The 57,412-nt window shown below is 74.3% G+C and carries 47 protein-coding genes and 7 tRNA genes (2 of these 54 only partly in view); 31 read left to right on the top strand and 23 right to left on the bottom strand.

What is annotated here, in order from left to right; all coding sequences use genetic code 11:
* The 10 genes from ACFOYX_RS14490 to ACFOYX_RS14535 all read left to right on the top strand — a co-directional run.
* On the top strand, positions 1-6,048 hold the 3' portion of the coding sequence (locus ACFOYX_RS14490) for a condensation domain-containing protein (RefSeq protein WP_322438899.1). Its footprint begins 603 nt before the window's first position; 6,048 of the gene's 6,651 nt are visible here — the last part of the coding sequence; its start codon lies off the left edge, out of view; the stop codon is at positions 6,046-6,048.
* Positions 6,049-6,058: 10 nt separating this feature from the next.
* Positions 6,059-7,444, top strand: a complete 1,386-nt coding sequence (locus ACFOYX_RS14495) for an MFS transporter (protein WP_322438900.1) — start codon at positions 6,059-6,061, stop codon at positions 7,442-7,444.
* The gene (locus ACFOYX_RS14500; RefSeq protein WP_322438901.1) at positions 7,441-7,671 is read left to right on the top strand and encodes an acyl carrier protein; all 231 of its coding nucleotides are present in this window, start codon (positions 7,441-7,443) and stop codon (positions 7,669-7,671) included. Before ACFOYX_RS14495 ends, ACFOYX_RS14500 begins: the two co-directional genes overlap by 4 nt.
* A complete protein-coding gene (locus ACFOYX_RS14505; RefSeq protein WP_322438902.1) occupies positions 7,668-9,353 on the top strand; it encodes a hypothetical protein in 1,686 nt (561 codons plus the stop codon). The genes ACFOYX_RS14500 and ACFOYX_RS14505 overlap by 4 nt, the downstream gene beginning before the upstream one ends.
* On the top strand, positions 9,350-10,381 hold the full coding sequence (locus tag ACFOYX_RS14510) for a 3-oxoacyl-[acyl-carrier-protein] synthase III C-terminal domain-containing protein (RefSeq protein ID WP_322438903.1): 1,032 nt from the start codon (positions 9,350-9,352) through the stop codon (positions 10,379-10,381). The genes ACFOYX_RS14505 and ACFOYX_RS14510 overlap by 4 nt, the downstream gene beginning before the upstream one ends.
* 80 nt (positions 10,382-10,461) lie before the next feature.
* A complete protein-coding gene (locus tag ACFOYX_RS14515) occupies positions 10,462-12,345 on the top strand; it encodes an HAD-IIIC family phosphatase (RefSeq protein WP_322438904.1) in 1,884 nt (627 codons plus the stop codon).
* Positions 12,338-12,586 (top strand): acyl carrier protein, encoded by a 249-nt coding sequence (locus ACFOYX_RS14520; protein WP_322438905.1) that lies wholly within the window; start codon positions 12,338-12,340, stop codon positions 12,584-12,586. The genes ACFOYX_RS14515 and ACFOYX_RS14520 overlap by 8 nt, the downstream gene beginning before the upstream one ends.
* Complete coding sequence (locus tag ACFOYX_RS14525; protein ID WP_322438906.1) at positions 12,583-13,521, top strand: thiamine pyrophosphate-dependent dehydrogenase E1 component subunit alpha; 939 nt, start codon at positions 12,583-12,585, stop codon at positions 13,519-13,521. The genes ACFOYX_RS14520 and ACFOYX_RS14525 overlap by 4 nt, the downstream gene beginning before the upstream one ends.
* Positions 13,514-14,527, top strand: coding sequence for a transketolase C-terminal domain-containing protein (locus tag ACFOYX_RS14530; protein WP_322438907.1), 1,014 nt, complete (start codon positions 13,514-13,516; stop codon positions 14,525-14,527). Before ACFOYX_RS14525 ends, ACFOYX_RS14530 begins: the two co-directional genes overlap by 8 nt.
* Entirely contained in the window at positions 14,520-15,722 is a 1,203-nt protein-coding gene (locus ACFOYX_RS14535) for a 2-oxo acid dehydrogenase subunit E2 (protein WP_322438908.1), read from the top strand. Before ACFOYX_RS14530 ends, ACFOYX_RS14535 begins: the two co-directional genes overlap by 8 nt.
* Positions 15,723-15,803: 81 nt before the next feature.
* On the opposite strand, the gene ACFOYX_RS14540 is transcribed toward ACFOYX_RS14535, so the two are convergent.
* Both ACFOYX_RS14540 and ACFOYX_RS14545 read right to left on the bottom strand, forming a co-directional pair.
* A complete protein-coding gene (locus ACFOYX_RS14540) occupies positions 15,804-16,160 on the bottom strand; it encodes a hypothetical protein (protein WP_377534023.1) in 357 nt (118 codons plus the stop codon).
* Complete coding sequence (locus ACFOYX_RS14545; RefSeq protein ID WP_322438909.1) at positions 16,157-16,330, bottom strand: hypothetical protein; 174 nt, start codon at positions 16,328-16,330, stop codon at positions 16,157-16,159. The genes ACFOYX_RS14540 and ACFOYX_RS14545 overlap by 4 nt, the downstream gene beginning before the upstream one ends.
* Positions 16,331-16,499: 169 nt before the next feature.
* Here ACFOYX_RS14545 and ACFOYX_RS14550 point away from each other — a divergent pair, with 169 nt between their 5' ends.
* Together ACFOYX_RS14550 and ACFOYX_RS14555 are read left to right on the top strand one after the other, a co-directional pair.
* Positions 16,500-17,669: a helix-turn-helix transcriptional regulator gene (locus ACFOYX_RS14550; protein WP_322438910.1), complete on the top strand. Its 1,170-nt coding sequence runs from the start codon at positions 16,500-16,502 to the stop codon at positions 17,667-17,669.
* A 171-nt stretch (positions 17,670-17,840) separates the two neighbouring features.
* Positions 17,841-19,085 (top strand): helix-turn-helix domain-containing protein, encoded by a 1,245-nt coding sequence (locus tag ACFOYX_RS14555; protein WP_322438911.1) that lies wholly within the window; start codon positions 17,841-17,843, stop codon positions 19,083-19,085.
* A 15-nt stretch (positions 19,086-19,100) separates the two neighbouring features.
* Here the strand turns inward: ACFOYX_RS14555 and ACFOYX_RS14560 are convergent, their stop codons facing one another.
* On the bottom strand, positions 19,101-19,349 hold the full coding sequence (locus ACFOYX_RS14560; RefSeq protein ID WP_322438912.1) for a potassium transporter TrkA: 249 nt from the start codon (positions 19,347-19,349) through the stop codon (positions 19,101-19,103).
* Positions 19,350-19,495: 146 nt separating this feature from the next.
* Entirely contained in the window at positions 19,496-19,699 is a 204-nt protein-coding gene (locus tag ACFOYX_RS14565; RefSeq protein ID WP_322438913.1) for a hypothetical protein, read from the bottom strand.
* A gap of 473 nt (positions 19,700-20,172) precedes the next feature.
* On the opposite strand from ACFOYX_RS14565, the gene ACFOYX_RS14570 reads away from it, so the two are divergent.
* Both ACFOYX_RS14570 and ACFOYX_RS14575 read left to right on the top strand, forming a co-directional pair.
* Entirely contained in the window at positions 20,173-20,994 is an 822-nt protein-coding gene (locus ACFOYX_RS14570) for a rod shape-determining protein (protein ID WP_322438914.1), read from the top strand.
* A 72-nt stretch (positions 20,995-21,066) separates the two neighbouring features.
* The gene (locus ACFOYX_RS14575; RefSeq protein WP_322438915.1) at positions 21,067-21,387 is read left to right on the top strand and encodes a TraR/DksA C4-type zinc finger protein; all 321 of its coding nucleotides are present in this window, start codon (positions 21,067-21,069) and stop codon (positions 21,385-21,387) included.
* A 15-nt stretch (positions 21,388-21,402) separates the two neighbouring features.
* Here ACFOYX_RS14575 and ACFOYX_RS14580 read toward each other — a convergent pair whose 3' ends face one another.
* From ACFOYX_RS14580 to ACFOYX_RS14595, 4 genes are read right to left on the bottom strand one after another with little or no spacing between them, the layout of a single operon-like run.
* Positions 21,403-21,615 (bottom strand): MbtH family NRPS accessory protein, encoded by a 213-nt coding sequence (locus ACFOYX_RS14580; RefSeq protein WP_322438916.1) that lies wholly within the window; start codon positions 21,613-21,615, stop codon positions 21,403-21,405.
* Positions 21,608-24,703: a beta-ketoacyl synthase N-terminal-like domain-containing protein gene (locus ACFOYX_RS14585; RefSeq protein ID WP_322438917.1), complete on the bottom strand. Its 3,096-nt coding sequence runs from the start codon at positions 24,701-24,703 to the stop codon at positions 21,608-21,610. The genes ACFOYX_RS14580 and ACFOYX_RS14585 overlap by 8 nt, the downstream gene beginning before the upstream one ends.
* On the bottom strand, positions 24,700-27,999 hold the full coding sequence (locus ACFOYX_RS14590) for an amino acid adenylation domain-containing protein (protein ID WP_322438918.1): 3,300 nt from the start codon (positions 27,997-27,999) through the stop codon (positions 24,700-24,702). The genes ACFOYX_RS14585 and ACFOYX_RS14590 overlap by 4 nt, the downstream gene beginning before the upstream one ends.
* Complete coding sequence (locus tag ACFOYX_RS14595) at positions 27,996-30,485, bottom strand: non-ribosomal peptide synthetase (protein ID WP_322438919.1); 2,490 nt, start codon at positions 30,483-30,485, stop codon at positions 27,996-27,998. The genes ACFOYX_RS14590 and ACFOYX_RS14595 overlap by 4 nt, the downstream gene beginning before the upstream one ends.
* Before the next feature lie 298 nt (positions 30,486-30,783).
* Between ACFOYX_RS14595 and ACFOYX_RS14600 the strand changes: the two genes are divergently transcribed.
* Complete coding sequence (locus ACFOYX_RS14600; protein ID WP_322438920.1) at positions 30,784-33,141, top strand: BTAD domain-containing putative transcriptional regulator; 2,358 nt, start codon at positions 30,784-30,786, stop codon at positions 33,139-33,141.
* Between the two features lie 102 nt (positions 33,142-33,243).
* Here ACFOYX_RS14600 and ACFOYX_RS14605 read toward each other — a convergent pair whose 3' ends face one another.
* On the bottom strand, positions 33,244-33,672 hold the full coding sequence (locus ACFOYX_RS14605) for an NUDIX domain-containing protein (protein WP_322438921.1): 429 nt from the start codon (positions 33,670-33,672) through the stop codon (positions 33,244-33,246).
* A gap of 130 nt (positions 33,673-33,802) precedes the next feature.
* On the opposite strand from ACFOYX_RS14605, the gene ACFOYX_RS14610 reads away from it, so the two are divergent.
* The 4 genes from ACFOYX_RS14610 to ACFOYX_RS14625 all read left to right on the top strand — a co-directional run bounded on the left by ACFOYX_RS14610 (position 33,803) and on the right by ACFOYX_RS14625 (position 37,420).
* Entirely contained in the window at positions 33,803-34,360 is a 558-nt protein-coding gene (locus ACFOYX_RS14610) for a hypothetical protein (RefSeq protein ID WP_322438922.1), read from the top strand.
* Between the two features lie 90 nt (positions 34,361-34,450).
* The gene (locus ACFOYX_RS14615; protein WP_322438923.1) at positions 34,451-35,131 is read left to right on the top strand and encodes a response regulator transcription factor; all 681 of its coding nucleotides are present in this window, start codon (positions 34,451-34,453) and stop codon (positions 35,129-35,131) included.
* Between the two features lie 4 nt (positions 35,132-35,135).
* On the top strand, positions 35,136-36,524 hold the full coding sequence (locus tag ACFOYX_RS14620; RefSeq protein WP_322438924.1) for a HAMP domain-containing sensor histidine kinase: 1,389 nt from the start codon (positions 35,136-35,138) through the stop codon (positions 36,522-36,524).
* Positions 36,521-37,420, top strand: coding sequence for a Gmad2 immunoglobulin-like domain-containing protein (locus tag ACFOYX_RS14625; protein WP_322438925.1), 900 nt, complete (start codon positions 36,521-36,523; stop codon positions 37,418-37,420). Before ACFOYX_RS14620 ends, ACFOYX_RS14625 begins: the two co-directional genes overlap by 4 nt.
* Before the next feature lie 16 nt (positions 37,421-37,436).
* Here the strand turns inward: ACFOYX_RS14625 and ACFOYX_RS14630 are convergent, their stop codons facing one another.
* Together ACFOYX_RS14630 and ACFOYX_RS14635 are read right to left on the bottom strand one after the other, a co-directional pair.
* Positions 37,437-38,186: a hypothetical protein gene (locus ACFOYX_RS14630; protein WP_109802901.1), complete on the bottom strand. Its 750-nt coding sequence runs from the start codon at positions 38,184-38,186 to the stop codon at positions 37,437-37,439.
* 15 nt (positions 38,187-38,201) lie between these two features.
* The gene (locus ACFOYX_RS14635) at positions 38,202-38,420 is read right to left on the bottom strand and encodes a hypothetical protein (RefSeq protein ID WP_109802902.1); all 219 of its coding nucleotides are present in this window, start codon (positions 38,418-38,420) and stop codon (positions 38,202-38,204) included.
* A gap of 766 nt (positions 38,421-39,186) precedes the next feature.
* Between ACFOYX_RS14635 and ACFOYX_RS14640 the strand changes: the two genes are divergently transcribed.
* Genes ACFOYX_RS14640 through ACFOYX_RS14690 form a run of 11 tightly spaced genes read left to right on the top strand, consistent with a single transcriptional unit; the run spans position 39,187 to position 52,112 of the window.
* Complete coding sequence (locus tag ACFOYX_RS14640) at positions 39,187-40,116, top strand: glycosyltransferase family 2 protein (RefSeq protein WP_322438926.1); 930 nt, start codon at positions 39,187-39,189, stop codon at positions 40,114-40,116.
* On the top strand, positions 40,113-41,432 hold the full coding sequence (locus ACFOYX_RS14645) for a hypothetical protein (RefSeq protein WP_146231138.1): 1,320 nt from the start codon (positions 40,113-40,115) through the stop codon (positions 41,430-41,432). The genes ACFOYX_RS14640 and ACFOYX_RS14645 overlap by 4 nt, the downstream gene beginning before the upstream one ends.
* Entirely contained in the window at positions 41,429-42,538 is a 1,110-nt protein-coding gene (locus ACFOYX_RS14650; RefSeq protein WP_322438927.1) for a GNAT family N-acetyltransferase, read from the top strand. The genes ACFOYX_RS14645 and ACFOYX_RS14650 overlap by 4 nt, the downstream gene beginning before the upstream one ends.
* Before the next feature lie 3 nt (positions 42,539-42,541).
* Positions 42,542-42,991, top strand: a complete 450-nt coding sequence (locus ACFOYX_RS14655; RefSeq protein WP_322438928.1) for a hypothetical protein — start codon at positions 42,542-42,544, stop codon at positions 42,989-42,991.
* Positions 42,988-44,289, top strand: coding sequence for a nucleotidyltransferase family protein (locus ACFOYX_RS14660; protein WP_109802905.1), 1,302 nt, complete (start codon positions 42,988-42,990; stop codon positions 44,287-44,289). Before ACFOYX_RS14655 ends, ACFOYX_RS14660 begins: the two co-directional genes overlap by 4 nt.
* Positions 44,286-45,329, top strand: coding sequence for an aminoglycoside phosphotransferase family protein (locus tag ACFOYX_RS14665; RefSeq protein ID WP_322438929.1), 1,044 nt, complete (start codon positions 44,286-44,288; stop codon positions 45,327-45,329). The genes ACFOYX_RS14660 and ACFOYX_RS14665 overlap by 4 nt, the downstream gene beginning before the upstream one ends.
* On the top strand, positions 45,274-47,649 hold the full coding sequence (locus tag ACFOYX_RS14670; protein ID WP_322438930.1) for a glycosyltransferase: 2,376 nt from the start codon (positions 45,274-45,276) through the stop codon (positions 47,647-47,649). The genes ACFOYX_RS14665 and ACFOYX_RS14670 overlap by 56 nt, the downstream gene beginning before the upstream one ends.
* Entirely contained in the window at positions 47,646-48,509 is an 864-nt protein-coding gene (locus tag ACFOYX_RS14675; RefSeq protein WP_322438931.1) for a polysaccharide deacetylase family protein, read from the top strand. The genes ACFOYX_RS14670 and ACFOYX_RS14675 overlap by 4 nt, the downstream gene beginning before the upstream one ends.
* On the top strand, positions 48,506-49,906 hold the full coding sequence (locus ACFOYX_RS14680; RefSeq protein ID WP_322438932.1) for an oligosaccharide flippase family protein: 1,401 nt from the start codon (positions 48,506-48,508) through the stop codon (positions 49,904-49,906). The genes ACFOYX_RS14675 and ACFOYX_RS14680 overlap by 4 nt, the downstream gene beginning before the upstream one ends.
* Complete coding sequence (locus tag ACFOYX_RS14685) at positions 49,903-51,756, top strand: hypothetical protein (protein ID WP_238454108.1); 1,854 nt, start codon at positions 49,903-49,905, stop codon at positions 51,754-51,756. The genes ACFOYX_RS14680 and ACFOYX_RS14685 overlap by 4 nt, the downstream gene beginning before the upstream one ends.
* A gap of 23 nt (positions 51,757-51,779) precedes the next feature.
* Positions 51,780-52,112: a hypothetical protein gene (locus ACFOYX_RS14690; protein ID WP_109802911.1), complete on the top strand. Its 333-nt coding sequence runs from the start codon at positions 51,780-51,782 to the stop codon at positions 52,110-52,112.
* Positions 52,113-52,157: 45 nt separating this feature from the next.
* Here the strand turns inward: ACFOYX_RS14690 and ACFOYX_RS14695 are convergent, their stop codons facing one another.
* The 11 genes from ACFOYX_RS14695 to ACFOYX_RS14745 form a co-directional block, all read right to left on the bottom strand.
* The gene (locus tag ACFOYX_RS14695; RefSeq protein WP_161557887.1) at positions 52,158-52,940 is read right to left on the bottom strand and encodes a family 16 glycosylhydrolase; all 783 of its coding nucleotides are present in this window, start codon (positions 52,938-52,940) and stop codon (positions 52,158-52,160) included.
* Positions 52,941-53,402: 462 nt separating this feature from the next.
* Positions 53,403-53,477, bottom strand: a tRNA-Leu gene (locus ACFOYX_RS14700).
* 14 nt (positions 53,478-53,491) lie between these two features.
* Positions 53,492-53,565, bottom strand: a tRNA-Leu gene (locus tag ACFOYX_RS14705).
* A 5-nt stretch (positions 53,566-53,570) separates the two neighbouring features.
* Positions 53,571-53,642, bottom strand: a tRNA-Gln gene (locus tag ACFOYX_RS14710).
* A 33-nt stretch (positions 53,643-53,675) separates the two neighbouring features.
* Positions 53,676-53,748, bottom strand: a tRNA-Arg gene (locus ACFOYX_RS14715).
* A gap of 34 nt (positions 53,749-53,782) precedes the next feature.
* Complete coding sequence (locus tag ACFOYX_RS14720) at positions 53,783-54,982, bottom strand: RtcB family protein (protein ID WP_322438933.1); 1,200 nt, start codon at positions 54,980-54,982, stop codon at positions 53,783-53,785.
* A 29-nt stretch (positions 54,983-55,011) separates the two neighbouring features.
* Positions 55,012-55,085 (bottom strand) — tRNA-Gly (locus ACFOYX_RS14725).
* A gap of 25 nt (positions 55,086-55,110) precedes the next feature.
* Positions 55,111-55,183: transfer RNA gene (locus ACFOYX_RS14730), tRNA-Glu, on the bottom strand.
* Between the two features lie 135 nt (positions 55,184-55,318).
* Positions 55,319-55,395: transfer RNA gene (locus ACFOYX_RS14735), tRNA-OTHER, on the bottom strand.
* A gap of 335 nt (positions 55,396-55,730) precedes the next feature.
* On the bottom strand, positions 55,731-56,768 hold the full coding sequence (locus ACFOYX_RS14740; RefSeq protein ID WP_377534030.1) for a zinc ribbon domain-containing protein: 1,038 nt from the start codon (positions 56,766-56,768) through the stop codon (positions 55,731-55,733).
* Positions 56,681-57,142, bottom strand: coding sequence for a hypothetical protein (locus ACFOYX_RS14745; protein ID WP_201749738.1), 462 nt, complete (start codon positions 57,140-57,142; stop codon positions 56,681-56,683). Before ACFOYX_RS14745 ends, ACFOYX_RS14740 begins: the two co-directional genes overlap by 88 nt.
* Between ACFOYX_RS14745 and ACFOYX_RS14750 the strand changes: the two genes are divergently transcribed.
* On the top strand, positions 57,025-57,375 hold the full coding sequence (locus ACFOYX_RS14750) for a DUF6058 family natural product biosynthesis protein (RefSeq protein ID WP_369292966.1): 351 nt from the start codon (positions 57,025-57,027) through the stop codon (positions 57,373-57,375). The two genes, ACFOYX_RS14745 and ACFOYX_RS14750, sit on opposite strands and share 118 nt — an antisense overlap.
* Here the strand turns inward: ACFOYX_RS14750 and ACFOYX_RS14755 are convergent.
* Positions 57,357-57,412 carry the 3' portion of a M56 family metallopeptidase gene (locus tag ACFOYX_RS14755; RefSeq protein ID WP_109802915.1) on the bottom strand. The gene runs 862 nt beyond the window's last position, so 56 of the gene's 918 nt are visible here — the last part of the coding sequence; its start codon lies beyond the right edge, outside the window; its stop codon occupies positions 57,357-57,359. The genes ACFOYX_RS14750 and ACFOYX_RS14755 overlap by 19 nt on opposite strands.

A 57,412-nucleotide genomic window follows, 5' to 3' on the forward strand; every position in this document is an offset into this window, starting at 1 on the left:
CCCGCCCTGCCGGTCCGCTTCGTCGATCACGTCGCCGCCCGACGGCAGCCGGCGGCCGAGCGGGCGCTCGCCGGGCACCTGGGGCACTGGCGGGAGCGGCTGGCCGGCGCGCCGGCCCGCTCGACGCTGCCGCCGGACCGGCCGCGCCCGCCCGTGCAGACCCATCGCGGCCGGTCCCTGCCGTTCACGGTGGACGCCGAGGCCACCGGCGCCCTCGACGGGCTGGCCCGCGGGGCGGGCGCGACGGTCAACGCGGTCGCCCTGGCCGGGCTGGCCGCCCTGCTGCACCGGGCCACCGGGCAGGACGACGTGCTGCTCGGCATGCCGGCCGCCGGCCGGGGCAGCACCGAGCTGGAGCCGCTGATCGGCTGCTTCGCCAACATGCTGGTGCTCCGGGTCGACGTCGCCGGCGACCCGACCGTCCGCGACCTGGTCCGGCGCGTCCACCGCACAGTCAGCGAGGCGTACGCGCACCAGGAGGCCCCGTACGCGCGGGTGGTGGAGGAGGTCCGGCCGCCCCGCGACCCGAGCGTGAACCCGCTGTTCCAGGTGCTGGCCACGATGACCGACGGCGGCGGGGACGAGCGGCAGGCGGCCGGCGCCACCTTCGCCCCGGTGGCCGCGGAGAACGGGCTCACCGACTTCGACCTGTTCGTCAGCCTCACCCGGCGGGGCGACCGGATCGAGGGCGCGGTCGACTTCAACGCCGACCTGTACCTGGACGAGACGGTCGCCCGGACCGTGGGCCGGCTGCCGGAACTGCTGCGGGCGATGGCCGCCGTCCCGGACCGGCCACTGTCCCAGGTGGCCGGGCTGGGCCGGCAGCGGATCTCGCTGGCGGCCACCTTCACCGTCGACCCGCTGCGCGACCCGGTGGAGTTCTGGCTGCGCTTCCTGCGCATGCCCGCCGCGGTGGAGCCGGTCGGCTACGGCCAACTGGTGGGTCACCTGCTCGCCGGGGCGGAGACGGACGCCACGGTCTGCCTGCTGCGCTGGGAGGACTGGCTGCGCCGGCAGGACGGGGCCGGCGGTGCGGCGGCGCTCGACGCGGCGATGGACGACCTGGCCGCGGCGGTCGGGGCGTACCGGCGGCGGACGGCGGCGCCGCTGCTGCTGGTGGTCTGCCCCGCCTCGCCGGCGTTCGCCGACCGGCGCGCCGCCGAGCTGTCCGGCCGGCTGGACGACCGGTTGGCGGTGCTGGCCGCCCGGACGCCGGGGGTGCACGCCGTCTGGGCGGCCGACCACGCCGGCGCGTACCCGGTGAGCGAGGTCAGCGACGGGCGGGCCGACGAGCTCGGGCACGTGCCGTACACCACCGAGTACTTCGCCGCGCTCGGCACCATCGTGCTCCGCGAGCTGCGCCGGGCCGTCGGCCAGCCCCGCCGGCTGGTGCTGGTCGACGGCGAGCGGGTAGTGGCGGACCGGCTCGCCGACGCGCTGCCCGGCCACGAGGTCCGGGCCTGCCCGGCCGGCGGCCTCGCCGCCGCGCTCGCCGGCACCGACCCGGCCGCCACGGTGGTCCTCGACCCGGAACCGGAGACGGTCGCGGCGCTGCGCCGGGAGCACCCGGAACTGCTCGCGCTGACCGTGCCGGGCGGGTGGGACGAGCTGCGCCGCTTCCTCGCCCACGTCTGGCCGCTGGACCCGCCCGCCGACGACCCGGTCCCGGTCGCCGGGCTGGCCCCGCCGATCGGGCCCGAGCGGGCGGTGTACCTGGTCGAGGAGCTGAGCACTCCGGCGGCGGTCGCCGAGCGGAGCCGGCCCGCCCCGATCCGGGCCGCCGGGCCGGACGACGCGGAGACCGTGGCGCCCCGCACCCCCACCGAGGAGCGGCTGGCCGGTCTCTGGGCCGCGGCGCTCGGCGTCGAACGGGTCGGCGTGACCAGCGACTTCTTCGGCCTGGGTGGACACTCGCTGCTCGCCACCCACCTGCTGTCCCAGGTACAGGCCGAATTCGACCGGGAGGTGTCCCTCTACACCCTGTTCACCAACCCGACCGTCGCCCAGCTCGCCGCGATGCTGGACGCCGACGACGACGGCAGCGCGCTCGCCCCGCTCTCCCCCGCCGCGCCGGGCACACTCGCCGTGGCGTCCTCGGCGCAGGTCCGGCTCTGGGCACTCGACCAGCTCGGCGACGACGTCGTCCGGCACAACACCACCGCCGCCGTGGAGCTGCGCGGCCACCTCGACGAGGCGGCCCTGCGCCGGGCGCTCGACGACGTGGTGGCCCGGCACGAGCTGCTGCGCACCACCTTCCGGGACGGGGGCGGCGAGCCGGAACCGGTGGTCCACCCGCACCTCGACCCGTGGGTGGAGCCGCTGGACCTGACCGACCTGCCGGCGGCGAAGCAGGCCCGGGCGCTGCGCCGGGCGGTCACCGGGCACGCCGCCCACCGGTACGACCTGGCCGCCGGCCCGCTGCTGCGGGCCCGCCTGGTCCGGCTGCCCGAGGGACGCCACCAGCTGCTGCTCGGCATGCACCACATCGTCTGCGACAACACCTCGTGGAGCGTCCTGCTCGCCGACCTCGCCGCCCGGTACGCGTACCACGTGACCGGGGCCGGCGGGGAGCTGCCACCGCTGCCCGCGCAGTTCGCCGACTACGCCCGTCACCAGCGCGACTGGCTGGCCTCCCCGGCCGTCGAGCCGCACCTGGCGTACTGGCGGGACCGGCTGCGGGACGCGCCGCCGCTGCTGGAGCTGCCCACCGACCACGCCCGCCCGCAGGAACGCTCCGACGTGGCCGGGTACCAGTCGCAGGGGCTGCCCGCCGGGCTCGGCGCGGCGGTCCGCGAGCTGGCCCGGGCCGAAGGGGTCACCCCGTTCGCCGTGCTGCTGGCCGGCTTCGCCGCCCTGCTGCACCGGGAGAGCGGGCAGACGGACCTGGTGCTGGGCGTGCCCACCGCCGGCCGGGACCGCGCCGAGTTGGCCCCGCTGGTCGGCTGCTTCGCCGACCTGCTGCCGCTGCGGGTGGACGTGGCGGGCCGGCCCGCCTTCCGGCAGCTCGTCGGCCGGGCGTACCGCACCGCGCGGGAGGCGTACCGGCACCAGGGGGTGCCGTTCGCGACCATCGTGGAGGCGCTGCGGCTGCCCCGGCAGACCGCGTACCACCCGCTGTTCCAGTGCGTCCTCAACGTCATCGACGGCGCGGACGACCTGCCGGAGTTCCCGGGGCTGGCGGCGTCCCCGGTGGACGTGCCCAGCGTCGGGGTGGACTTCGACCTCTTCCTCAGCCTCACCTGGCAGGGCGAGGAGTTGCACGCCGACCTGGCCTACAGCGCCGACCTGTTCACCCCGGACCGGATGGTCCGGCTGTTGACCGGGCTCGGGCAGGTGCTCGGCGAGGGGCTGCGCCGCCCGGACGCGCCGGTCGGCGGCGCCCGCCAGGCCGCGCCCGCACCCCGGACGACCGGCCGGCCCGCCCCCCGCCTGGTGGTGGGCGGCACGGTGGCGCTGCCCGGGCTGCCGGACACCGTCCGGTTCTGGTCCGAGCTGCTGGACCTGCCGTACGCCCTCGGGCAGCTCCCGCCGGGCGCGCTGCTGCGGCTGCTGCGCGACCCGGCGGCCGGCCTGGCCACCGCCGCCCGGGACCGCAACGTGCTGCTGCTGCGCTGGGAGGACCGGGTCCCCCCCGGCCCGCTCGGCGCGGCCACCGTCGGGCTGCGCGACTTCCTCGCCGAGCTGGCGGCGGCGCTGGACGCCTACCGGGCCCGCACTGCCGCCCCGCTGACCCTGCTGGTCTGCCCCGCCTCGCCCCGGTACCGGACCGCGCCGTGGGAGGGATTCTTCGCCGACCTGACCGCGCGGCTGCGGGAGAGCCAGGCCGGCCGGCCCGGCGTCGACGTGGTGACGGTAGAGGCGTGGGCCCGCCGGTACCGGGTGCCGGAGCTCTTCGCCGGGGACGACTGGTCGCCGGAGCTGGCCGCGGTGACCGGCACCGTGCTGGTGCGGCGGGTGCTGCGCCATCCGGCGGTCGGGCGGCTGGTCGTACCCCCGGGGCCCGCCGATCGGCAGGCGGAGCTGGCGGCTCTGCTCGCGGCCCAGGCCCGGGCCGGGCGCGCGGTGCTGCTCACCGCGGCGCCGCAGGCCCCGGGGCTGGCCGCGCTGGTCACCGCCGGGATCCTCCGGTACGCCCCGACGCCGCCCACCGACGCCGGCACCCTGATCCTGCACCCGGCGACCGAGCCCGGCCCGCCCGACGGCGTGGCGCTGCCCTACGATCCGGACGCCGGCCCCCCGGACCTGCTGCGCGACCTCTGGCTGCTCGACCCGCCGACCGGCTGCTTCGGGCCGGCCATCATGGACGGTGCGCGGCCCGACTGGCAGGTCGACCGGATCCCCACCGACCTGCTCGCCGAGGTCGCCACCGAGCTGGCCGACGCGACCGCCGTGCGGGCCGCCGTCGCCGAGGGCTACCGGCGGCGGGCCGACCGGGCCGCCGCCGCGCCCCGCACCGAACGGGAACGCCGGCTGGTCGCGATCTGGTCCGACCTGCTGCGGACCGGCAAGCTCGGCATCCACGACGACTTCTTCGCCGTCGGCGGGGACTCGCTGCTCGCCATGCAGCTCGTCGCCCGCTGCGCCGAGGCCGGCATCGACGTCACCCCCCGGCAGCTCGTCCGGTACCCCACGGTCGCGGAGCTGGCCGCCAGCCTCGGCGAGACTGCGACGGTCGACGCCGAACAGGGCGAGGTGAGCGGCGACGCCCCGCTGACCGGGGCGCAGCGCTGGTTCACCGACCTGGTCGCCCCCACCATGGCCCGGCCCGCCCTGTTCAACCACCCCTACTACCTCCAGCTCGCCCGCCCGCTCGACACCGATCTGGTCCGCGAGGCGGTACGACGGCTGGTCGCCCAGCACGACGCGCTGCGGCTGCGCCTCTCCCGGCAGCCGGACGGAAGCTGGCGCCAGCACCACGCCGACCCGGCCGAGGCGGTCCCGTTCGCCGGCCACGACCTCACCGCCGTGCCGGTGGCGGAACGGGAGGCGGCGGTCGAGGCGTTGGCCGCCGAGGCGCAGACCGGGCTGGACCTCACCGCCGGCCCGCTGGTCCGGGTGGCGCACTTCCGGCTCGGGCCGGAGCTGGCCGACCGGCTGCTGATCGTGGCCCACCACCTGGTCGTGGACGCGGTCTCCCGGGGCGTGCTCCTGGCCGACCTGGAGACCCTCTGCGGTCAACTGGAACGGGGCGAGGAGCCGGCCCTGCCGGCGAAGACCACCTCGTACCGGAGCTGGGCCGGCCGGCTCGCCGAGTACGCCGGCTCGGCGCGGCTCCGCGCCGAGCTGCCGTTCTGGCTGGCGCAGGCCGACGACGGGGTGCTGCGACGGCTGGCCGACGAACCGGAGACGGCGCCGTTCCGCCTCGGCGACCTCGGCCTGGCCTCCGTCACCCTCGACGAGGCGGCCACCCGGGGGCTGCACGCCGCCGCCCGCCGGCTGCGCGCGAGCGTACGGGACCTGCTGGTCTGGGCGGTGGTGCACACGGTCGCCGGGCGTACCGGCGGCGCGGTCACCGTGGCGACCACCGGCCACGGCCGGGAACCGCTCTTCGACGACGTGGACGTCACCCGCACCACCGGCTGGTTCCAGGTGCTCTACCCGCTGCGGCTGGAGCTGCCCACCACCGCCGACCCGACCCGCTCGGTCCGCTCGGTGATCCGCCAGCTCGGGCCGGTCCCGGACAACGGCATCGGCTACGGGCTGCTGCGGTACCTCTGCCCCGACGCGGAGGTCCGCGGGCGGTTGGCCGCGACGCCGCCACCGGCGATCGCGGTCAACTACATGGGCGGCTTCGGCTTCGACGACGTCTCCCCGGCCAACCAGCTCCTCGACGTGTGCACCGCCCCGTTCGGGCCGACCGAGGACGCAGACGGCCACTGGCCCTTCCCGTTCGACGTGACCGGGTCGCTCAGCGGCGCCGGGCTCCGCGTCGACCTCAGCTACGCCACCCCGGCCTTCCGGCCGGACACCGCTGACCACCTGCTCGACGGCATCCGGACCAGCCTGCTGCGGCTGGCCGGGGACCACGGGCAACCGCCACGGCAGTAGGAGGATCCCCATGGCGTTCCGACGCCCGTCCCGGTTCGCCGGGTTCACCACGATCTGGTTCGGCCAGCTGCTGTCGGCGCTGGGCACCCGGATGACGAACTTCGCCCTGAGCATCTGGGTGTGGGACGCCACCGGCCGGGCCTTCGACCTGACCCTGCTGATGGCGTTCGCGTTCGGTTCGACCGTCATCTTCAGCCCGATCGCCGGCGCGCTGGTCGACCGGTGGAGCCGGCGGCTGACCGTCGTGCTCAGCGACATCGGCTCGGCGGTCACCACCGGCGTACTGCTGCTGCTCTTCCTCACCGACTCGGTGCAGGTCTGGCACCTCTACCTGGTCAACCTGGTCACCGGCGCGTTCCTCGCGTTCCAGCTGCCGGCGTACCAGGCGACCATCACGGTGATGATGGAGAAGGGCCAGTACCCGCGGGCCAACGCGATGATGTTCGCGGTCCGGACCATCCCGGTGATCTTCGCCCCCGGCTTCGCCGCCGCGCTGCTCGGGCTGATGGACATCAAGACGATCCTGCTGATCGACGCGATCTCCTACCTGGTGGCGATCGGCGCGGTGCTGCTGGTGAAACTGCCGCCGGTGCCCCGGTCGACGCACGACGACGGCGGCTTCTGGTCCGACACGACCCACGGGTTCCGCTACATCCTGGCCAGCCGGGCGTTCACCGGCCTGGAGGCGATCCTGTTCGCCATCAACGTGCTCGCCGCGGTCGGCTTCGCCCTGCTGGTGCCGCAGATCCTGGCCCGCACCGACAGCAGCACCAACGCCGTCGGCCTGGTGCAGACCATCGGCGCGGTCGGGGGTGTGGCCGGCGCGGGCCTGCTCGCCGTGCTGCCCAACACCCGGCACAAGATCCGCCGGATGCTCATCGCCATCCTCGTGTTCAGCGTCCTCGGCCGGATCATCTACGGCATCGGCGACACCGTCATCGTCTGGGCGATCGCCCTGCTCTTCCTGCACCTGGCCATTCCGTTCATCGACGGGTACGCCCAGTCGGTCTGGCAGGAGAAGGTCGAACCGGCCCAGCAGGGCCGCGTCTTCGCCGCCCGGCAGTTCATCGAGGACCTGGCGTACCCGGGCGGCACGGCGCTGGCCGGTATCGCCGCGGACCGCTGGTTCGAGCCGATGATGCGCGACGGCGGGCCGGGGGTGCCGCTGTTCGGCTGGCTGGTCGGCAGCGGGCCGGGCGCCGGCATGGGCCTGATCTTCGTCATCGTCGGCGTGCTCGGCATCGGCGTCGCGGTGGCCGGGTTCGCCTCGCCGAGCATCCGCCGGATGGAGGTCGACCTGCCCGACTACGACGAGGCCGCCGCCGGGCCGGCGCCGCTGCCCGCCCCGACCGGCACCGACGAGCTGACCGACGACCGCGCGGTGGTGGCGAAGTGACGCTCAGCGAGGTGGTGGCCGGGGTGCTGGAGGTCGACCCGGCCGAGGTGACCGACGAGTCGGGGCCGCAGACCATCGGCACCTGGACCAGCCTGCGGCACCTGCAACTGGTGGTGACCCTGGAGGAGGTCTACGGGCTCTCCTTCGCCTTCGAGGAGATCCGCGACGTGCGCAGCGTCGGGGAGCTGCGCACCGTGCTGCGGGCCAAGGGGACGGAGGCGCGATGAGCACCGACCTGTTCGCGCTGCGCACCCGCTGGCAGGCCGTCGCCCGGGGCAACGCGGACCCGGTGCTGCGGGTCGCGCTGCTGGCCAGCTACACCGTGGACCCGCTGGTGCCGTACCTGGGACTGGGGCTGCACGACGCCGGGCTGCCGGCCGCCTTCACGATCGGCCCGTTCAACCAGGTCGTCCAGCAGTGCCTGGCCGACGACGGTTTCCTCGCCGCCACCCGGCCCGACGTGCTCGTGGTGGCGCAACGCCCCGAGGAGGCCGGCGACCCGGGGCCGGCCGGCGCGGAATGGGTGGCGGAACTGCTCGCCGCCGCCGAGGCCGCCGTCGCCGCCGCACGCCGGCACGGCGCCCTGCTGGCGTACGTCCTGCCGGCCGTCCCGCCCGCCCGGCCGTGCGGGGTGGGCGACGCGCTGGACGCCGACGGGGTGGCCGCCGCCGCGACCGCCGTCCGGGAACGGCTGCGGGAGCGGCTGGCCGCCGACCCGTGGGTGCTGCTCGTCGACGCCGAGGAGGCGGTACGGGCGGTGGGTGCCCGGCGCGCGTACCACCCGGCGCTGTTCCGGTTCGCGAAGATCCCGTACACCGAGGAGGTCTTCGCCGCCCTCGGCGCCGCCGCGGCAGGGCTGCTGAGCTGCTGGTTCGGCGCGGGCCGCCGGGCCCTGGTGCTCGACGGCGACGGGCTGACCGGGGCGGCGCACCTGCTGCCGGCGCTGCGCGAGCTGCGCGCCGCCGGGGTACGCCTGGCGCTGCGGGCCGGCGGCGCCGGCTTCTGGTCGACCGCCGACGCTCCGGAGCTGCTGACCGTGTTGGACGGCTGGGTCACCGACGACCGGCCGCTGCCCGACCAGCTCGCCGAGATCGCCGCCGAGCTGGACGTGCCCGTGGCGCAGCTGGCGCTGACCAGCACCGGCAACGGTGGGTCCGACGGGCCCGGAGCCGGTGCGGGCGCCAGCTCGACCGGCCGGGACGGGCCGCGGCGGGTGCAGCTGGGCGCCGATCCGCGCGCCTGGGCGGACGAGCTACGGGCGGCCGGGCTGACCGACCGGATCCCGGCCCGGCGCTGGACCGGCGGCGCGCCGGGACGACCGGCGCCCGCCGAAGCACCGGCCGGGCTCTCCCTCGACGACTTCGTGGCCAGCCTGGACGTCCGCGTCGAGTACGCGCCGGTGGCGCCGGACGGCGTCGCGGCGGTGGCCGAGTTGGTGGCCCGGGCGCACGACTTCGCCCTCGCCCCGGCCCCGCCGGCCGCCGCGCTGGCCGACCGGGCCGGCGACCTGCTGGCGGTCCGGGTCCGCGACCGGCTCGGTGACTACGGCACGGCCGGGCTGGTCGGCGTCGACCGGGCCGGCGACCGGTGGACGGTCGACGTCTTCTCGCTCTCCTGCCCGGTACTGGGCAAGGGCGTGGAGGCGGCGGTGCTGCGCGAGGTGGCCCGCCGCGCCGGGGAGGCCGGGGCCGGCGAGGTGCTGGTCCGCTGGACCGACACCGGCCGCAACGGCACGGCCCGCCGCTTCCTGTCCGAGCTGGACGCCGTCGTGCCCGCCGACCCGGCGGTCCGGCTCCGCGCCGCCCGCACCGGAAGCGGCCAGGTCGGGGCCGCCGCCGACCGGGTCGAACCAACGGTCGGGGCGACCGGACCGGCGCCGGCCGGCGAGCCCGCGGCGGTGGCCCGGTGAGCGGGGCGCCGCCGGTCGGCGTCGGGGTGGCCGCCCTGGCGCACGTCCTCGGCGAGCCGGTCGACGTGGCGGTGGCCGCCGCCGAGTACACGACCGACCTGGACCGGGTGCGCTCCTGGGAGTACCGCGCCTTCCACCGGGCCGGCGCCGGGGTCGGGGTGACCGACCTGGCAGTGGTGGCCGGCGGCACCGCGCTGGACCGGGCCGGGGTGTCCGCCGCCGACGTGGACCTGGTCGTGCTGGCCCTCCCCGACCTGGCCGAATACCTCTACTGGGACCCGGCCGCGCACACCCAGGCCCGGCTCGGCGCGCACCGGGCCGAGGCGGTCCTGCTCAACCAGGCCTGCGGCGGCGGGGTGGCCGCGTTCGACACGGTGGCCGGCCGGTTCGCCACCCACCCCGCGTACCGGACGGCGCTGCTGATCGGCGCGAACCGGGTGTGCGAGCCGTACTGGAACCGGATGGAGATCAACACCAGCGTCTTCTCCGACGGCGCGGCGGCCGCGGTGCTGGTCCGCGACCACGACCGGTGCCGCTGGCTGGCCACCGAGACGATCAGCGACGGCCGGTACGCCGGCTTCATGCGGATGCCGGCCGGCGGGACGGCCCAGCCGTTCACCCCCGACGCCGGGACCCCCCGGGTGGGCGACCCGGCGGACCGGCTCGACGAGTTCTTCGCCGGCGACGTACGGCGGATGTTCCAGTTCGTCGCCACCATCCGGGAACGCAACCGGGGCGTGGTGGAGGCGGCCTGCGCCCGGGCCGGCGTCGAACTGGCCGACGTCCGCCGGTTCCTGCACTTCCACGACAACGTCCGGCAGTTCGCCGAGCTGGCCAAGGACCTCGGCGTGGAGCTGGAGCGGACCAACGTCGAGCTGGCCCTGGCCCACGGCCACGTCGGCTGCGCCGACCAGCTGATCGGGCTGGAGCACCACCTGAGCACCGGTGGGCTGGCCGACGGCGACCTGGTGGCGCTGACAAGCACCGGCAGCGGCATGCACTGGGTCTGCACCCTGCTGCGGGTCTGACCGCCCGCCCGGACCGACGACCGGCCCCCCGGTCGACCAACCCGTCCCCGCCGGCACGCGCGGGAGAGGAAGGACACGCGATGAGAGTCGAGGAGCTGCTCCTCCGGATCCGCCGGCTGCGGCGTCCGGACGCGGCGCCGGACCCGGAGCTGGCGCCCGGGCTGGTCCACCTGGACGGCGCGGCGGTGACCACGGTCGCCGCCGCCGGGCGGCTGCTCGCCGACGTGCCGGCCGAGAAGCTGGCCAGCCCGGACTTCCCGCTGCGTCCGCTGCGGGTCGCGGTCACCGGCACGTTCACCCCGGGCACCGTCGAGCCGCTGCTGCGGGTGGCGCTGCTGCGCATCGGCATCGCCGCCGAGCTGCACGTCTCCGGCTTCGACCAGCTCGTGCTCGACCTCAGCGGCCCCCGCTCCGAGCTGGCGGAGTTCCGGCCCGACGTGACGCTCTGCCTGCTGCACGACGGCTGGTTCCTGCCCCCCGAATGGGACCCGGGTGACCTGGCCGGGCTGCGGGACGTGCTGACCGAGCGGGTGGCGGTGCTGGCCGCCGCGGTCAGCGGGTACGCCGCCCGCAGCGACGGCGCGCTGCTGCTGCACACCGTCCCGCTGTCCCCGTTGGAGCACCGCAGCCTGGTCAGCTTCCGCGGCCGGGCCGAGCTGGGCCGGATCTGGCGGGAGCTGAACGGGCGGCTGCTGGAGCTGGGCGACCGGGACGGGACGTACACCCTGGACCTGGAGACGCTGCTGGTGGACCACGACGGCCCGGTGCGCGACGAGCGCCTGTACCGGTTCGCCAGCATGGCCTGGACGCCCACGGTGGAACGCCGGTACGCCCACGAGGCCGCCACCTTCTGCCGGGCCGTGCTCGGCAAGGCGGCGAAGGTGCTCGCCCTGGACCTGGACAACACCCTCTGGGCGGGGGTGCTCGGCGACGACGGGCTGGCCGGCATCAAGCTGGGCACCGACTACCCGGGCAACTGCCACCGGGACGTGCAGCGGCGGGCGCTGGCGTTGCGCCGGCAGGGCGTGCTGCTCACGGTGTGCAGCAAGAACGACCCGGACGTGGTGGCCGAGGCCTTCGACCAGCACCCCGACCTGCTGCTGCGCGCCGACGACTTCGTCGCGCAGGCGGTGAACTGGGGACGCAAGGACGAGAACCTGCGCCAGCTCGCCGGCACGCTCAACCTGGGCCTGGACGGGGTGGTCTTCGCCGACGACAGCCCGTTCGAGTGTGAGCTGGTCCGGCGGGAGCTGCCTGGCGTACGGGTGGTGGAACTGGCCGGCGACCCGGCCGGCTTCTCGACGAAGCTGCTGGCCGAGGGGCACTTCACCGTGCTGGCCACCGGCGCCACCGACCGGGCGCGCACCGAGCTGTACCGGGCCCGTGCCGGCCGGGAACGCTTCGCCGCCACCTTCCACTCGGCCGAGGACTACCTGCACGAGCTGAAGCTGCGGGTGGCCGTCCGCCCGGTGGACGAGCTCAGCCTGCCCCGGCTGGCGCAGCTCGGGCTGCGGACCAACCAGTTCACCATGACCGACCGGGCGCACACCGAGGCGCAGACCCGGCAGCGCGCCGACTCCCCCGACCACCTGGTGCTCGCCGTCGAGGTGACGGACCGGTTCGGCAACGAGGGGCTGGTCGGCGGGGTGTGGCTGGACCGGGGCGACCCGGACGGCTGGGTGATCGAGAACTTCGTGCTGAGCTGCCGGGTGTTCTCCCGGGGCATCGAGCAGGCGGTGCTGCACCGGGTGGTGGAGCTGGCCCGCGCGGCCGGCACGGCCCGGCTGGAGGCGCTGTTCCGGCCCACCGCCCGCAACCGGCCCGGCGCGGCCGTGTGGCCCGCCGCCGGCTTCGTCGCGGCGTCCGAAGAGGACGGTACGACCCGGCACGTGCTGCCGCTGCAACCCCCGCCCCGGCTGCTGCCGGCGTGGATCACCCTGGAGGAGGGAGACGTCCGTGCCTGAGGTGTTCACCACCGTCGCGGACCTCATCGAGCAGGTCGCGGACGTCCCGGCGGAGCGGATCTCGCCTGACGTCCGGTTCGAGACGCTGGCAAACTGGACCAGCCTGGAGGCGCTGCGGCTGCTCGCCGCGATCGAGGACGACCTTGGGGTCCGGCTGGACCTGCGGGCCTACCTGGCGGTGACCGTGGTCGGCGAACTGGTCGACCTGGTCGCCGCCGAGCTGGACGGGGTGCCCCGGTGACCGCCACCCGTACGGAGGCGCCGCCGACCGCGCCGACCCGGCTCGCCGACGCCGACCTGGACCTGCTGCTGCTGATCCGCCATTTCGAGCTGGCCCTGCTGGACATGTTCGCCCGGGGCGAGCTGCACGGCACCACGCACACCTGCCTCGGGCAGGAGTACGTGCCGGTGGCGCTGCGCCCGCTGCTCACCGACGGCGACTTCGTGTTCAGCAACCACCGCGGCCACGGGCACTACCTGGCCCGGTTCGGCGACCCGCACGGCCTGCTCGCCGAGGTGATGGGGCGCGAGGGCGCGGTCTGCCACGGGGTCGGCGGCAGCCAGCACATCCTGCGCGACCGCTACCTGTCGACCGGGGTGCAGGGCGAGAGCGTGCCGGTGGCCGCCGGGGCGGCCCTGCACCTCAAGCGGGCCGAGCCGGGGCGCCTGGCGCTGGTCTACCTGGGCGACGGCACCTGGGGTGAGGGGGCGGTCTACGAGGCGCTGAACATGGCCGCGCTGTGGGGGCTGCCGCTGGTGCTGGTGGTGGAGAACAACGGCATCGCCCAGTCCACCCCGACCACCGCCCAGCTCGCCGGCACCATCGCCGGCCGCGCCCGGGCGTTCGGCGTGGACCACCTGCTGGTCTCCTCGACCGACACCGGGGTGGTCCGGGCCGCGCTGGCGCCGGCGCTGCACCGGGTCCGGGAGCGGTCCACGCCGTACGTGGTGGAGCTGCTGACCCACCGGGTGGGGCCGCACAGCAAGGGCGACGACAGCCGCCGCCCGGAGGAGATCGCGCACGCGAAGGCGAACGACTGGTACGCCCGCTACGCGGCGGCCTTCCCGGAGCAGTTCGCGGCGCACGACCAACGGCAGCGGGCGTACGTGGCGCAGGTGGTCCGGGAGGTCGCCGGACGGCCGGCGAGCCGCTGGGAGGAGGACCACCGTGGCTGAGCGGGTGGTGGAGAACCTCAACCAGGCGCTGCGCGCGCTGATGGCCGACGACCCGGGGCTGACCCTGCTCGGGGAGGACCTGGTCGACCCGTACGGCGGGGCGTTCAAGGTGACCCGGGGGCTGTCCGGGCGCTGGCCGGACCGGGTGCTGTCCACGCCGCTGAGCGAGGGCGGCATCGTCGGGATGGCCGGCGGGCTGGCCCTGGCCGGGCAGAGCGCCATCGTCGAGATCATGTTCAGCGACTTCGTGGCGCTGGCCTTCGACCAGATCCTCAACTTCGCCAGCAAGTCCACCGCCATGTACGGGCGGCGGGTGCCGATGCGGCTGGTGGTCCGCTGCCCCACCGGCGGCAACCGCGGGTACGGTCCGACGCACAGCCAGAGCCCGCAGAAGCACTTCGTCGGCATCCCCGGCCTGACCCTGCACGAGGTCTCCCCGTTCCACGACAACCGGGCGGTGCTCGCCGGGATGCTCGCCGCCGGCCGGCCGGGGCTGCTCTTCGAGGACAAGGTCCTCTACACCACCCGGATGTACGCCGACGGCGTCGTCGACGACCTGTTCCGCTACGACCTGATCGGCCCCGACGGCGGTGTCGCCCGGGTCTGGGTGGACGACCCGGAGCAGAGCGACTGCGTGCTGGTGGTCCCCGGCGGGCTGGCCGGCCGGGCCGTGGCGGTGGCCCGGGAGCTGCTGCTCCGCGACGACATCGTCTGCCAGGTGCTGGTGCCGTCCCGGCTGTGGCCGCTGGACGTGGACACGCTGCTGCCGCCGATCGCCCGCGCCGGCCGGGTGGTGGCCGCCGAGGAGAGCACCGCCGGCGGCACCTGGGGCGCGGAACTGGCGCAGGCCGTGCACGCCCGGCTGTGGGGGACGCTGCGGGCGCCGGTGCGGCTGGTCCACTCCGCCGACCGCGTCATCCCCACCGCCGCCCACCTCGAACGCACCGTGCTGGTGCAGGACACCGACATCCACCGGGCCGTGAAGGAGGTCGTCAGCGGTGACTGACCTGGTCGTCCCCAAGCTCAACAACAACGACACGTCGTACGTGCTCACCGACTGGCTGGCCGAGGACGGCGAGCAGGTGAAGTCCGGCGACCCGATCGCCGAGGTGGAGACCTCCAAGGCGGCCGAGGAGCTGCTCAGCGACGCCACCGGCGTGCTGCACCGGCTCACCGCCGTCAGTCAGGAGTGTGCCCCCGGCGACGTCATCGGGTACGTCTTCGACAGCGAGGAGGCCCGGCAGCGCTTCCTCGCCGAGGCCGTCGCCGCCGCCGCCGCACCGGCCGAGGACGGGAACTCCGGCGGCCCGGTGCTCACCGACTCGGCCCGGGAACTGGCCGCCGCGCACGGCATCGGCGGCACCGAGCTGCGCGGGCTCGGCAAGGCGGTGGTGCGGCGTACCGATGTGGAACGGCTGCTGGCCGACCGGACGGCGGCCCCGGCGGCGGCCGAGCCGGTGGTGGTGGCCGGGGCGGCCGCGCTCGCGGCCGGCGACGGACCGGAGGCCGACGACCCGCGCTCGGTGCACCAGCTCACCCGCGCTCAGCGCGCGGTGGCCGCCGTGGTCACCGAGTCGCACCGGGAGGTGCCGGCGGCGCTCGCCGTGGTCAAGGTCCGCGCCGACGCCGCTCTGGCCGTGGCCCGGCAGCTCACCCGCGCCACCCGCACCCTGATCGGCCTGCCGGAACTGCTGGTAAAGGCGATCGGCGGGTTGCGCGAGGACCACCCGTTGCTGTTCGCCTCCCCCGGCGACGGCGGCAGCGTACGGCTGGCCGAGGCGGCCCACGTGGGGGTCACCATCGACGTCGGCACCGGGCTGTTCATCCCGGTGGTCCGCGACGTCGAGGAGCTGACCTGCGCGGAGATCGCCGAGACGCTGATGGACTTCCGCACCCGGGCCGGCGGCGAAGGCTTCCGGGCCGGCGAGCTGGCCGGCGGCACCATCGTGGTCTCCCTGCACACCGACCCCGACGTGGTGCTCGCCGGGCCGATCGTCTTCCCCGGCCAGACCTGCGTGGTGGCGATCGGCGGCACCCAGGACGAGCTGGCCCTCGACGCCGCCGGTCAGGTGGTGGTCCGCCGGTTCGTCAACCTCAGCGCCGTCTACGACCACCGGGTGGTCAACGGCCGGGAGGCGGTCGCCTTCCTCCAAGCGGTGAAGGCGGCCCTGGAGGCGCCGGACCGGCTCGCCGAGGAGTGAGGGCGCCGGGCGCCGTGGGGGCCCGTCGACGCCCCCACGGCGGCCCGCCTGCCGGGCATGATGAGGGCATGGACCGCTGGATCACCGTGGCCGGCTACGAGAACCTGCCGGGCTGCCCCGCGCCGACGGCCGCCGTGCGGGCTTGACTGCGCGGCCGGGGCATCGACTGGATGCCGTTCCGGCCGCACGAGATCCGCTTCGACCTGGCCTGCGGCCCGGGGCTGGTGGCACGCCGCCGCCGAACGCTACCTCCACTGACGTCAGACCAGCCGGCGCATCCGCGCTGGCCCGGACGAGCTGCGCGCCCAGGTAGAGGGCGAGCGAGACGGGCGCGTCGTCGAACTCCGCGCGCAGCTCCCGGCGGCGGGTCGGGCACGGCCAGGGCAGGTCGCAGCCGCCGCAGCTCCACACCGGCAGCACCGGGTCGTGGACGCTCACCGCTCCCCCGGCCGGTGGCCGCGGCTGATCGGGATGCGGTGCCGGGTCCGGCAGGGCAGGTCCGCGCCACAGCGGCAGCGCCACCGCCGCCAGCACTGGACCGGGCGGTGCCGGCGGGCGAGGGTGAGCGCCACGGCGAGCAGATATTCCTCGTACGACACACGCCGCACGGGATCTCCCCTCTCTGAAAGGTGAACGACGGCAGGAACAGCAGCTTGTTCCCACGCGAACACCCACAGTCATCGTCGCCCTCACTCTGCGGCGGTACGCTCAGCAGGTCGACGGGTTGCGGGTTGCCACCGACGGGCGGCAACAGGCAACGGCGGGGAGGGCGGTGCGGTGCCGTCGTTCGGACCACAGTTGCGGGCGATGCGCGAGTCTCGCGGTCTGTCGCTGGCCGCCCTCGCAGAGCGGTTGCCCGCCGACAAGGGCCACCTGTCGCGGATCGAGAACGGCCGCCGCAGGCCGACCGAGGACCTGGTCCGCCGGCTCGACGACGTGCTCGGCGCCCGCGGCGAACTGATCGCCTGCGCCCATCTGGACGTGGCCGCAGCCGTCGACGCCCGGCCCTGGGAAACCGCCGAGCTGTTGCGCCGGATGCAGGCCGGCGACACCGCACCGGCCACAATCGAGACTCTCCAGGCGACCGTCACGGAACTCTGCTGCGAGTACGGCTGGCGTGACGCACGTCAGCTCCGGGCGGAAGGTCAGGGCTGGCTGCGCCAGGTGGCCCGACTGCTGCGTCAGCCGATAGGACTGCGCGAGCACCGGGAACTGCTGGTGTGCGCGGGCTGGCTGGCGCTGCTGATCGGCTGCGTCGAGTACGACCTCGGCATGCGGGCCGGCGCCGAGGCGACCCGGACCGCCGCCCGGCAGCTCGGCGAGGAGGCAGGGCATTCGAGCATCACCGGATGGGCTTGGGAGATGGCCGCCTGGTTCGCGCTCACCCAGTCCCGGCACCCGGCGGTCCTCGCCGCCGCCCGGGCCGGGCAGGAGGCGGCCGGTGGATCCGCAGTGGCGGTGCAGCTCATCGCGCAGGAGGCCAAGGCGCTCGGCCGCCTGGGCGACGTCACCGGCGTACGCCGGACCCTCGATCGTGGCCGACGCATGCTGGAATCACTGACCCCGCCCCAGCGCCCCGACAACCATTTCGAGGTCGATCCCGCCAAGTGGCTCTTCTACGCCATGGACGCCTACCGGTTCGCCGAGGACGACCGGCTCGCCGAGCACTTCGCCATGGAGGTCATCCGCGAGGCAACCGCACCCGACGGTACGGACCGGTCGCCCATGCGGACGGCCGAGGCGCGGCTCACCCTGGCCGCCACCGCTGCCCGAGCCGGTGACCTGGAGAGGGCGGTCGGTACGGGGCTGACGGCGTTCACCGCCGCTCGTCGGTCACTACCGTCGTTGCTTCTGGTCGCTGGCGAGGTGGACGCGGAGTTGCACCGGCGTTATCCGCGCGAGCCGGCCACCGCCGACTTCCGCGAGGCGTTGCGGGCAATCCACTGAGCTGTCGGCCCCAGAATCCGCTCCATCGCCTACCCCAGCACGGCGGAGTGCTGATCGGCACGCGGCCGCCCGGCTACGGTCACGTGCCGACGCCGCCCCGGCTCGGCTCGATAGGCTGACCGGGACCGGATCGGCAGTGAGCGCCGGCCGTGTGCCAGGAGGGGCGGAGGCATGACCGGTGGTATCCGGCGGTCCGGCCAGGGTCCCGCAGCCGGCGCGGACCTGGACGCGAGCCTGGCCGCGATCGCTCGAGCCGCCAGCGCGGACGCCGGTGGGGTTCCCGTCGACCTGCTCGGCGACTACCTGTGGCTGCTCGCCGAGGCGGCGGTGACCGGACGCCGGCCCCGTCGCGCCGAACTCGACGCCGTGGGTGTGCTGGGGCGGCGCGCCGCAGAGCAGGGTGTGTCGGCGGGGCGGGCGGTCCGGCTGTACCTGTCGGCGGCCCGGCGGTTGTGGCAGCAGATGCCGCAGTTGACGAGGTCCACCGACAGCGAGGTGGTGCGCGCGTCGGCCGAGGCCGTGCTGCACGTCGTCGACAGCGCGGTCGCCACCCTCGCCGAGGGCTACGCCGCGGCCCGCCGGGACCTGGTCCGGCGGGAGGAGACGCTGCGCCGGGAACTCGTCGATGACCTGCTACGCGGCGACTCCGACCTGGGTGGCCTGGTGGAGCGCGCCGAGCCGTTCGGGCTGGACCTGGCCCGGGTGCACCAGGTGGCGCTGGCGGCGCCGACCCGGCGCCTTCCGGACACGGACGCGGCGATCAGCGCCCTGGAAGCGGTCATCTTCGACCGGCTGGGTGACCGCGACGTGCTGGTGGCCACGAAGGAAGGGCTGCTCGTGGTCATCGCCCCCGCCGACGCGGTCACCCGCGACCGGGGGGCCCGCGGGCGGGACTCGGTCGGTGACCTCGGCCGGTTGATGCACGCGGAACTCGACCGCCTGCCGCGTGGCGGCCCGTGGCAGGTCGCGGTCGGCCGCCCGCACCCCGGCCTCTACGGCATCGCCCGTTCCTACGAGGAGGCCCGGGAGGCGCTGACGATGGCGCAGCGCCTGAACGCCGACACGGCCGTCATCGGTGCCCATGACCTGCTCGTCTACCGGGTCCTGCTGCGTGACCAGCCAGCCATCGTCGATCTCGTCCAGGCGGTGCTCAGCCCGCTGCGCGAGACCCGCGGTGGTGCCCAGCCGTTGCTGGACACCCTCGACGCGTACTTCGCCGCCGGCGGCGTCGCCACCGAGGCCGCCCGCCGGCTGCACGTGTCGGTCCGCACGGTCACCTACCGGCTGACCAGGATCAAAACGCTCAGCGGATACGACCCGAGCGACCCGACCGACCGGTTCACCCTGCAGGCCGCGGTGTACGGGGCGAGAGCGCTGGACTGGCCGCACCAGCCCCTGCCCGGTCCGACGTCGTAGCCGGCGACCTGACGCTCATCCACACGGGTCGTCGGCAGCGGCCGCCTCGACCACGTCGAGCAGGCCCAACAGGCCGGCCAGCGTGGCCGCCTCGGACCGGGTGAGGCGCAGGCTGCAGGTGCTGTCCGGATCATCCAGGTCATCGTGGGTGACATCCCGGCGGTCCTCCCCGCGGTACTCGACCACGCCGACCCGGCGGCCCTGAGCAGTGGTGAAGGTGTGCCGCACCCCGATGCCGGGCAGCGGCGTACGTTCGATGTTCATGCGTGCTCCGGAGTGGAGAGGCTGGTGTCGGTGGCCGCGACCCTCGCGGGCGCGCGGCCGGTCTTGCCAGGAGCGGCGGCGTCCGGGGGCCGGTGGCTCCGGACCCGGCGTGGACCCGGGCTGGTGGCGTGTTTCCCGCGGCGCCCTCAGGCGACGGCGGGGCGGCCCGGCGGCGCCCGGTCGGCCGACCAGGCCGGCACACATCCGGGGACGGCCTTCACCAGCCTGATGACGATGCACAGTCCCACCGGACGACACGCGTGCCGGGCAGCGGTGAGCACGGCCACCACGACGAGCATCGCCGGCGCACGGCGCTGGTCGACGTCGGATCGGGGCCCGGGCGGCGGCATGCGGCCACCATAGCCGCACGACCGACTCCACGGCGGAGGTAGCGGTCGCTGCCGGATGAGGGCCAGGCAGATCGCCGGTGACCGGCAACCAAGCCGCCGGATGTTGGCCGACCGCATGCCATGCCAGTCCGTCGTTTCGGACCGACTCTGGAGGTTCCACACGTTGCTGACCGACGAGGAGGCGGATGATGACGACGAGCATGGCGGCTCTGCCACCGGTGCCAGCCGATCGCCCCCGGTCTCGCCGTCGGCGTGTCCCGGGCAGCCGCCGCGAGGGCACCGCGATGATCGGCCGCCGGATCCCGCTTCGGACCCTGCCCCACCGGCCGGCGCCGATCGGAGTTCCGGCCAACGGCCGACCGGGCCCCGGCTGACCGCAGCCACTCAGGGTCAGCGAACTTCCGTCGTCTCGCCCGCCGCCCCACCTCGGGGCGGCGGCATCGTCACATCCACCGTTGAAAGAAGAGGTCGGCATGCCCGTCGCCCAGGCCCCCACCGGTCACCGGCCGGACACCGCCGGCACCGTCTCCGTACCCACCAGCACCATCGGGGCCTCCACCACCCGTCCCAGCCCGATCGCCGTCGACCTCGGCAGCGGCCAGCTGCGGATCCGGCTGGGCAGCCACGAGCCGGTCCGCACCCTGGTCGGCGACCGGTCGGCCCGGCGTTGCCCGGTGGTGCGGCGCGGCCGGATCATCGACGGCCCCGAATGTGCTGCCGCGCTGGCTGAGCTGCTGCGACAGCACCACGTCGAGGTGCCGGCCCGGCCGCTGGTCGTCGTCTGCCGTCCGCTGCTGGCAACAGCGGCCGACCAGGACATGATCCGACGAGTCCTCGACGCCGTGTTCGCGCCCGCGCGACTGCTGTTCGTCGACACCGTACGCGCCGCCGCCATCGGCGCCGGGGCCGGCGCCGGCACGCTGCTCGTCGCCGACGTCGGCGCCCAGCTCAGCGAGGTTGCCATCCTGCGAGACAGCCAGGTCATCGCAGGTCGGCGCGCGAACCTCGGCACCTGCGACCTGGCCCACGGAGCCACCGTCGAGATGCTCGCCGACACGGTCACCCGCCTGGTGCGGGAGCTGACCCAGGGGCCCCGGGCAGTGCCGTCGGCCGCCACCGCCATGGCCCGCGGGATGGTCATCGTCGGGGACGGCGCCACCCGACCCGACCTGAGAGACCGCCTCGCCGCGACGATGGGGATCGCGGTGCATCGTGCCGCCGGACCCCGCACCGCGGCGCTGACCGGCGCGAGCCTCGCCGCGGCGGCCGCGGCTCGACATCCGGCCGGGGACTGAGCCGAGCCCCAGCCCTCTCTCCGCACCGGTCCCGGACCGCAACGTTCCACCCACAGGAAAGGCACCTACGCCATGACCGACACGCTCCGCAGCCACACCGAAGCCCTGCGCGACCTCCTCGAACGGCAGTTCCAGGCGCACACCGGTCAGCTCACCGAACTCACCGTCTACAGCCGGGAAGCCGACCACGGCGGCTACGATCCCGACACGTTGCGGGCCCTCATGGAGACCGCCCGCCAGGGCATCGCGGACACCGCGACGGCACTGCGCCGCATGTCCGAGGGCACCTATGGGAGCTGCGAGGCCTGTGGCGGTGAGATCCCGGTCGCCCGGCTGGAGATCCTCCCATCGGCCCGCCACTGCGTCCCGTGCCAGCAGCGGCAGCGACGTTGAGCATTGTCGCTCAGCTCACCGGGACGAGTCCGATGCCAGGTGTTCGCGGACGCTGCGCGGACGCATGTCGGTCCAGGTCCGCTCGACGAAGTCCAGGCACTCCTGCCGGCTGCCGGCGCAGCCGGCCTCCCGCCACCCGGCGGGGACCGCCTTGTGCCGGGGCCAGAGCGCGTACTGCTCCTCGTCGTTGACCAGGACGCGGTGCTCGCCGTCGTGCTCGTCAGCCATCGCCGTTTCCTTCCTCGTGTCGGGCCAGGTGCAGTTCGCGGGCCAGGCGCTCCGGGGACAGGGCCCGGATCTCCGCGAGCAGGCCGGTCAGCATGTCGTCGGGGGGCAGGTCGTCGGCCGGCCGGCGGGGTGCCGGGACCGGCGCGGCCAGCGTGGCGACGGTACGGGCCAGCGCGGCCGGGGTGGGTGACTCGAAGATCGCGCCCGGCGGCAGGTCGACGCCGAGCGCGTCCCGGATCCGGGCCACCACCCGGGTGCCGAGCAGCGAGTGCCCGCCCAGCTCGAAGAAGTCGTCGTGCGGGCCGATGTCGTCGACCCCGAGCAGCTCGGTCCAGATCCGCCGCACCACCTCGTACGGCTCGTCCGTTGCCGAGGCCGGCGCGGCGGCGACCGGCCCGACCTCCGGCGGGTCCTGGTCGGGCGCGACCGGCGCGGGGTGGTCGAGCCGGGGCGGGTCCACCCAGTGCCGCTGCCGGGCGAACGGGTAGGTGGGCAGCGCCACCCGCCGCCGCCCGGCGGGCCGGCCGTCCCGCCAGGTCACCGGCGCCCCGGCGAGCCAGAGCCGGCCGACCGCCGTGGCGACCGCGACGTCCTCGCCGGCCGGCGTCCGGTCGGCGGGCAGGGTGGTCAGCACGACGACCCCGCGGGCCGTCTGGTGCTGGCGGACGAGGGTGGCCAGGGTGCGGCCGGGGCCGGCCTCCAGCAGCGCGTACCCCTGGCCGAGCAGCAGCTCGGCCCCGGCGCTGAACCGCACCGGGCTGCGCAACTGCCGCACCCAGTAGTCGGGGTCGGTGGCCTGGGTGTCGGTGAGCCAGCCACCGGTCACGTTGGACACCACCGGGAGGGTGGGCGGGCGCAGCGGCACGTCGCGCAGGTGGGCGGCGAAGCCGGCCAGGGCCGGTTCCATCATGGCCGAGTGGAACGCGTGGGAGGTGCGTACCTCCCGGCAGGCCACGCCGCGGTCCCGCAGCTCGGCGGCGACGGCGGCGACGGCGGCGGTCTCCCCGGAGACGGTGGTCAGCCGGGGCGCGTTGGCGGCGGCCACCGAGACCGTGGGCGGCAGCAGCTTCTCCACCTCGTCGGCGGGCAGGGTGACCGAGAGCATCGACCCGGGCGGCTGCGCCTGCATGAGCCGGCCGCGTACGGCGACGGTGGCGAGCGCGTCCTCCAGGGTGAAGACCCCGGCCAGGCAGGCGGCGACGTACTCGCCGAGGCTGTGCCCGGCCAGGGCCACCGGGCGGACGCCGCGGTGGCGCAGCAGCTCGGCCAGGGCGTACTCGACGGCGAAGAGGGCCGGCTGGGTCAGCCGGGTCTCGTCCAGCTCCGGCGTGGCGGGGACCCCCTCGCCGGGCGGGCAGAGCAGGGTGCGCAGGTCCACGTCGAGCTGCGGGCGGAGCAGGTCCGCGCAGCGGTCGAAGGCGGCCCGGTAGACCGGTTCGGTGCGGTGGAGGGTGCGGCCCATGCCGGCGTACTGCGCGCCCTGGCCGGGGAAGAGCAGCGCCACCCCTGCCGGGGTGCCGGCCGCGACACCGGTACGGACCAGCGCCGAGTCGCGGTCGGCGAGCTGGGCGGCGGCGTCCCTGCCGGTCGCGGCCACGGTGACCAGGCGGTGCGGGAACTCCCGCCGGGTGGTCTGCAGGGTGTACGCGACGTCGGCGAGCGGGGTCTCCGGGTGCTCGGCGAGGTGGCCGGCGAGCCGGGTGCGGGCCCGGTCCAGCGCGTCGGCGTCCCGGGCGGAGAGGACCAGCACCTGCGGCCGGCCCGCCGCCGGCTCCTCGGCGGGGACGGGCGCCGGGGCGGCTTGGAGGACGACGTGGGCGTTGGTGCCGCCGATGCCGAAGGAGCTGACCGCCGCCCGGGGCGGCGCGCCGAGGTCGGGCCAGGGCAGCGGCGCGGTGTTCACCCGGAACGGCCCGGCGCCGGCCAGCTCGGGGTGCGGCTCGGTGCAGTAGGGGCTGGGCGGCAGCACCCGGTGGTGCAGGGCCAGCGCGGCCTTGATCAGCCCGGTCACCCCGGCCGCGACGTCCAGGTGGCCGAGGATCGACTTGACCGAGCCGAGCGCGCACCGGCCGTCGCCGGCGCCGCGGAACGCCTCGCCGAGGGCCCGCAGCTCGATCTGGTCGCCCAGCTCGGTGCCGGTGCCGTGCGCCTCGACGTAGCCGATGGTGGCCGGGTCGACCTCGGCCACCTCCTGGGCGGCCCGGATCACCGCGACCTGGCCGTCGACGCCGGGTGCGGTGAAGCCCACCTTCAGCCGGCCGTCGTTGTTGATCGCCGAACCGCGGATGACCGCGTACACGGTGTCGCCGTCGCGGCGCGCGTCGGCCAGCCGGCGCAGCACCACCAGGGCGGCGCCGTCGCCGCCGACGGTGCCGGTGGCCCGGGCGTCGAACGGGCGGCAGTGCCCGTCGCGGGACATGATCCCGCCGGGCTCGTACCGGTAGCCGGTGCCGGCGGGCAGCCGGACGTGCGCGCCGCCGGCGAGCGCGACGTCGCACTCCCGGGCCAGCAGCGCCTGCGCGGCCAGGTGCACCGCGACGAGCGACGACGAGCAGGCGGTCTGCACCGCCACGGCCGGCCCGCGCAGGTCCAGGTGGTACGCGACCCGGGTGGGCAGGGAGTCCTTGTCGTTGGCGAGCATCAGCTCGTACTCGGAGACGGAGTCCAGTCGCGGGTTGCGGAACAGGTGGTGCAGCAGGTAGCCGCTGGCCGAGCAGGCGGCGTAGACGCCGACGAGGCGGTCCGGGCCGCCGGTGAGGTGGCCGGAGCGTTCCAGCGCCTCCCAGGCGCATTCGAGGAAGAGCCGCTGCTGCGGGTCGATCAGCCGGGCGTCGCGCGGCGAGTAGCCGAAGAAGGCGGCGTCGAAGCGGTCCACCTCGGGCAGCGCGCCGTGCGCCGGCACGTGGTCGGGGTGATCCCGCTCCTCGTCGGACACCCCGGCGGCGGCCAGCTCCTCAGGCGTGAACCGGGTGATCGCCTCCTGCCCGGCGAGCACCTGCCGCCACAGCTCGTCGACGTCCGCGCCGCCCGGGAAGCGGCCGGCCAGCCCGACCACGGCGATCTCCAGCCCGGTCTCCTGCTCGATCATGACCGCCCCTCCCCCACCGGCACCGGGCGGGCCCGCCGGGCCCGGTCGGCCAGTGCCTGCTTGCGTTCGTCCCGCCGCCGGCCGGCGGGGTCCCCGGTCGGCGCGGGCTGCGGCGTCGCGTCGACCCCGCCGAGGAACCGGGCCAGCAGGGCGACGGTCGGGTGCCGGAACAGCTCGACGGCCGGCACCGGGCGGCCCAGCCGCTCCACCAGCCGGGTCTGCACCCGGGCCAGCAGCAGCGAGGTGCCGCCCAGGTCGAAGAAGTTGTCGTGCGCGCCCACCTCGGCCAGCCCGAGGACCTCCCGCCAGGTGTCCGCGACGGCCCGTTCCAGCTCGCCGTCCGGCGCGACGTACGCGCCACCTAGGTCGGCACGGATGACGGCGGGGGCGGGCAGCCGGGACGGGTCGAGCTTGCCGCTGGCGGTCACCGGCAGGTCCGGAACCACCACGAAGGCCGATGGGACCAGGTAGCGGGGCAGTTGCCGGAGCAGGTCCCGGCGCAGCTCCTCCACCTTCAGCCCGTCGCCGACGAGGTAGCCGACCAGCCGCCGGCCACCGGGCGAGTCGGTGCGGACCACGGCGGCGGCGCGGCGCACGCCGGGGCACTCGCGCAGCCGGGCCTCCACCTCGCCCAGCTCGATCCGGAAACCGTTGATCTTGACCTGGTTGTCGGCCCGGCCGAGGAAGACCAGCTGCCCGTCGGCGCGCCAGCGGACCAGGTCCCCGGTGGCGTACATCCGCTCCCCCAGGGTGGGCGCGTACGGGTCGGGCAGGAAGCGCCGGGCGGTGAGCGCCGGGTCGCCACGGTAGCCGCGCGCCACCCCGGCGCCGCCGAGATGCAGCTCGCCGGGCACCCCGGGCGGCACCGGCCGCAGCTCGGCGTCGAGCACGTAGGCGCGTACCCCGGGCAGGGGACGGCCGATCGGCAGCTCCATGTCCTCCGGCGCGCATGGGGCGGCGGTGGCGGTGACGGTGGCCTCGGTCGGGCCGTACCCGTTGATCAGGAGCCGGCCGCGCGACCAGGCGGCGGCGACGTCCGGCGCGCACGGCTCGCCGCCGACGGTGAGCACCCGCAGCCCGGGCGCGGCGGCCGGGTCCAGGGCGTCGAGGACCACCGGCGGCAGGTCGGCCACGGTGATGCCGTGCCGGGTGAGCGCGGCGGCCAGGTCGGGGCCGGGGGTGCGCTCGTCCGGGCCGAGCAGCCGCAGCGTCGCGCCCGCGGTCAGCGCGGTGACCAGGTCGGACAGTGACACGTCGAAGCTGAGCGAGTGGAACTGGAGGACCCGGTCGCCCGGCCGGACGCCGACCAACCGGGCCTGCGCCTCGGCGAGGTTGCGCAGCCCGCGGTGGGTGCCGACGACGCCCTTGGGCAGCCCGGTCGAGCCGGACGTGTAGATCAGGTAGGCGGCGGCGTCCGGGTGGACGGTCGCCGGCAGCGCGGCGTCGGCGGCCGGCGGCGGGTCGTCGAGGCGCAGCAGCGGCACGTCGGTGGCGGGCAGCGCCGCCGCCGCGCCGGACCCGGTGACCACCAGCCGCGCGTCGGCGTCCCCCAGCAGGTGCGCCAGCCGGGCCGCCGGCAGCTGCGGGTCCAGCGGCAGGTAGACCCCGCCGGCCCGGAGCACGGCGAGAAAGGCGACCACCCAGTCCGGGCCGGCGGGCAGGCAGACCCCGACGGTGGTCTCGGCCCGCACGCCGCGGGCCACCAGGGTCCGGGCCAGCCGGTCCGCCCGGGCGTCCAGCTCCCGATAGGTCAGCCCCTGCTCCCGGTACGCCACGGCGACCGCGTCCGGGGTGGCGGCGGCCTGCCGGGCGACCAGCTCGGGCAGGGTGGGCTGGTCCGCCCGCGGCGGCGCGGTGGCGGCCCACCGCTCGACCAGGTCCCGGCCGGCCGCCGGGGAGAGCAGCGGCAGCCGGTCCACCGGGGTGTCCGGGGCGGCCAGCGCGGCGGTGAGCAGGGTGTCGAGCTGGTCGGCGAGCACCCGGGCGGTCGCCTCGTCGAAGAGCCGGGTGCGGTACTCGACCCGTCCGTCGATGCGCCCCTCGTGCGGGATGACGGTCAGCGTGAGGTCGAACATGGACGTGCCGGTGTGCGTCTCGCCGCTGGCCAGCACGGTGACCCCGGGCAGGGTCAGCCGCTGCTCCCAGCCGTCCTCGACGGCGAACATCACCTGAGCCAGGGGGTGACGGCCGGGGTCCCGGTCCGGCCGCAGCTCCTGCACCAGGGCGTCGAAGGGCGCCGGGTCGGTCAGCGCGGTCAGGGCCCCGTCGCGCAGCTGCTCCAGCAGCGCGGCGAAGGTCCGCCCCCCGTCGACCCGGCTGCGCAGCACCAGCGTGTTGACGAAGAAGCCGACCGCGGTCTCGCTCTCCAGGGTCTGCCGGTTCGCCACCGGCGTGGCGACCAGCAGGTCCTGCTGCCGGCTGCGCCGGTGCAGCAGCGCCGCCCAGCCGGCCGCGAAGATCATGTACGGGGTGGCGCCGGTCCGCCGCCCCGCCTCGGCGACCCGTTCGGCCAGCTCCGGCGGCCAGGAGAACTCGATCTCGTGGCCGGCGTCCTCCAGCTCGGGCGGGCGGGGCCGGTCGGTGGGCAGGTCCAGCCCGGGCGGCGCGCCGGCGAGGGCGTCACGCCACCAGTCCAGCCGCCGGGCCAGCTCCGCCGGGTCGAGCAGCCGGTCCTGGGCCAGCGCCGACGCCACGTCCCGGGGCGCCGGCGCGAGCGCCGGGGTCCGCCCCGCGTGGAGCGCCGCGTACGCCTCGGACAGCTCGTCGAAGAGCAGGCCCATGCTCCAGCCGTCGCAGACCACGTGGTGCAGGGAGAGCAGCAGCGACCAGTCGGCCGGGCCGGTGCGGCACAGGGTGGCCCGGACCAGCGGGCCCCGGGCCAGGTCGAACGGGCGGACCGCCTCGGCGGCGGCGTGGGCGTCGATCCGGTCCGGGGCGACGTCCACCACGTCCAGCGGCAGCCCGGCCGGCGGCAGCACGAGCTGGTACGTCTGCCCGTCCAGCGGCACGAACACCGTGCGCAGCGCCTCGTGCCGGGCCACCACCAGGTCCAGCGCGCCGCGCAGCGCCGCCACGTCCAGGCCACCGCGCAGGTCCACCCGGTACGGCACGTGGTAGGCGGGCGAGTCCGGGCGGAGCTGGGCGAGCAGCAGCATCCACTCCTGGGCGGCGGTGAGCGGGTGGATGCCGTACCGGTCGCCGTCGGCGCGGACCGCGGCCACGAAGGCCCGCCGCCGCTCGGGCGGGAGCGCGTCGACCCGGCGCAGCAGCTCGCCCGGGGTGAGGGTGCCGGTCATCGGGCGCCCGCCCCGTGCTCGAGCTGGTCGAGCAGCCCGGCGAGGTCGGTGGCCGGCCGCCCGTCCGGCGCGGTGTCGGGGGTCCGCCCGGCGGGGGCGACCGGGCCGCCGCGGGCGCCGGCGATCTCGTCGGCCGCGGCGGCGAGCGCGGCGACCGTGGGGTGGTCGAAGACCAGCCGCAGCGGCACCTCCGTGCCGATCGCGGCGGAGAGCCGGGAGCGGACCCGGGTCGCCTTCAGCGACCGTCCACCCAGGTCGAAGAAGTCGTCGCCGCGGCGGCGGACCGGCACGCCCAGCACGTCCTGCCAGATCTCGGCCACCGCCCGCTCGGTCGGCGTGCGCGGGCCGGCGTCCTCCACGGCGGTCGGGGCGTCGTCCGGCGCGGGCAACGCGGACAGGTCGACCTTGCCGTTGCGGTTCAGCGGCAGCGCCGGCAGCGGCACGAACACGGCCGGCACCAGGTGGTCGGGCAGCTGCTCGCGGACCCGGGCGCGGACCGCCTCGACGGTCACGCCGTCGTCCGGCACCACGTACGCGACGAGCCGGCCGTCGCCGGCGGCGTCCCGGTCGGCCCGGACGATCGCATCGCGCAGCAGCCCGCCGCGGCGCAGCACCTCGGTCACCTCGCCCGGCTCCACCCGGTAGCCACGGATCTTGACCTGGTGGTCGGCCCGGCCGACGAACTCGATCAGCCCGTCGGCACGCTGCCGCACCAGGTCGCCGGTGCGGTAGAGCCGGCCGCCGGGACGGGACGCGAACGGGTCCGGGACGAACTTCTCCGCGGTCGCGCCCGGCCGGCCCAGGTAGCCGCGGGCCACGCCGTCGCCGCCGATGAACAGCTCGCCGAGCACCCCTGGCGGCACCGGCTGGAGGAGCCGGTCCAGCACGTACACCCGGGTGTTGGCGACCGGGCCGCCGATCGGCACCACCGGGTCGGCGTCGATCAGCCGGGCGCAGTCGTACGTGGTGGTGTAGGTGGTGCCCTCGGTCGGGCCGTACCCGTTGACCAGGGTGGTGTCCGGGCAGGCGTCGCGGAGCCGGCCCACCGCGACCCGGTCGGCCTGCTCGCCGCCGAAGGTGAGGTAGCGCAACCCGGCGACGGCGTCGGGCGCCTCCATGGCCAGTTGCCGGGCGACCGAGGTGGCCAGGAACATCATCGTCACGCCGGTGGCGCGCAGCCGCTCGCGGAGCCGGTCCGGCACGATCACGTCGTTGATGTCCAGGTCGGCCAGGCAGGCGCCGTTGAGCAACGCGCCCCACACCTCGAGGGTGGCCGCGTCGAAGGACATGGTGGCCGCCTGCCCCATCACGTCGTCGGGGCGTACCGCCACGAAGTTGGTGTCGCAGACCAGTCGGACGATGTTGCGGTGGCTGACCCCGGTGCCCTTCGGCTGGCCGGTCGAGCCGGAGGTGTACATCACGTAGGCGAGCTGGTCGGGGTGGACGGTCAGCTCCAGCGGCTCCGCCGGCCCGTCGTCCAGCCGGTCCAGCGCCACCCGCGGCGTCCCGTCGTCGGGGAGCCGGTCGGCGAGCGCGGCGGCGTGCAGGATCACGCCCGGCGCGGCGTCGGCGCACATCAGCGCGAGCCGCTCCCGCGGGTAGCCGGGGTCCAACGGCAGGTACGCGGCCCCCGCCTTGAGCGTGGCCAGCGCGGCGACCACCCAGCTCGTGGTGTCGGCGAGGCAGATGCCGACCAGCGACTCCCCACCCAGCCCGAGCCGACGCAGGTGGTGCGCCACCCGGTTGGCCCGCCGGTCCACCTCCCGGTAGCTGAGCACCTGATCGCCGTCGCGCAGCGCCGGGGCGTCCGGGGTCCGCCCGACCCACTCGGCGAAGAGCTCGGGCACCGACCGGTTCCGCGGGTACCCGGTGTCGCTGGCGTTCCACTCGACCCGCACCCGCCGGTCGGTGGCCTCGTCGAGCAGCGGCAGGTCGGACAGCCGCGTCCCGGGCCGCTCGTCGGCCCGGGCGAGCAGGACCGTCAGCCCCGCCGCGACCCGGGCCGCGTGCGGGTGGACCACGGTGACCGCCGGCCGCCCGTCGGCGTCGGCGAGCCGGAGCAGCAGCGTGCCGCGGGCGTCCGGCGGGAGCGGGTCGGCGCCGAGCGACGCCACCGGCCGGCAGTCCGGGGCGGGCCCGGTCAGGTCCGCCTCGTTGGTCCGGCTGTTCCGCACCGCCGCCCGGACCAGGTCACGCAGCTCGGCCCAGGTGGGATCCTCTGGCAGCCGGACCCGCACCGGCAGCCAGCCGGCCGGGTCGGCCCGGCCGGTCGGCGTCTCGGCGAGCAGATCGCGACGCCCGGTCCAGCGGTGCAGCAGCGCGAACAGCCCGGCGAGCGCGGTGACCAGCGGTTCGGCCGGCCGGCCCGGCAGGGCGGCGACGGCCGACGCGGCGTCGTCCCGGCCGGCCGCCGGCGGGAACGGCAGTTCCGGCGGCTCCGGCAGGGCGGTCAGCTGCCGCTGTCGGAAGGCGGTCTGTTCGGTCATCGGATCTCAGCTCCGATCGGCAGGTGACATGCGATGACCGGGATTCTGGGCGGCGGGCGTGCCGGTTGCTTGTACGGCCGGTTCGGGTCCCGTTCCGGCTGCCTGAGGGAACCCTGAGCGCGGCCCTACGCCATTAGCGCATTGCAATCAGTAAGTATACCGACTCTTTTGGTTATGGCGATGTCGCTCGATGGACGCAAGGATCGTGCCCGGGGGGAAGCCACGCCGGGCGACGATTCAGTGCGCCCGGTTGCTCTTCGCTCGCCTGAGCCTCCACGAGAGAACACAGGAGCGGTGGATGTCCGGAGACAACGTCAACCACGCCTGGCGCCCGTCGACGCCGGCCCGGGACGGAGGGAAGGACGAGGCAACCGCACAACGATCCCGCCAGGTCTGGACACCGGGCGGCGACGATCCCGGGGCGGACCTGCGCCGCCACGCCGGGGCCGGCGACCGGGTAGCGGCCCACCTGTGGCTGGTGACCCAGCCGGACCTGCTCACCACGACCCCCGGGTCGGACGACGCCCCGCTCGCCGACACCTGGCGGGCCGCGCTGCGCCACCACCTCGCCGGCGAACCCGACGAGGCGGCCGACCGGCTGGCGTGCGCGCCGATCGGCGCGACCGGCCCGCACGCCGTCCAGATCCACTGCTTCGCCGCCGTCCACCACCTGGTCGTCGGTGACGCCGACCGGGCGGCGGGCGTCACCGAGGAGGCCGTCCGGGTCGCCCACGGGTGCGGTGACCCGGCGGCCGAGCAGGCCGCCGCCCGGCTCAGCGTCCTGGTGGCCGCCGCGAGCGGCGACGAGACCGTCGCCCGGGGCCGGCCGGAGCTGGCCGAGGGGCTGCGCCGGACGGACGGCGGGCTGTTCCGGCTGATGATCCACCTGGACCTGGCCGACGACCTGCTGTGCAACGGCGACGCCACCGACGCGCTGCGCCACGCCGAGGCGGCCGTCCGGCTGGCCGAGGTGACCGGTGACACCGGGTACGAGCCGTACGCGCTCACCCTCGGCGCCGCGGCGAAGTGCCAACTGGGCCGGCTGGAGGACGGGCTCGCCGACGGCGCCGCCGGTCAACGCCTGCGCGAGCTGACCGGGGTCCCCCACGACGAGGCGTTCTCGCTGGCCGTACTGGGGATGGTGCACCGCCGCCGGCGGGAGCCGCGCCAGGCGCGGCAGGCGTTGGAGAGCGCCCTCGCCGCCCTCGACGACGGGCCGCGCCGGCCGCCGCTGCGGGCCTGGATCCTCGCCGAGCTGGCCCGGGTGCGGGCCGCCGACGACCTGGACGCCGCCCGGGACCTGGCCGAGCGGGCGGTCACCGTGGCCCGCGAGCCGGATCGGCCGTACGCCCTGCTGGCCCGCGGCTGGGTGGCGCTGCTGCGCGGTGACACCGCCCGCGCCCACCACGACGCCGCCGAGGCCCGCACCGGCGCCACCGTCGGCCGGCGGCGGGCCGCCCTCGTCCAGGCGCTCCAACTGACCGTGCTGGCGGCGGCCGACCCACGGGCCGCCGCCGGGCTGCTCGACGACGCCGCCGCGCTCTGCCAGGAACTCGGCGACCGCGCCGAGGAGGCCACGGTCCGGCTGATCGCCGCCCGGCTGCAGGGGCGGCAGGCGCGCCGCGGCGCGGAGGGCGCCGAGCAGAAGCTGCGCCGCTGCGGGGTACGCCTCGACCCCGGCGTGGCCGACGGGCTGACCGCGATCACGCTGCGCGTCCCGGCCGTCGTCATCCACACCCTCGGCGACTTCCGGGTGTTCCGGGCCGGCGCCGTCGTCCCGTACGGCGAATGGCAGTCCAAGAAGGCGCGCGACCTACTGAAGATCCTCGTCGCGCACCGGGGACGGGCGGTGCCCCGCCCCCGGCTGATGGAGCTGCTCTGGCCCGACGAGTCGCCGTCGCGCACCGCGAACCGGCTCTCGGTGCTGCTGTCCACCCTGCGCCGGGTGCTCGGCACCCGGCAGCGCACCAGCGGACACGGGCCGGTGCTCGCCGACCGGGGCTCCGTGGCGATCGACCTGGACGTGGTCGACGTGGACGTGGAGGCGTTCCTCACCGCCGCCGAGGAGGCGCAGGCCGCGCAGCGCACCGGGCATCCGGACGCGCCCCGGCTGCTGACCCGGGCCGACGAGCTGTACGGCGGGGATTTCCTCGCCGACGACCCGTACGAGGACTGGGCGCAGTCGTTGCGGGAGGAGGCGCAGGTGGCACACACCAGCGTGCTGCGCGCGCTCGCCCAGCACGCCCCGGACACCGACCAGAAGCTGGTCTACCTGATGCGGCTGGTGCACCGCGACCCGTACGACGAGGACGCCCACCTGGAGCTGGTCCAGGTGCTCCGCGCGGCGGGCCGGCACGGTGAGGCGCAGCGGCGCTACCGGGCGTACGCCGAGCGGATGCGCGAGTTGGGCATCACCCCGGCCGGCGGTCCGGTACCGGCGACCGTGAACCCGGTCGCCCGGCCGGGCGGCTCCGCCGGTGGGCTCCGGCCCGACCGGTCGGCCGGGCTCGGACCGCGCAGCGCGCTGCGGCGCGCGCCGACCGACCTGCCGCGGACCTGGTCGACGGAGCTCGGGCCGACCCACCGGCAGACCGCGATCCCGTCGCCCCGCACGGGCGGCGTCGTCGGCCGGTCCCTCATCGACCACCCGGCGTGACCTCCATCGAGGACGGCGCCCGTGGCCACGCCGACGGCGGCGCCGAGGGACCGCAGGAGTCGACGTCGGGTGACCGGCATGCGGCCACGGTAGAGGCCGCGGTCAGCCCAGCTGGTCCGGCAGCAGCGCCAGCGTCGGCGGTAGCTGCGAGTGCAGCGGCGTGGGCAGGTCGTCCCGGGTGTGCCAGCCGAGCCGGTCGAACTTGTGCGGCTCGCCGATGGCGACCGTCGCCGGGTCGACCCGGACCGCGAACACCACCGCCACCCAGTGCGACGGCGGGTCGTCACGCAGCACGTTGCGGACCCCGAGCAGGCTGATCTCCAGCGGCGTGGTCGCGTACTCCTCGCGGACCTCGCGGGCGACGGCGGCCTCGAAGGTCTCCCCGTACTCCAGCGCGCCCGCGCCGGTGTCCCAGGTGCCGGGTTCGTCGCGGGCACCGGCGCCGCGCCGGGCGAGCAGCAACCGGCCCGCACCGTCGTGGCAGACGAAGACGCAGGACACCGCGGGGGTACGCGGGGAGCGGTCGGACATCCGGCCATTCTGCGCCACCGCGGACTGTTACCTGCCGGTTACCCGGCTGCGAAGCCGCTGTGGCACGGCGCGCCGACCGTCGAGTCGGGACCGCTGGAGCAGGTCCCGCGACATCGACAGGGAGGGCACGATGAAACTGAGGAGAGCGCTGGTAGCGCTGACCGTGGTGCTCGGCGGGCTGCTCGCCGGCACGGGGGGCGCCGCCGCGGCGATCACGCCGTACTGCGGGATCACCTGGGGCAGCACCGCCAAGTCGGGCGGCGCGCTGAGCGGCGCCCCACTCGCGGAGGTTCGCGCCGGGCGGCACGACTGCTGGGACCGGGTGGTGTTCGAGTTCGCCGGACCGGCGAACGGTTTCTCCGTCGCGTACGGCGAGACGTGGACCGAGGGGCAGGGGCTGGCGCTGTCGCCGTACACGGCGGGCGGGGCGCTGCTGCGGGTCTCGCTGCGGGCCCCGGCGTACGACGACAGCCACGTCGCCACCGTGCCGTACCGCACCGGTGACCACGCGATCAACGCGCTGGGCTATCGGACGCTGCGGGACGTTGTCTTCGGCGGCAGCTTCGAGGGGTACACCACCTTCGCCGTGGGCGTCCGGGCGCAGTTGCCGTACCGGGTGTTCGTGCTGACCGGTCCGGGCTCGCACAGCCGGATCGTGCTCGACGTGGCGCACCAGTGGCAGCAGTGACCATGCCGGTGATGAGGGCCGGTCGGCCCTCATCACCGACCGTTGCGCCAGGGTCCCGCCGCGTCGCGCCGGAGCTACCCTGAGGTCGTCATGGAGGGCCGCGTGCTGGTCGTCGAGGACGATGCCTCCATTCGGGAGGTCACCGCCCTCGGTCTGCGCCGGGCCGGGTTCCGGGTCGACACCGCGGTCGACGGGCCGACCGCCCTCGCCGGCTGGCGGGCCCGGCCGGCCGACCTCATCGTGCTCGACGTCATGCTGCCGGGCCTGGACGGCTTCGAGGTGTGCCGGGAGATCCGCCGGACCAGCCAGGTGCCGATCCTGATGCTCACCGCGCGCACCGACACCATCGACGTGGTGGTCGGGCTGGAGTGCGGCGCCGACGACTACCTGCGCAAGCCGTTCGACCTGCCGGAGCTGGTGGCCCGGGTCCGCGCCGTGCTGCGCCGGGCGGTCGCCCCCGCCGAGGAGACCACGGTGACCGCCGGCCCGCTGGAGATCGACCCGGCCCGCTTCGTGGCCCGGAAGGCGGGACGGGAGCTGACCCTGACCGCCACCGAGTTCCGATTGCTGCTGGAACTGGCCCGCCGCCCCGGTCAGGTGTTCACCCGCGAGCTGCTGCTGGACCGGGTGTGGGGGCACGCCTACCTCGGCGACTCGCGGCTGGTGGACGTGGCGGTGCAGCGGCTGCGGGCCAAGGTGGAGGACGACCCCGGCCAGCCGGCGCTGATCCGGACGGTCCGCGGCGCCGGCTACAAGCTGTCGACGGGGTGACGTCGTGGCCGGCCGCGTACCCCCGGGGCGTCTGCGGCGCCGGCTCGTCGTCGCGTTCGTACTGGTCGCCGGGGTCTCCGCCGGGGTGCTGGCCGGCGGCTCGTACCTGATGCTGCGGCAGGCCCGGTTCGACGGCTCGCTGCAACGCGCGGCCGCCGACGCCCGCTACCAGCTGGTGCTGGCCGGGCAGTTCCTGCCGCTGACCGACGCCCGCCGGGCGGACCTGCTGGCCAGCTTCGAGGGCAACGGACGGCACGTGCTGCTCGTCGCCGGGGACACCGCCGCGTCGAACCCGCGGTACGCCCCGACCCCCGGGCGGGACCTGCGGGCCGCGGTCGCCGCCGGGCAGCTCGGCTACCAGCGCTCCCGCGCCGACGCCCGGCCGCACCTGCTCGTGGTGGGCGGCCGGATCCCCGGCTCCACGGCGGAGCTGTACGTGGTGACCGTGGAGGACGACCTGGCCGACGGCCTGGGCCAGCTCCGGACGGCGTTGGTGGTGGGCTGGGCGGCGGTGCTGCTCCTCGCCGCGGGGGTGGGCAACGCCCTGGCCCGGCGCACCCTGGAACCGGTGGGGCGGGCCAGCCGGGCCGCCCGGGCGGTCGCCGAGGGCCTGCTGGACACCCGGCTGCCGGTGCGGGGCCGGGACGAGTTCAGCGCCTGGGCCGCGTCGTTCAACGAGATGGCCGAGGCGCTGGAGACGAAGATCGAGGCGTTGTCCCGGGCCCAGGCCCGGGAGCGGCGATTCACCGCCGACGTCGCGCACGAGCTGCGTACGCCGGTGACCGCCCTGGTGGCGGCGGCGTCGCTGCTCGCCGAGCAGCTGGACGCGCTGCCCGCCGACGCCCGCCGGGCCGCCGAGCTGCTCGTCACCGACGTGGTCCGGCTGCGGCGGCTCGTCGAGGAGCTGATGGAGATCTCCCGGCTCGACGCCGGGCGGGAGGCCGTGTCGGCGCGGCCGGTCGACATCGTCGCGCTGCTGGGCGGCATCGTCCACGCCCGCGGCTGGACCGACCGGGTGACCGTGGCCGGGGACGCGACGCCGGTCGACACCGACCCGCGCCACCTGGAACGGGTGCTGGCGAACCTGGTCTCCAACGCGGTCGAGCACGGCGGCGGCGCGATCCGGGCCGAGGTGTGGCGCACCGACGGGTCGGTCACCGTCGAGGTCCGCGACGAGGGGGCGGGCATCCCCGCCGCGCACCTGCCGTACGTGTTCGACCGGTTCTACAAGGCGGACCCGTCCCGCACCGGCCCGGGCAGCGGGCTGGGCCTGGCCATCGCCCGGGAGAACGCCCGGCTGCTCGGCGGACGGCTGGGCGTGCGCAGCGAGGTCGGCCGGGGCACCCGGTTCCGGCTCGACCTGCCCGTTCACGTTCCGGGGGGTGACTCGTGAGGCGGCTGCTCGTTCCGCTCGCGGCGTTCGTCCTGCTCGCCGCCGGCTGCGCCCCGGCCCGGACGGGCACCCTCGGGCCGGCGCCGGTCGGCGCGTCACCGACCGCCGGCGCCACCGCCACGCCGCGCGCCCCCGCACCGGCCGCCACCACGCCGAGCCGTCGTCCCCCACCGGCCTCCCCCACCACGACGGTGCCGGTGGCGCCCGACGAGTCGGGCGAGGGCGGGACGATCGTGGTGCAGCTCTGGTTCGTCCGGGACGGGAGGCTGGCGCCGACCCGGCGTACGCTCCCGGCCACCGTCGCCACGTCCCGCCTGGCGCTCACCGAACTGGCCGCCGGACCGTCCCGCGCCGAGGCGGCGGCCGGCCTGACCACCCGGGTGCCGACCGGCGTCCAGGTGGTCCGGATCGCCGACGGGGTGGCCACGCTGGCCCCGCCAGCCGGTTTCGCCGACGGTGGCGCGGCGGCCGTCCGGCTGCGCCGGGCCCAGGTGGTCTGGACGCTGACCCAGTTCCCCACCGTGCGCGGGGTGGCGTTCGCAGGCGCCGCGCCGGTCGGGCGGGACGACTACGCGGACCTGCTGCCGGCGATCGTGGTGACCGGCCCGTCGGTCGGTGACCGGGTCACCAGCCCGGTCAGCGTGACCGGGAGCGCGGAGGTCTTCGAGGCGACCGTGAGCGTCCGCGTCCTGGACGCGACGGCTCGGGAGGTCGGCACCTCGTTCACCACGGCCGCCTGCGGCTCCGGCTGCCGGGGCGACTACCGGGCCACCGTCCGCTACCGGGTGGCCGCCACCGGTCCCGGCACCATCGAGGTGTACGAGGTCTCCCCGCGCGACGGCAGCCGGGTCAACGTGGTGGCGGTACCAGTCGTCCTCGTCGCCGCCGGCAGGTGAGGGTCGCGGGAGGCGGTCACTGCCACCGGGCGGTGAGCGACGGAGCTTCCCGCCGCTCCGCGCGTCCGATGCGCAGATCCTCGAAGATCGTGTTCCGGGCCGCCCGCTCGACCTCGGCGTCGAGATCGATCCCGAGCTCGGTCGACGCGTCGTGGGCCGCCCCGACCAGCACCATCTCCACGCCCGCGTGGTCGAGGAACCGGGGCGGGTCGAGCGGCGCGAACCGGCGGGTGCCGAAGCGCTCCTGCAGGTCGGCGGGGAGCTCCGCGCGAGCCGGACCGCGCAGGCCGACCCCGGGCGGCGACGGCGCCTGCGGATTCTTCACCGTGACGACGTAGCTCGCCTCCGGTTCGATCCGGAGCTCGTGCTGCGGCGGCCCGGGACGGCGGGGCAGCTCGAGCTGATACGCCAGATGCGTGTGGTCGTCGTGCCGGGTGACGCAGTACGCGCCCTCGGCCACCGGCCGGGCCGGTGGCTGGAACCGCTCACCCCGGGTCTTCGTCCCGTACAGGTGCGGTCGGAGCGCCTCGTAGAGTTCCGCCGGCCGACTCACCACGGTGTCGACGAACGCCCAGAAACGGTCATGCTCGTCGATCTCGGGCAGGCGCTTGCGGCCCACGACGAGCAGCCGCAGACGCCGTCGTCCGTGCCACGGGTGCAACACGATCAGCAACCGCTGCACCTCGTCCAGCGACTCCACGTGCCGCTCGCCGACCCGCGGCCGGTAGAGGAAGTAGATGTCGCCGTCCTCCAGCACCTCGCTCACGTCACGGCCGCTCTCCTACCGCGGCCCGACGTCGGACGCCTCGTAGATCCAGTCCTCGGCCGCGTCCTCCGGCGCGCGCGCCGCCCGGCGGTACCGGTAGGTCTCCGCGGCCTCGTGCGGTCCATGGAGCTTCAGGTCGTACGACATCGGCGGATCCTCCGCGTCCGGCACCTCCCAGGCCACGGTCTGCCCGTCGTACGGCCCGCCACGTAGGCACAGCTTCACCTCGACCACGCCCCGACGGTAGCGAAGTCGGGTGCCCGGTGTGGCCGAGACGAGTTCTTCGGCGTGACCGGTGAACCTGCGATGAAGCAGGCAAGGTCCGTACAGCCACTGATCCTTAACGCACAGCCCTGCGGATACTTTCACCAGGCAATATAGAGTGTCGTCGACTATTGTTAGCGCCGTTGGGTGCAGTTTGTTGCGATTCGGGGCGCGCCTGCTGGGTCTGCGCCGGGCGAAGTGCAAAACCGCAGGTCAAGGCCCCTGCAAAAGCCGTTCGACGCTGTTGCTTGCGGCCCGCCTGCCGTTCAGCGCACACCGCTGCCGACACGCCGCTCCCCCATCGCCGGCTCAGCATCGATGGCACCTCCCTGGACGTCGCATCCCGAGCGCTGCCCGTCGCCATCTTCCAGTCCACGACGGCGATCAACCCGTGCCCGAGATGCGGCCACCACCACCGGGGACATCAGCCGGCCGTCCGACCGGTAGCCCGCTCGGGCCAGCACACCCGACGCTTCATCCGGATCGGCCCGATCTGTCGCGTAAAACCGGCGTGTTCGCCTTTGCGTGATGTTAGCTTTGCCTCCTGTTCATCCCGGTCCAAAGAGGCCGATTCGAACAATTCGGACATTCCATGCGAAATGGCTCACTGCCGCATGGGCATCACGGGGGAAGAGGGGCTGATGAGAGGTACAACGAATGTCGCCGGCGGCGGTAGAAGGGGGACCGACTTCGCATCGCGGAAAGGTCTGACGGCGCCCCGCGGAGAGGGGATCCGGTGACGCTGAACCGGGACATCGACACGCACGTCCCCAGCCTGCTGACCGCGCCGCCACGCACGGCACCGTCGGAGCATGATGACCGGCCACTGAGCATCCTGCGGATGCGGGAACGGCCCGAGGGCGACGCCGGAGTGGTCAACGGTGGCCCCGGGCGAGAGACCGTGAGCGTGGTCATCCCAACGCTCAACGAGGAGAAGAACATCGCCTGGGTGCTCGAGCGCATGCCGCCGATCGTCAACGAGGTGGTTCTGGTCGACGGGCACTCGTCGGACCGGACGGTCGAGGTCGCCCGCGCCATCCGGCCGGACATCGTGGTGCTGACGCAGAACTGCCGGGGCAAGGGTGACGCGGCCCGGGTGGCGTTCGCCGCGGCCACCGGCGACCTGATCGTCATGATCGACGCCGACGGCAGTATGGATCCCGCCGAGATCCACCGCTTCGTCACCCCGCTCATGAACGGCTACGACTTCGTCAAGGGCTCCCGGTTCCTGACCGGCGGCGGATCGACCGACCTGACTCCACTGCGCCGCACCGGGAACCATATGCTGGTGCGGCTGACGAACAGCTTCTTCCTCGTCCGCTTCACCGACCTGTGCTACGGCTTCCTTTCGTTCCGTCGCGACTGCCTGCAGGCGCTCGCTCTGACCGCGCACGGCTTCGAGATCGAGACCGAACTCGTGGTCCACGCGCTGAAGGCGAACCTCCGCATCGCCGAGGTGCCGAGCACCGAACTCCCGCGCCGCTGCGGCACCTCCAACCTGCACACCTTCCGGGACGGTCAGCGGGTGCTCCGAACCCTGATCCGCGAGCGGGTCGTCCGGCGCCCTCGACCGGTGGTGGACCCGATCGACCACCGCGTGCTGCACCGGTGGCAGCCCCCGGTCGCCGCACGGACCAACCCGGCGCTGAGCGAGGTGACCCGATGAGGAAGCGTGCACTGCGACGTGCTCCGGTCGTGCGCGGCTCCTACGCGCTCGCCGTGCTGCTGGGCCTGCTGTTCGGCGCCACCCCCGTGCCCACCGGGCTCGCCACGCCGGCCGGGGCGGCAACCGGCGACGTCGGCCTCCTCGGTCCGTCCACGTCCGGCGACGGCTCGGCGGCAACCGGTGAGAAGCCGGAGAGCAAGCTCTGGTGGAACGACGGCGCCTGGTGGGCGGTGCTGTTCCATACCGGCAGCCAGACCCACCACATATTCCGGCTCGACCGCTCCACCGGGCAGTGGGTCGACACCGGGACCATCGTCGACAACCGACCGAAGACCCGCTCCGACGTGCTGTGGGACGGCACCAGGCTCTATGTCTCCTCGCACGTCCGGGCCAGTTCCTCGACCGGCGCGACGTCCGGAAACCCGGCCCGGCTCTACCGCTTCAGCTACGACGCCGCGACGAGGACCTACAGCCGCGACAGCGGCTTCCCGGTGCAGATCAGCAACTACTCCAGCGAGACCCTGACCATCGACAAGGACTCGACGGGCCTGCTCTGGGCGACCTGGACGCAGGGCTCGAAGGTCTATGTGAACAACACGACGGGCGGGGACGCGGTCTGGGGCACGCCGTTCGTGCTCCCGGTCGCCGCCGCGGCCAACCTGTCCAGCGACGACATCTCGTCGGTGGTGAGCTTCGGCGGGACCGGGACCGGCGTGATGTGGAGCAACCAGGCGACGTCCGCGATGTACTTCGCCGAGCACACCGACGGCGCGCCGCGCTCCAGCTGGGACGTCACGCGTACGGCGATCCAGGGTCCGAACAGCGCCGACGACCACATCAACCTCAAGGCGCTGCAGGCCGACGCCTCCGGACGGGTCTTCGCGGCCGTCAAGACCGGGCTCGACGACGCCGGCGCCTCGTCCGCGGCGCCGTTGATCATGATCCTCGCCCGGGACCCGTCGACCGGCGACTGGTCCAGCTACCCGGTCGGCCGGATCAGGGACTGTCACACCCGGCCGGTCCTGCTGCTCGACTCCGAACATCAGACGCTGTACGTCTTCATGACCGCGCCGGACAGCGGGTGTCCCTACTCAGGCTACCCGGGAACGATCTTCATGAAGAGCTCCCCCATGGGCAGCATCGCCTTTCCCCTAGGCCGTGGCACCCCGGTCATCAGGGACGCCCTCTCGCCCAACATGAACAATGTGACGACCACCAAGCAGGACGTCACCAGCGCCACCGGCATGGTGGTCATGGCCAGCAACGACTCCACCCAGCGCTACTGGCACGCCGACCTGCGGCTGGGCTCGTCGTGAGCGCGGGGACCAGCCTCGAGCTCCGCCTCGGGCCGGCCCCCGGCGACCCGCGACCGCTGCGGGTGACGAGTCCGGCCCCAGCCGAGGCGTGGGAGCAGGTGCTCGCCTCCGCGCCGACCGCCCTGCCCAGCCAGACGCCGACCTGGCTCCGCTGCGTGTGCACGGTCGAAGGGTACGAGGACGTCTCGCGGCTCTACGAGACCGTCGACGGAAGGCGCCTCGTCCTTCCGCTGGTGCGACGCCCGGGGCTCGGCGCGATCCTCGCGACGGACTTCGGGCTCCCGGCCGGGTGGGGACCGGGCGGGCTGGTCTGCGACGGCGGTGAGCTCCGCCCGGAGGACGTCCGGTTGGTGGTCACCGACCTGGCGCAGCGGCGCGTGCTGAGCACCCTGGTCCGCCCCGACCCGGCGACGGCCGGGACGTGGGACGCGGTGGTGCCGGCGAGCGTGCTGCGCGAGGAGCGGATGGCGCAGACCCTCTTCCTCGACGGCGGCTTCGACGAGGTCTGGCGGAAGCGGTTCCGCAGCGACACCCGCAACCGGATCCGCCGGGCGGAGCGGGCCGGCGTCGTCGTCGAGTGTGACGACAGCGGCCGCCTGGTCTCCGTCTTCCACCAGCTCTACGGCCAGTCAGTCGACCGCTGGGCGCGGCGGGACCGCCTCCCGCTTCCGCTCGCCCGGCGGCTGGCGGCGCGGCGGGAGCCGCACCGGAAGCTGCGCACCGTCGCCGACATGCTCGGCTCCCGGTGCCGGATCTACGCCGCGTACCACGAGGGACGCCCGGTGGCCGCGATAGTCGTGCTGCGCGGCGCGACCACCGCGATGTACTGGCGCGGCGCGATGCTGGAACAGCTCGCCGGCCCCGTCTATGCCAACTACCTGCTGCACAGGACGGCGATCGCGGACGCGATCGAGGCCGGATGCACGGCCTACAACATGGGCGACTCGGCCCGGGTCTCCTCCTTGGAGCTGTTCAAGAGCCGCTTCGGCGCCGTCAGCCAGGACTACGCCAGCTACCGGATCGAGCGGGTGCCGATCACCCCGCTGGTTCAGCGCGCTCGCCGCGGCGTACGGCGGATCCTGGCGCTCCGGCCGGTGCGGGAGTAGTGCATGAGCCGTACACCGCCTCGCTGGCCGGCGTTGATCTGGGAACCCCAGGGCGACACCGACGAGACGCACGGACCCGCGCTCTGGAGCGCGACGGATGGCCACGGCGGGGGCCGTCCCCTCGCGTACGCGGAGGCGGTCGCCCGGTTGCAGCAGGTGCTCGCGGACCGCGCCGGGCCCGACGCGGTCTCCTGGCCGGTGCCGGAGCTGGGCCTGGTCCGGGGCCGGGAGGGTGTCCTCCTGGTGCACACCGAGGACGACCGGATCGACCTGGAGGTGCAGGGCCGGCCGCTCCGCCTCGGGCCGTACGAGGTGCGATACGTCCCGCTGCGGACCGACACGCCGGTCGAGTTCACGTTCCCCGTCGCCCCCGGGTCGTCGGCGCCCGCCGTACCGGGGGCCATGTGCCTCCGCCCGGCCGCCGCGGCCACGCCGCTTCCGGAGGCACGATGAGCGGCGACGGCACGACCGTGGTGGCGGGCCACCGGGAACCGCCACGGCCGGCGGAACCGGCAACGGCCGCGCCCGGGCTCGCCCGGGCGGTGCTGGCCGGCCTCGACGGGGCCGGCGTGCGCTGGTGCCTGCTGCGCGGTGGTCCGGAGGCGCTCATCGCCCCCGGAGACCTGGACCTCCTGGTCGCGCCGGCCGATCTCGCGCGGGCCGTGGCCGTCATCGAGGCCCAGGGCCTGACCCGCCTGGCCGGTCACGGCCGGGGCAGTCACCGGTTCTTCCTCGGCCTGGACCCGGCCACCAACTCGTGGGTCGAACTCGACCTGGTGACCGAGCTCGCCTACGGCCGTCACTTCGAGGTGCGCACCCTGGCCGCGGACCGGTGCCTGGGCCGCCGCGCACGTCAGGACGACGTGTGGGTGCTCGCGCCCGGGGACGAGTTCTGGGCGCTGCTGCTGCATTGCGTGCTCGACAAGGGCACCGTCGCCGGCCACCACCTCCGTCGGCTGCGACAGCTGGAGGACCACGCCACGCTCGACGGTCCACTCGCCCGGGCGCTGCCGGACCGGGCGGCCCGGATGCTGCTGGCGTACTGGCGGGCCGGTCGCCCGGCGGCGCTGCGGGCCGTCCGTCGGCACCTGCTCACCGCCTGGTGGCGGGCCCGTCCGGCCAGCGCGGCCCGCCGGGTGGTCGGCTCGGCCGCCCTGCGTGCGATCGAGCGGCCGTTGCAGGCGTGGAGCCGTCGGGGTGTCAGCGTCGCCCTGATCGGCCCCGACGGATCGGGGAAGTCCACCCTGGCCGAGGGCATCGAGTCGACGTTCTACTTCCCGGTGCGCCGCGTCTACATGGGGCTTTGGCAGTCGAACGAGGCGCCGCGCGGCACCACCGAGCAGGCCGTCCGCATCCTGTTGCGCCCGTTCACCGTGTGGCGCCGCTACCTGGCGGCGCTGCGCCACCGGGCGCTGGGCCGGATGGTGGTCTTCGACCGCTACGTCTACGACGCCCTGCTGCCGCCGCGCGGGCCACTGGTCTGGCTCAAGCGGCCGTACTTCCAGCTGCTGAGCCGGCTCTGCCCGGCACCCGACGTGGTGCTGCTGCTGGACGTTCCTGGGTCGGTGATGTACCGCCGCTCCGGGGAATACGACCCCGAGCATCTCGAGGCGGAACGAGAGCAGTACCGGCGGTTGCGCCGGCGGATTCCCCACCTGGAACGCGTGGACGCCGACCGGGCGCCGGAACTGGTGCTCGCCGACGCGCTCGGCCGGATCTGGCGGCACTACCTCGAGCGGACGGCCCGGTGAAGGTCGCGGTGCAGTGGGCGCAGCCGGTCCTGCGGGACCGGCTCGCCTGCTGGCTGCACCGGCCCGAACGAAACTGGACCGCCACCGTCGCCCCCCGCCTGGTCGCCCGGGCGACCGCCACCGACGACACCCGGTGGCGGACCGAGACCGTCGCCTTCACCAGCACGTCCGTCGCGGTGGCCACGGTCCGGGGCCGCGGGGCCGACGGACGCTACGTGGTCAAGGTGCCCTGGACCGACCAGGCCGTCGACGGGCTGCGGCGCCAGGCCGAGGTGCTCGACGTGCTGCGGACGAACCCGCGCCTGCCCGGCCTGCGCCAGCTCCTGCCGTACTGCGCGGCACAGGGAGAGATCGAGGGACGTTACTACTGCGTGGAGGAGGCGCTGCGCGGCGCTCCGGCGAACGGGATGATGCTGAGGCGTACCCGGCGCGCCGCGCTGCTCGCGTCCGCCAGCCGGGTCATCCGCAACCTCCACCTGCCCACCCGGGAACGGACCATGCTCGACCGGGCCGCCCTGGCGGAGTGGGTGGACGCCCCACTCCGGCGGCTGGAGGAGTTCGTCGCCACCCACCCGCGACCTGGCCGGCTCCTCGACACGGTCTGGCGGCTGCGGGAGGAACTCGTCGTCGCCCTCGTCGGCCGCACCGTGCACACCTCCTGGATCCACGGCGACTTCTGGCCTGGCAACCTGCTGGCCACCTCCCCAGCTGGGCAGGTGACCGGGATCGTCGACTGGGACCGGGCCGCACCCCGCCAACTCCCCCTGCACGACCTGCTACACCTGCACGTCCTCGCCCGCCGGCTCGCCCGCGGCGACGAACTCGGCGAGATCGTCGTCCACGCGCTGCGGCACGGCCTCGACCGGACGCTCGATGTCCCCGCCGGCGAGGCGGCCGACTGGCTGGACGGCATCCCGCCACGACCGGCGCTGCTCCTCTACTGGATGCGCCACATCCTGCTGTTCATCGACTCGGAAGGTGACCATGACGATCCACGCTGGATCCGCGGCAACGTCGAGCGCGTCCTCGTCAACATCTGAGGTGGTCGCCGTCCTCGGTCCGGAGGCGCCGGCGGGGCCCGGCCCGGCCCTGGCCGTGACCGTGGTCATCTGCGTCTACACCGAGCAGCGGTGGCCGCAGATCATCCGGGCGGTCGGCTCCGTGCTGGCGCAGGACGTACCGGCAGCACAGGTCGTCGTGGTCGTCGACCACAACCCGGCGCTGCTGGAGCGGGCGCGCGCCACTTTCCCGGAGCTGACCGTCGTGCCGAGCACCGGCCCGCGCGGCCTCTCGGCGGCCCGCAACACCGGGCTGGCCCAGGCGACCGGCGAGATCGTCGCCTTCCTGGACGACGACGCCGAGGCGGAGCCCGACTGGCTGGCACGGCTGCTGCCGCACTACCGGGACGGGCGGGTGCTCGCGGTCGGCGGCCACGCCGTACCGGCCTGGGAGGAGGAACGGCCGCGCTGGCTGCCCCCCGAATTCGACTGGGTCGTCGGGTGCAGCTTCACCGGCCAGCCCACCGAGGTCACCCCCGTGCGCAACGTCATCGGCTGCAACATGTCCTTCCGCCGGTCGGTCCTGGACCGCACCGCCGGCTTCGACCCCGCGCTCGGCCGCGTCGGTCGCACGCCGGTCGGCTGCGAGGAAACGGAGCTGTGCATCCGTATCCGGCAGCTCGAACCGGACGGCGTGGTGCTCCACGAGCCCGCGGCCCGGGTCCGGCACCGGGTCACCGTGGACCGGGCAACGTGGCGCTACTTTCGGCAGCGCTGCTTCTCCGAGGGGCGGTCCAAGGCCGTCGTCGCCCGGCTGGTCGGCGCGGACGCCGGGCTCGCCACCGAGCGCGCGTACACCCGCCGTACCCTCCCGGCCGGGGTGCGCCGCGGCCTGCGCCAGGTCCGCGACGGCGATCGCGCCGGACTGCTGCGGTCCGCCGCGATCGTCGCCGGCCTGCTGGTGACCGCCGCCGGGTACGTCTCGGCCCAGGCCCTGCGCGCCTCTCAGGCGGTCGGCACGCCGGTCCCCCGGCGCCGGGCGGGTCCGGCGCCGGTCCGGGTGCTCGCCGTCGAGCTCTCCGAGGGAATGCCCGACGTGCCCGACACGGGCGGGCCGGACGGCGCCCGGTACGGCGCGGCGCAGGTCCTGGTCCGGCTGCACGGGCAGCCGCTCGGGCTGGTCGACGTCGCGCTGCCGGCCGGCGGGCTGACCGCGCCGGCGCTCTCCGCCGCCATCCGGGCCCGCCTCTCCGCGGCGATCGACGAGCATCTGCTATACGACGGCCTGCCCACGCTCGACCCGCTGGATGCCGCCGCGGCCGGGGAGGCCGGCCTGGTCGCCGCCGGCGCCTCCTGCCGCTGCCACCCAGCGGTCGTGGAACCCGCCCCGTTCGTCAGCGTGGTCGTCCCCACGTGCGGACGCACGCCGCTCCTCGAGTCCACCCTCGACTCGCTCGCCGCGCTCGACTACCCCCACTACGAGATCGTCGTCGTCGACAACGCGCCGCAGGTCGCCGCCACCGCGCGGGTCGTCGCCGCGCGCGCCGCCGACGATCCCCGGCTCCGCTACACCAGCGAACCGCGACCCGGCGTCGCGCACGCCCGCAACCGAGGGCTGGCCGAGGCGCGGGGCGCGATCGTGGCCTTCGCCGACGATGACGTCACCCTCGACCGGGGGTGGCTGCGCAGCCTCGTCGACGGCTTCACCGGCGACGACGTCGCCGGGGTGACCGGTCAGGTCCTCGCCCGAAAGCTCGACACGCCGTCGCAGATCTGGCTGGAGCAGTACGGCGGTTATGGCAAGGGCTGCCAGCGGCGGCGATTCGACCGGGCCGGGTCCGCAACGCTCGACGCGGGGGGCGCGCGTCGCGTGGACCAGCCACCGCCGTCGCTCTACCCGTACCTGCCCGGATCGTACGGCTCCGGCGCCAACATGGCGTTCCGCGCCGACGTCCTGCGCCGGCTGGGCGGGTTCGATCCCCGGCTGCGCACCGGGGAGGACATCGACGTGCTGCTGCGTACGGTACTGGCCGGCCACGTGTTGACGTACGAGCCGGGGGCCGTCGTGTGGCACACGCACCGCCGTGAGCTGCGGGCGCTGCGCCGGACGATGTTCCGGTACGGGGTCGGGCTGGGCGCCGTCATCACGAAGTGCCTGGCGGCCGATCCCACCGCCCGACGGGAGCTGCTCGGTCGGCTGCCCGGCGGCGTCGCCTACGCACTGCGGCCCGGGTCGGCGAGGAACGGCCGCAAGCAGGAGGGCTACCCCGCCTCGCTGACCGCCCTCGAGCTCTGCGGGCTGGCGCTCGGACCGGCCTACTACGCCGCCGCCGCGGCCCGATCCGGACGGAGCCGCACATGAACCGCGCACCGAAGACCGTCGTCCCCGTCCTCTGCTACCACAGCGTCGGCGACGTGCGCCGCGACGGCACGCTGCGCTGGGCGGTGTCGCCGGGCGACTTCGACGAGCAGATGGCGCTGATCCGGGAGCGCGGGCGCACGCCGATGACGGCGAGCGGCTACGCGGCCGTGCTGCGCGGGCTGGCCCCGTTGCCGCCGCGACCGGTGCTGATCACCTTCGACGACGGCTTCCCCGACCTCGCCGAGGTCGCGCTGCCGGTGCTGCGCAGGCACGGGCTCATGGCGACCGCGTACGTCATCGCGGCGCGGGTGGGCGTGGCACCGCCCTCGGACGGGGATCCGTCGCTCGACTGGGACCAGCTCCGCGAGCTGCACTCGCACGGGGTGGAAATCGGGTCGCACAGCCGGAGCCACCGCGCGCTCGACTGTCTACGCCCGTCCGAGCTGCATCAGGAGGTCGTGGGGAGCCGACAGGTGCTGGAGGACGGAACGGGGACGTCGGTCCGGTCGTTGGCCTATCCGTACGGCTACCACAGCATCGCCGTGCGGACCGCGGTGCGCGCGGCCGGCTACTCGTCCGCCTGCGGAGTCAAGAACGCGCTGAGCCACCCGGACGATGACGTCTTCGCCATCGCCCGGGTGCTGATCGAGCGGAAAACCGGCGTCGCCGGGATCACGGCCCTGCTCGACGGCACCGGCTGGCCGCTGGCCTGGCGGGGCGAGCGGTGGCGCACCCGGGGTTGGCGGGCGTACCGGCGGGCCCGACACCTGCTTGCACGCCGCGCGCCCGCGACTGAGCCAGCCGACCTCGTGACGGCGGGAAGGAAGCACCGCGGGCGGGAAGGAGAGGTGACCCGATGAGCGCCCCACGTGCCGGAACCGCGGACGCGTCGGTCGGTCCGGCGGCTGCCGGCGTCGGCACGGTCACCGCGCCGATCGGCGTACGGCTGCGCCAACACCTGCGCGATCCGCTGAACAGCAACGTCTACGCGCTGATGCTCAACACGGCGGTGAGCTCGCTGCTCGGCATCGTGTACTGGGCTCTGGCGGCGCGCCTGTACTCCCCGGCCGAGTTGGGCATCGGCGCGGCGATGGTGTCGACGATGTCGTTCCTGAGCAACCTCTCCCAGCTCAATCTGAACGGTGCGCTCGCCCGCTTCCTGCCGAGGGCGGCGGAGCGGGGCGGCCGGCTGGTCGCCTACGCGTACGGGGGCAGCTGCCTCGCGGCGCTCGCCCTCAGTGCCGGTTTCCTGCTGCTCGCTCCCCTGGTTGCCGGCCGGTTCGACTTCCTGAACCGCACTCCCCTGCTCGCGGTGGCGTTCATCCTCTCCGTAGCCGGCTGGTGCATCTTCACCCTGCAGGACAGCGTCCTCACCGCCCTGCGCGGTGTGGTGTGGGTCCCGGTCGAGAACACCGCCTTCGGCATCCTCAAGATCGCGCTGCTGGTGCTGCTCGCCGGCGCCCTGCCCAGCCTGGGCATCTTCCTTTCCTGGAACCTGGCGGTCGTCGTCGCGCTCATCCCCGTCAACGTGCTGGTCTTCCGCCGGCTGCTGCCCCGCCTGCGGGAGCGGGGTACGGCGGTCGCGCTGCCGGATCGCGGGGTGCTCGCCAGGTTCGTGGCGCTCGACTACGTCGGGTACCTCTTCCTGCAGGCCGGCACGAACGCCCTCCCGCTGATCGTGACCGCGCGGCTGGGCGCCGAGGCCAACGGCGTCTTCTACGTCGCCTGGCTGCTGGGCGGCTCCCTGGAGATGGTGGCGTACCACTTCGGCACCTCGCTGACCGTGGAGGCCTCCGCCGATGAGTCGCGGCTTCCGGCGTACGTGCGGCAGGTGCTGCGGCGCGGGCTGCTCCTCCTCGTACCGGCGGTCGTCCTGCTCTGCGTGTCGGCGCCGCTGCTGCTGACCCTCTTCGGCCGCGACTACGCGTCGAGCGGCGCGGACGTCCTGCGGCTCTCCGCCGTCGCGGTGCTGCCCAAGCTTCTGCTGATCGTCTTCGTCGCGGTGTCCCGGGTCCGGCGCAGGGTCGGTCGGATCATCGCGGTGCACGCGTCCGCGAGCGCCCTGGTCGTATCGCTGTCGCTGGTCGCGATGGCCGAGATCGGGGTGACCGGGGTCGGCGTCGCGTACCTCGCCGGACAGCTCGTGGTGGCGGCCGCCGTTCTGCCGTCGATGGTGCGGCTGCTGCGGGGCGTTGCGGGCGACGGGGTCGAAGAGGCCGGCGCCCACGTCACGACTGGTCTCTGGAGGCGTCGATGACAAAGTTTCCTAACCTGGTGTCCACAAAGCCACGCGGTGAGCTGGAGGACCTCGGTCAGCTGTCGTCCGCCGGCTCCGGTGTTGGCTCCGCCGGGCAGGCTTTCAGCACGGGGATCGGCCCCCGATGGGGGTTTGCCGTCCAGGCCCTCGCCACCGTGCTTCTCGCCATAACACTGTGGATCATCGGCCTCCGGAACGTCGACCCCCGCGCCATGACGGACATCGGTCTGGTCTCGCTCTTCACGGTGCCGATGATCGCAGCCCTGGTCGTTCTCGCCGTCGGGTTCTTTCGTGCGCTGCGACGTTCAGCCGCCGAGTGGCTCCTCGCCGTGCACCTGGTGGCGTTCATCGGCTTCATCCACGCGACCCCGGCCGCTCTGTTCGGGACGCTTCGATACGCCTGGGCGTGGAAGCACATCGGGATCATCGACTACATCCTGCGGACGGGGAGTGTCGACACGACGATCTCCAATCTGCCGGTGTACCACAGCTGGCCCGGATTCTTCGCCGGGACCGCCCTGCTCACGGACATGGCGGACCGGTCATATCTACTGCCCTTGGCGACGTGGACGCAGTTGGCGTTCAACCTGTTCAACCTGCTGGCGGCCCGCTTCCTGATGCGCTCGATGACCGACGATCGCCGGGTGGTCTGGCTGGGGCTCTGGCTGTTCTTCCTGACGTCCTGGTTGGGCCTGGACTACTTCTCGCCGCAGGGCCTGGCGTTCCCGCTCTATCTGGTCCTGATGGGGCTGGTTCTGCGTGCCTTCCGACGCCGGCGAGCCGACGTAGTGGAGGTGGTCGCACCTCTCGCGGCCGCTATGAGAGTGCGGGCGGCTCTGCCGGTCATGGTCCTCATCATGGGAGTGATCGCCTCAAGCCATCAGATAACCCCGCTCATGATGGTGCTCGGGCTGCTCACGGTCTTCGGTTTCCGCAGAGCGCGAGGCTGGTACGTCCCCGTGCTGGCCGTGGGGCTGACAGTCGGGTGGGCCCTTGTCGTGGCCCGCGGCTACACGATCGACAACCTCAGCGGTCTGAACATCGGCGAGCCGGTGCAGAACGGCGTCGACACGCTCGAAAAGTCGGCGGACGTCCGTGACGGCCAGGTGCTGGTGAGCTACGCCGGGCGCTTCATCACAGCGGTGGGGCTGGCCGTGGCCGCGATCGGCATCTACCGGGCGAGGCGGCGGCGCCGGCTCGACTCGGCCGCCCTGCTGCTGCTGCTCAGTCCGATGCTGCTGCTCGCCGTCACCGAATACGGCGGTGAGGTGCTCTTCCGGGTCATCCTGTTCACCGGCCCGTTCATGGCCTACTTCGCCGCACTGGCGGTCTATCCCGACGCAACCGACCGGGCGCGGACTCGCCGGGTGGTGCTGGGCGGTCTCCTCACCGTGGCATTGCTGCCCGGATTTCTGCTGGCCTACTTCGGCAAGGACACGCAGAACTACTTCACGCCGGCAGAGGTGAGAACGACTGCGTGGTTGTACCAGAACGCGGAACCGAACTCCCTCATCGTCGTCGGTTCGCGCAACTTTCCCCAGCGGTTCCGGAACTACGAGAAGCTCACCCATCTCTCGATAGCCAATGAGCCGCCGGAGAGCCGGGATCGGGTGCTGGCCGACCCGGCGGAGAGGCTGTCCCGGTGGCTTGCCGCCGGAACATCCGACAAGCCGAACTACATCCTGATAACGAGGGGCCAGAAGGTCGCCAACGACCTGATCGGGCCCATGCCGGCGGGCTCCCTTGACCGGGTCGAACAGGCGCTCCGGGCGTCACCTCGCTTCCGGATCGTCGTAGACACGGGCGACGCCGTGGTCTTCACCCTGGCAGAGAACGGGAACGGCAGATGATGCGACGTCTAGCACTGTCTTTCGTGGTCGTCGTCGCGACGGCGCTCACGACCGCGTTCGTGGTCTTCGGAGCCACCAGCCCGGCACGACTCCCGGTGGTGCTGGCCTTCGCCGTGGTGGTGCCCGGACTGGGTTGGGCATCGCGGCTCCGTCTCGCCGACGCCGCAGATACCTTGTCGATCGCCATCACAATCAGCCTCTGTCTCCTGGTCGTCGTCGGCGAGGGCATGGCCCTGCTGCGGCTCTGGTCCGTCGAGCGAGGATTCCTTGTCCTGGCGGCTGTCGCTGTCCTCGGCGTCACACTCCCCCGCAGGGGCAACGACAACTCACCCGCGGGCGCGTCCAGGTCGGTCTGATCTGCGGTCGTGGCGCCAGCAAGCACATGCGCCGGCAGAGAGCCATCAGCGAAGGGCTGGCCTGATCTGGATGTAGTCGATGGCTAGCGACGCGGGGAATTGCGTCGAGTTGTTCGGAGAGCCGGGCCACCGACCGCCCACCGCCAGATTGGCCACGACGTACATAGGCTCGTCGGGCACCTCGTCGCCCTTGACCGTGAAGATCAGTTTTCCGTCGAGATACCAACGCAGCTTCCCCGGCAGCCACTCCAACCGGTAGACATGCCAGCCGTCCGCGAGGTCGGCGTTTCGCTCCGTGTGTGCGAGGGGCTCGCTCTTCCGATCCCGTCGGTGGAGTGACTGATAGCTCTTCCGCGTATTGCTGCCCAGCACTTCGACGATGTCGATTTCGGGTCGGGAGTCACGGAAGGCGGGGAGCATCCAGAGCGCGGACCAGAGGCCCTTCCCGGCCGGCACCCGAAGTCGAGCCTCGACCGCGCCGTAGGTGAACGCGAACCGCGGCTCGCCCCGCCGCTCCGAAGGACCGGAGCTGATCATCCCGGACCGGTACTGGAACCGTTCGCCGTCGGGGCTTTCGACGGGAACCGCCTCCGCGGTGAGGTACAGGACCCCGTCCGCCACCGTCACCTGCGCCGGCTCGTACCACTGAAGCTCTTTGTTCGAGGCGATGGTGCATCCCCACCAGTGGCAGGTGCCCCAGGAGTCGGAGTCTAGCGACTCACCCTCGAAGCCGTCGGCGAGCGGCTGACTAGAGCTCTGCTCTATAGGTTCGGCAGGACCGCAGGAGGACTGTGGCCCCAACCCGACAGCGACGACGAACAGTGCCATTCCCATGGCGATAAACCGGCGCCTAAACCGCAGCAATGGAGGAGGTGACTTCACCGCTTCGTGATCACGCGGCTGCCTCTTGTGCCAGACTGCTACGCGGGTCCTGCGGAAAGACGTCACTTGGCCAGGATAAACGTGGCATGCCCGACCTTCTGTTCACTTATCGGTTACCGCCTGCTCTTCGCGTTCGCCATCATCCTTCTCCAGCGGATCCACGATCTCAACTCGCCGAGTCTGGGCCCTGCTCCGGATCCTCGACATGGTCGCCGCGCCGCTGCTCGTCGCGTTCGTCATCATCATCCTCCAGCGGTTCCGCGACCTGAGCTGACGTCGCCCGGGCGACCCGTCGCGCCGCCGCAACGGTGCGAGCCGCGTGGCTCGCAACTCGACCCGTGGCTCGCCCGGGCCCTGGCCCCCCGGCCGTCGGGCGACTCTCCCACTTCGTCCACCGCGCCATTCGCGTACCCGGGGTGCGATTCGAACGCACACTGTCGGCTTCCTGAAAACCGTGCCTCCTGCCAGTTGGGCTACCCGGGGGTGAACACACTGCGTACCCTCGGCGCGATTCGAACGCGCAACCTGCGACACCTCATGCCGCCGCCTCTGCCAGTTGGGCCACGAGGGCTCGTGCTGCGAGCGGAAGACTCGAACTTCCCTCTCCCGTTCCAGAGACGGGTGTGCTGCCGACTGCACCAGCTCGCAAAGGTTCCGCTCCGCCGTCGCGGATGCGGACCGTGCCCCGACCAGGATTCGAACCTGGGCTCTCCGCTTCCGTAGAGCGGCGCTCTTTCCGCTGAGCCACCGGGGCGTACGACCGGCGCCCCCCTCGGGCGCCGGTCGGTCTAACCCTTCACGCAGACCACCTGCTTGAGGTGCGCGACCACCTCGACCAGGTCGTCCTGCTGCGCCATCACCTTGGTGATGTCCTTGTACGCGCCGGGGATCTCGTCGACCACCCCGGCGTCCTTGCGGCACTCGACGCCGGCGGTCTGCCGGACCAGGTCCGCGGTGCTGTACGTCCGCTTCGCCTGCCCCCGCGACATCCGCCGCCCGGCCCCGTGCGAGGCCGAGCAGTACGCGTCCGGGTTGCCCTTGCCGCGCACGATGTACGAGCCGGTGCCCATCGACCCCGGGATGATGCCCAGGTCCCCCCGGCCGGCGCGGATGGCGCCCTTCCGGGTCACCAGCACGTCCACGCCGTCGTACGTCTCCTCGGCCACATAGTTGTGGTGACAAGAGATCGGCTCGCCGTACGAGACGTGCGGGAACTGGTCCCGGACCACGCCGCAGAGCAGGGCGAGCATGACCTCCCGGTTGCGCCGGGCGTACTCCTGGGCCCAGAAGAGGTCCCGGCGGTAGGCGTCCATCTCCGGCGTGCCGGCGAGGAACACCGCGAGGTCCCGGTCGGGCAGGTCGACGTTGTGCGGCAGCCCGCGGGCCACCGCCATGTGCCGCTCGGCCAACTCCTTGCCGATGTTGCGGGAACCGGAGTGCAGCATCAGCCAGACCTGCCCGTCGTCCGGGCCGCCCTGCTCGACGCAGACCTCGATGAAGTGGTTGCCGCCACCGAGGGTGCCCAGCTGGTGCTGGGCCCGGTGCTCCAGCTGCGCGACCTTCCGGTCCAGCTCACCGAAGCGCCGCCAGAACGCGTCCCAGCCGGCGTTTGCCAGGCCCCGGACCCGGCGCGGGTCGACCGGGTCGTCGCGCTTGGCGAACCCGACCGGGATGGTCGCCTCGATGGCCGAACGCAGCGGGGCGAGGTCGTCGGGCAGGTCGGCCGCGGTGAGCGAGGTCCGCACGGCGGACATGCCGCAGCCGATGTCGACGCCGACCGCGGCCGGCGAGACGGCCTGCCGCATCGCGATGACCGATCCGACGGTGGCGCCCTTGCCGAAGTGCACGTCCGGCATGACGGCGACGCCCTGCACCCAGGGCAGTGCGCCGATGTTGCGCAGCTGCTGCGCGGCCTGCGGCTCGATGCCGTACGGGTCGGTCCAGACCCGTACCGGCGCCCGGGTGCCGGCCAGCGGGGTGAAACCCATCGTCGTCTCCTCGTGTCGGGGGGTGTTCGAGCGGCTGGCCGGATTCGAACCGGCGATCTTCACCATGGCGAGGTGACGCGCTACCTGACTGCGCTACAACCGCGTGGTCGTCCCGGGCGGGACGGACGTAGGCCGTACGGGACTCGAACCCGTAACCGCCCGGCTGAGAACCGGGTGAGCTGCCAATTGCTCCAACGGCCCGTGGGACGGTAGGAAACCCGCCCCGGATGTGTCGCCCCGGCCGACGCGTCGGGGCGTCGGCCGCGGTTGTGCTCATGCCATCCACTGTGGAGTTGAGAAGGAGCGACGTCGCCGGCCGGGGCCGGGACATTCGAGCAGGGGCGACAGGATTCGAACCTGCAACCGTCGGATTTTTGGGAATCCGGTGCTCTACCGGGTTGAGCTACGCCCCTGGGCGGGAGTGGGGTGACGAAAAAGCCGCCCGGTCCCTGAGCGGGGGCGGGCGGCTGCGCGTGTCGCGCTGGCGCTAGTAGCGCCGCCACCCCGATTGCCACCGCTGCTGCCGGCAGCGACCCAGGCCTCGCTCGCCGGTGGGCAGCGAGGCACCACCGCGCGGCATGGGCCGCGGGGCTTCGGTGCGCAGATGCTGCGTCACGGCGTACTCCCTGGGTTGATCCGGTTGACGTTGCCCCATGAAGGTAGGCGGCCCCTCGGGACACCGCAATGGATATTCGTGCGGATGGTTCGGTAGGCGCCGAAGGATCGCGGCCGTAGCGTCTCTGGTTTCCTATGTGATCCTCAGCGAGCCAGACTCCCTGCCGGTACTTCCGTCCCGGTTGATGATCGGGGTGGCGTGCACGTGGCGGTGGAAGCCGCGGCCGAGGACGGCCCCGCGAACCCGGTGTGGGTGTCGCGGAGCGGTGGTGGGAACCGTGTACGGCACCTGGCGAACCCGCCCTGACGGCTGGGTCTCCTGGGGTGTCCGTCCCGCCGGACGCTTGCCGGCAGTTCCCGGTGGGGGTTCTGCCGGGGCGGGAACCTGCCGTCGCAAGGGCAGCAGGCGTGAAGTCTTGACCGCTGCAGGTCGGACCTGCCTCGGGGTAGGTACCGTCTTGCGTCGGTCCCGCACCGGCCTGATCGTGGCGGCTCGGGTTGGTCGACGCGTCCGGTGACGGACCGGTGTGTCGGTGGCGGTCCGGATCGCGGTGTTGCCGTTACGGCCGCGGCGGGTTTTGGGCTGGTTGGCGAGGCCCCGGGCGGCGATCCGCTGCGACGCGGCGTGGTCACGGTCCAGTGACAGGCCACACGAGCAGGTGGCCCACCGGTACCCGGCCACGCGCCCCTGCGGTGTTTTGACGTGTTTGACCACAGCCCCGCAGCGGGGACAGCCCGATGATGTGCCACGCGCCGGGACAGTGACCACGGCGATGCCTGCTTTCGCGGCAAGGTGGGCGATGGCGGTGAACACCGTGCCGCGCACCGCACCAGACAGTCGCCGGTTGAGGCTGCGTGACCGGCCATGCGCCTCGAGTGTGGCGAGGTCCTCGACGTAGATGGCGGTGGCGCCGACCGCGGTCGCGTGGTCGACCAGCCACCGCGCCGCCGACCAGGCAAGAGCGTTGTTGAGATGCCGGATCCGGGCGCACACCGCCGAATGCTCAGCCTCTAGGAGGGTAACCTTCGCATTCAATGCCGCTGCGGCAGGGTTGTGGGTGGGCCGGCCGTCACGCAGCCGCGTCAGATGGTCGGCTTTGGTTTTGAGGTGTTCGCGGTGGCGGCGTAGCCGCACCAGTTTCGCCGACACACCGGTCGCGTCGAACCGCAACGGGCGCCCTGCACGACAACGGAGCCGTCCCGGTCGAGGTCGGCCACGGTGGCGGTCAGCAGGGTGTTCACCCCCCAGTCGACACCCAGGGCACGCGTGTGGCCGTCCACCGGCGGCGGGGTGTGCGGGGTCTGGCAGGGCAGGTCAACGCGAACTTTGCCGTCGCCGGGCCGCAGCGTCGGCGTGCACACTTTCACCCCGGCGGGCACGGTCGCCGGCAGCACCACGTCGAAGGCATGCCACACCCAGTCGCGGTATGCGGCCGGCGCCGGGCACATCGGGAGCTGCGCCCACACCCGCACCATACGGCCGTCGACCCGGTCGACGACGACCTGTTGCCGATCGGCCGCAGCCAGGCTCACCTGCCGCGCCACGGCCGGCGGACCCTCCAACTCACACAGGTCCGCCGGCAGGTGACCATGCATGTCCAACCGGACGAGCCGGACGCCGGGTCGGCGGTCGGTCGGCGCGGCTGCACGCGCTGGTCGACGAGCTGGACGCGCTGGAGCCGGCGTTCACCGGGTACGACCGGCTCCGCTTCGGGGGACCGACCTCCCGGGACAGCTGCGTCGACGCGGTGCGGGCCCGCTACCCGCGCTGCGAGTGAGCGAGCTCCGCGCGTTCGAAGACGCGTTCGCCCTGGT

This window comes from Micromonospora sp. GCM10011541, assembly GCF_042650725.1.
In the GTDB taxonomy this organism is placed as follows: Bacteria; Actinomycetota; Actinomycetes; order Mycobacteriales; family Micromonosporaceae; genus Micromonospora; species Micromonospora sicca.

Excerpts from the sequence above, each read along its gene's own strand:
- ACFOYX_RS14495 (WP_322438900.1), top strand. The coding sequence starts at position 6,059 with ATGGCGTTCCGACGCCCGTCCCGGTTCGCCGGGTTCACCACGATCTGG.
- ACFOYX_RS14505 (WP_322438902.1), top strand. The coding sequence starts at position 7,668 with ATGAGCACCGACCTGTTCGCGCTGCGCACCCGCTGGCAGGCCGTCGCC.
- ACFOYX_RS14515 (WP_322438904.1), top strand. The coding sequence starts at position 10,462 with ATGAGAGTCGAGGAGCTGCTCCTCCGGATCCGCCGGCTGCGGCGTCCG.
- ACFOYX_RS14555 (WP_322438911.1), top strand. The coding sequence starts at position 17,841 with ATGACCGGTGGTATCCGGCGGTCCGGCCAGGGTCCCGCAGCCGGCGCG.
- ACFOYX_RS14560 (WP_322438912.1), bottom strand. The coding sequence starts at position 19,349 with ATGAACATCGAACGTACGCCGCTGCCCGGCATCGGGGTGCGGCACACC.
- ACFOYX_RS14565 (WP_322438913.1), bottom strand. The coding sequence starts at position 19,699 with ATGCCGCCGCCCGGGCCCCGATCCGACGTCGACCAGCGCCGTGCGCCG.
- ACFOYX_RS14570 (WP_322438914.1), top strand. The coding sequence starts at position 20,173 with ATGCCCGTCGCCCAGGCCCCCACCGGTCACCGGCCGGACACCGCCGGC.
- ACFOYX_RS14575 (WP_322438915.1), top strand. The coding sequence starts at position 21,067 with ATGACCGACACGCTCCGCAGCCACACCGAAGCCCTGCGCGACCTCCTC.
- ACFOYX_RS14580 (WP_322438916.1), bottom strand. The coding sequence starts at position 21,615 with ATGGCTGACGAGCACGACGGCGAGCACCGCGTCCTGGTCAACGACGAG.
- ACFOYX_RS14585 (WP_322438917.1), bottom strand. The coding sequence starts at position 24,703 with ATGATCGAGCAGGAGACCGGGCTGGAGATCGCCGTGGTCGGGCTGGCC.
- ACFOYX_RS14590 (WP_322438918.1), bottom strand. The coding sequence starts at position 27,999 with ATGACCGGCACCCTCACCCCGGGCGAGCTGCTGCGCCGGGTCGACGCG.
- ACFOYX_RS14595 (WP_322438919.1), bottom strand. The coding sequence starts at position 30,485 with ATGACCGAACAGACCGCCTTCCGACAGCGGCAGCTGACCGCCCTGCCG.
- ACFOYX_RS14600 (WP_322438920.1), top strand. The coding sequence starts at position 30,784 with ATGTCCGGAGACAACGTCAACCACGCCTGGCGCCCGTCGACGCCGGCC.
- ACFOYX_RS14605 (WP_322438921.1), bottom strand. The coding sequence starts at position 33,672 with ATGTCCGACCGCTCCCCGCGTACCCCCGCGGTGTCCTGCGTCTTCGTC.
- ACFOYX_RS14610 (WP_322438922.1), top strand. The coding sequence starts at position 33,803 with ATGAAACTGAGGAGAGCGCTGGTAGCGCTGACCGTGGTGCTCGGCGGG.
- ACFOYX_RS14615 (WP_322438923.1), top strand. The coding sequence starts at position 34,451 with ATGGAGGGCCGCGTGCTGGTCGTCGAGGACGATGCCTCCATTCGGGAG.
- ACFOYX_RS14645 (WP_146231138.1), top strand. The coding sequence starts at position 40,113 with ATGAGGAAGCGTGCACTGCGACGTGCTCCGGTCGTGCGCGGCTCCTAC.
- ACFOYX_RS14655 (WP_322438928.1), top strand. The coding sequence starts at position 42,542 with ATGAGCCGTACACCGCCTCGCTGGCCGGCGTTGATCTGGGAACCCCAG.
- ACFOYX_RS14660 (WP_109802905.1), top strand. The coding sequence starts at position 42,988 with ATGAGCGGCGACGGCACGACCGTGGTGGCGGGCCACCGGGAACCGCCA.
- ACFOYX_RS14670 (WP_322438930.1), top strand. The coding sequence starts at position 45,274 with ATGACGATCCACGCTGGATCCGCGGCAACGTCGAGCGCGTCCTCGTCA.
- ACFOYX_RS14675 (WP_322438931.1), top strand. The coding sequence starts at position 47,646 with ATGAACCGCGCACCGAAGACCGTCGTCCCCGTCCTCTGCTACCACAGC.
- ACFOYX_RS14680 (WP_322438932.1), top strand. The coding sequence starts at position 48,506 with ATGAGCGCCCCACGTGCCGGAACCGCGGACGCGTCGGTCGGTCCGGCG.
- ACFOYX_RS14685 (WP_238454108.1), top strand. The coding sequence starts at position 49,903 with ATGACAAAGTTTCCTAACCTGGTGTCCACAAAGCCACGCGGTGAGCTG.
- ACFOYX_RS14695 (WP_161557887.1), bottom strand. The coding sequence starts at position 52,940 with ATGGCACTGTTCGTCGTCGCTGTCGGGTTGGGGCCACAGTCCTCCTGC.
- ACFOYX_RS14720 (WP_322438933.1), bottom strand. The coding sequence starts at position 54,982 with ATGGGTTTCACCCCGCTGGCCGGCACCCGGGCGCCGGTACGGGTCTGG.
- ACFOYX_RS14750 (WP_369292966.1), top strand. The coding sequence starts at position 57,025 with ATGCGGCCGGCGCCGGGCACATCGGGAGCTGCGCCCACACCCGCACCA.